Source organism: Qipengyuania aurantiaca (assembly GCF_019711375.1).
Taxonomy (GTDB): Bacteria; Pseudomonadota; Alphaproteobacteria; order Sphingomonadales; family Sphingomonadaceae; genus Qipengyuania; species Qipengyuania aurantiaca.
In genome coordinates, this window is the sequence record NZ_CP081295.1 from 1687614 (window position 1) to 1743015 (window position 55402).

The 55402-nt window shown below is 64.2% G+C and carries 54 protein-coding genes and 4 tRNA genes (2 of these 58 only partly in view); 32 read left to right on the plus strand and 26 right to left on the minus strand.

Annotation, left to right across the window (positions count from 1 at the left end):
- The 4 genes in view from K3148_RS08175 to K3148_RS08190 are tightly spaced (at most 49 nt apart) and all read left to right on the plus strand, a layout consistent with a single transcriptional unit that may run on beyond the window.
- Positions 1-211: the final stretch of a regulatory protein RecX gene (locus K3148_RS08175; RefSeq protein ID WP_345719524.1), read on the plus strand. 302 nt of this gene lie to the left of the window's left edge; the window shows 211 of its 513 coding nt (coding positions 303-513); its start codon lies beyond the left edge, outside the window; the stop codon is at positions 209-211.
- Positions 187-681 (plus strand): DUF192 domain-containing protein, encoded by a 495-nt coding sequence (locus K3148_RS08180; protein WP_221424349.1) that lies wholly within the window; start codon positions 187-189, stop codon positions 679-681. Before K3148_RS08175 ends, K3148_RS08180 begins: the two co-directional genes overlap by 25 nt.
- Positions 682-730: 49 nt before the next feature.
- The gene (locus K3148_RS08185) at positions 731-1129 is read left to right on the plus strand and encodes an NADH:ubiquinone oxidoreductase subunit NDUFA12 (RefSeq protein WP_221424350.1); all 399 of its coding nucleotides are present in this window, start codon (positions 731-733) and stop codon (positions 1127-1129) included.
- A 2-nt stretch (positions 1130-1131) separates the two neighbouring features.
- Positions 1132-1617: a DUF2155 domain-containing protein gene (locus K3148_RS08190; protein WP_221424351.1), complete on the plus strand. Its 486-nt coding sequence runs from the start codon at positions 1132-1134 to the stop codon at positions 1615-1617.
- Here K3148_RS08190 and aat read toward each other — a convergent pair.
- Positions 1566-2249: a leucyl/phenylalanyl-tRNA--protein transferase gene (gene aat, locus K3148_RS08195; RefSeq protein ID WP_221424352.1), complete on the minus strand. Its 684-nt coding sequence runs from the start codon at positions 2247-2249 to the stop codon at positions 1566-1568. The two genes, K3148_RS08190 and aat, sit on opposite strands and share 52 nt — an antisense overlap.
- An 88-nt stretch (positions 2250-2337) precedes the next feature.
- Between aat and K3148_RS08200 the strand changes: the two genes are divergently transcribed.
- Positions 2338-2413 (plus strand) — tRNA-Trp (locus tag K3148_RS08200).
- 51 nt (positions 2414-2464) lie between these two features.
- Entirely contained in the window at positions 2465-3349 is an 885-nt protein-coding gene (locus K3148_RS08205; RefSeq protein WP_221424353.1) for an LOG family protein, read from the plus strand.
- A gap of 21 nt (positions 3350-3370) precedes the next feature.
- Here K3148_RS08205 and thiD read toward each other — a convergent pair whose 3' ends face one another.
- The 3 genes from thiD to glmM are packed head-to-tail and all read right to left on the minus strand — an operon-like array spanning position 3371 to position 5744.
- Positions 3371-4186 carry a bifunctional hydroxymethylpyrimidine kinase/phosphomethylpyrimidine kinase gene (gene thiD, locus K3148_RS08210; protein ID WP_221424354.1) on the minus strand — a complete coding sequence of 272 codons (816 nt, stop codon included), beginning with the start codon at positions 4184-4186 and terminating at the stop codon, positions 3371-3373.
- Positions 4183-4407: a DUF1272 domain-containing protein gene (locus K3148_RS08215; protein ID WP_221424355.1), complete on the minus strand. Its 225-nt coding sequence runs from the start codon at positions 4405-4407 to the stop codon at positions 4183-4185. Before K3148_RS08215 ends, thiD begins: the two co-directional genes overlap by 4 nt.
- Entirely contained in the window at positions 4407-5744 is a 1338-nt protein-coding gene (gene glmM / locus K3148_RS08220; RefSeq protein ID WP_221424356.1) for a phosphoglucosamine mutase, read from the minus strand. Before glmM ends, K3148_RS08215 begins: the two co-directional genes overlap by 1 nt.
- 192 nt (positions 5745-5936) lie before the next feature.
- Here glmM and K3148_RS08225 point away from each other — a divergent pair, with 192 nt between their 5' ends.
- Positions 5937-6548, plus strand: coding sequence for a superoxide dismutase (locus tag K3148_RS08225; protein ID WP_221424357.1), 612 nt, complete (start codon positions 5937-5939; stop codon positions 6546-6548).
- A gap of 68 nt (positions 6549-6616) precedes the next feature.
- Here K3148_RS08225 and K3148_RS08230 read toward each other — a convergent pair whose 3' ends face one another.
- From K3148_RS08230 to K3148_RS08240, 3 genes are read right to left on the minus strand one after another with little or no spacing between them, the layout of a single operon-like run.
- Positions 6617-7810: an AI-2E family transporter gene (locus K3148_RS08230; RefSeq protein ID WP_221424358.1), complete on the minus strand. Its 1194-nt coding sequence runs from the start codon at positions 7808-7810 to the stop codon at positions 6617-6619.
- Between the two features lie 54 nt (positions 7811-7864).
- The gene (locus tag K3148_RS08235) at positions 7865-8473 is read right to left on the minus strand and encodes a sigma-70 family RNA polymerase sigma factor (protein WP_221424359.1); all 609 of its coding nucleotides are present in this window, start codon (positions 8471-8473) and stop codon (positions 7865-7867) included.
- Positions 8473-8655, minus strand: a complete 183-nt coding sequence (locus K3148_RS08240; RefSeq protein WP_221424360.1) for a NepR family anti-sigma factor — start codon at positions 8653-8655, stop codon at positions 8473-8475. The genes K3148_RS08235 and K3148_RS08240 overlap by 1 nt, the downstream gene beginning before the upstream one ends.
- Before the next feature lie 235 nt (positions 8656-8890).
- Here K3148_RS08240 and K3148_RS08245 point away from each other — a divergent pair, with 235 nt between their 5' ends.
- Positions 8891-10552, plus strand: a complete 1662-nt coding sequence (locus K3148_RS08245) for a CHASE domain-containing protein (RefSeq protein WP_221424361.1) — start codon at positions 8891-8893, stop codon at positions 10550-10552.
- A 229-nt stretch (positions 10553-10781) separates the two neighbouring features.
- On the opposite strand, the gene K3148_RS08250 is transcribed toward K3148_RS08245, so the two are convergent.
- Entirely contained in the window at positions 10782-11573 is a 792-nt protein-coding gene (locus tag K3148_RS08250; RefSeq protein ID WP_221424362.1) for a response regulator, read from the minus strand.
- Between the two features lie 154 nt (positions 11574-11727).
- Here K3148_RS08250 and K3148_RS08255 point away from each other — a divergent pair, with 154 nt between their 5' ends.
- The gene (locus K3148_RS08255; RefSeq protein WP_221424363.1) at positions 11728-12474 is read left to right on the plus strand and encodes a Crp/Fnr family transcriptional regulator; all 747 of its coding nucleotides are present in this window, start codon (positions 11728-11730) and stop codon (positions 12472-12474) included.
- 282 nt (positions 12475-12756) lie between these two features.
- Here K3148_RS08255 and K3148_RS08260 read toward each other — a convergent pair whose 3' ends face one another.
- Together K3148_RS08260 and K3148_RS08265 are read right to left on the minus strand one after the other, a co-directional pair.
- On the minus strand, positions 12757-13158 hold the full coding sequence (locus K3148_RS08260) for a response regulator (RefSeq protein WP_221424364.1): 402 nt from the start codon (positions 13156-13158) through the stop codon (positions 12757-12759).
- A gap of 169 nt (positions 13159-13327) precedes the next feature.
- Positions 13328-14491, minus strand: a complete 1164-nt coding sequence (locus tag K3148_RS08265) for an N-acetyltransferase (protein ID WP_221424365.1) — start codon at positions 14489-14491, stop codon at positions 13328-13330.
- Positions 14492-14634: 143 nt separating this feature from the next.
- Here K3148_RS08265 and K3148_RS08270 point away from each other — a divergent pair, with 143 nt between their 5' ends.
- Complete coding sequence (locus K3148_RS08270; protein ID WP_221424366.1) at positions 14635-15723, plus strand: fatty acid desaturase family protein; 1089 nt, start codon at positions 14635-14637, stop codon at positions 15721-15723.
- Positions 15724-15808: 85 nt separating this feature from the next.
- Here K3148_RS08270 and K3148_RS08275 read toward each other — a convergent pair whose 3' ends face one another.
- The 8 genes from K3148_RS08275 to K3148_RS08310 all read right to left on the minus strand — a co-directional run bounded on the left by K3148_RS08275 (position 15809) and on the right by K3148_RS08310 (position 22907).
- Positions 15809-16054 carry a hypothetical protein gene (locus K3148_RS08275; RefSeq protein WP_221424367.1) on the minus strand — a complete coding sequence of 82 codons (246 nt, stop codon included), beginning with the start codon at positions 16052-16054 and terminating at the stop codon, positions 15809-15811.
- A 67-nt stretch (positions 16055-16121) separates the two neighbouring features.
- Positions 16122-16640, minus strand: a complete 519-nt coding sequence (locus tag K3148_RS08280; protein ID WP_221424368.1) for a GNAT family N-acetyltransferase — start codon at positions 16638-16640, stop codon at positions 16122-16124.
- Positions 16637-17734 (minus strand): LPS export ABC transporter permease LptG, encoded by a 1098-nt coding sequence (gene lptG, locus K3148_RS08285; protein WP_221424369.1) that lies wholly within the window; start codon positions 17732-17734, stop codon positions 16637-16639. Before lptG ends, K3148_RS08280 begins: the two co-directional genes overlap by 4 nt.
- Positions 17734-18963, minus strand: a complete 1230-nt coding sequence (locus K3148_RS08290; RefSeq protein WP_221424370.1) for an LptF/LptG family permease — start codon at positions 18961-18963, stop codon at positions 17734-17736. Before K3148_RS08290 ends, lptG begins: the two co-directional genes overlap by 1 nt.
- A 65-nt stretch (positions 18964-19028) precedes the next feature.
- Entirely contained in the window at positions 19029-19502 is a 474-nt protein-coding gene (locus tag K3148_RS08295) for a DUF427 domain-containing protein (protein ID WP_221424371.1), read from the minus strand.
- A 37-nt stretch (positions 19503-19539) separates the two neighbouring features.
- Entirely contained in the window at positions 19540-19905 is a 366-nt protein-coding gene (gene clpS, locus K3148_RS08300; RefSeq protein ID WP_221424372.1) for an ATP-dependent Clp protease adapter ClpS, read from the minus strand.
- A gap of 194 nt (positions 19906-20099) precedes the next feature.
- A complete protein-coding gene (locus K3148_RS08305) occupies positions 20100-20903 on the minus strand; it encodes a phasin family protein (protein ID WP_221424373.1) in 804 nt (267 codons plus the stop codon).
- A gap of 123 nt (positions 20904-21026) precedes the next feature.
- A complete protein-coding gene (locus K3148_RS08310; protein ID WP_221424374.1) occupies positions 21027-22907 on the minus strand; it encodes a PHA/PHB synthase family protein in 1881 nt (626 codons plus the stop codon).
- 132 nt (positions 22908-23039) lie between these two features.
- Here K3148_RS08310 and K3148_RS08315 point away from each other — a divergent pair, with 132 nt between their 5' ends.
- From K3148_RS08315 to K3148_RS08335, 5 genes are all read left to right on the plus strand, one after another.
- Positions 23040-24224 (plus strand): LL-diaminopimelate aminotransferase, encoded by a 1185-nt coding sequence (locus K3148_RS08315; protein ID WP_221424375.1) that lies wholly within the window; start codon positions 23040-23042, stop codon positions 24222-24224.
- 98 nt (positions 24225-24322) lie between these two features.
- Positions 24323-25069 carry a winged helix-turn-helix transcriptional regulator gene (locus tag K3148_RS08320; RefSeq protein ID WP_221424376.1) on the plus strand — a complete coding sequence of 249 codons (747 nt, stop codon included), beginning with the start codon at positions 24323-24325 and terminating at the stop codon, positions 25067-25069.
- On the plus strand, positions 25041-25841 hold the full coding sequence (locus tag K3148_RS08325) for a crotonase/enoyl-CoA hydratase family protein (RefSeq protein WP_221424377.1): 801 nt from the start codon (positions 25041-25043) through the stop codon (positions 25839-25841). Before K3148_RS08320 ends, K3148_RS08325 begins: the two co-directional genes overlap by 29 nt.
- A 64-nt stretch (positions 25842-25905) precedes the next feature.
- Positions 25906-26487, plus strand: coding sequence for a tetratricopeptide repeat protein (locus K3148_RS08330; RefSeq protein WP_221424378.1), 582 nt, complete (start codon positions 25906-25908; stop codon positions 26485-26487).
- 133 nt (positions 26488-26620) lie between these two features.
- Positions 26621-27217 carry a hypothetical protein gene (locus K3148_RS08335; RefSeq protein WP_221424379.1) on the plus strand — a complete coding sequence of 199 codons (597 nt, stop codon included), beginning with the start codon at positions 26621-26623 and terminating at the stop codon, positions 27215-27217.
- A 124-nt stretch (positions 27218-27341) separates the two neighbouring features.
- Here K3148_RS08335 and K3148_RS08340 read toward each other — a convergent pair whose 3' ends face one another.
- The gene (locus tag K3148_RS08340; RefSeq protein ID WP_221424380.1) at positions 27342-28121 is read right to left on the minus strand and encodes an acyl-CoA thioesterase; all 780 of its coding nucleotides are present in this window, start codon (positions 28119-28121) and stop codon (positions 27342-27344) included.
- Positions 28122-28234: 113 nt separating this feature from the next.
- Here K3148_RS08340 and K3148_RS08345 point away from each other — a divergent pair.
- The 12 genes from K3148_RS08345 (at position 28235) to K3148_RS08400 (ending at position 46354) form a co-directional block, all read left to right on the plus strand.
- Positions 28235-28308 (plus strand) — tRNA-Cys (locus K3148_RS08345).
- 26 nt (positions 28309-28334) lie between these two features.
- Positions 28335-28410: transfer RNA gene (locus K3148_RS08350), tRNA-Thr, on the plus strand.
- A 586-nt stretch (positions 28411-28996) separates the two neighbouring features.
- Entirely contained in the window at positions 28997-31807 is a 2811-nt protein-coding gene (locus tag K3148_RS08355) for a TonB-dependent receptor plug domain-containing protein (protein WP_221424381.1), read from the plus strand.
- A gap of 81 nt (positions 31808-31888) precedes the next feature.
- Positions 31889-33361, plus strand: a complete 1473-nt coding sequence (gene yfcC, locus K3148_RS08360) for a putative basic amino acid antiporter YfcC (protein ID WP_221424382.1) — start codon at positions 31889-31891, stop codon at positions 33359-33361.
- The gene (locus tag K3148_RS08365; RefSeq protein ID WP_221424383.1) at positions 33361-34596 is read left to right on the plus strand and encodes a cyanophycinase; all 1236 of its coding nucleotides are present in this window, start codon (positions 33361-33363) and stop codon (positions 34594-34596) included. The genes yfcC and K3148_RS08365 overlap by 1 nt, the downstream gene beginning before the upstream one ends.
- Complete coding sequence (locus K3148_RS08370) at positions 34596-35480, plus strand: isoaspartyl peptidase/L-asparaginase family protein (RefSeq protein ID WP_221424384.1); 885 nt, start codon at positions 34596-34598, stop codon at positions 35478-35480. The genes K3148_RS08365 and K3148_RS08370 overlap by 1 nt, the downstream gene beginning before the upstream one ends.
- Positions 35481-36053: 573 nt before the next feature.
- On the plus strand, positions 36054-37289 hold the full coding sequence (locus tag K3148_RS08375; protein ID WP_221424385.1) for an MFS transporter: 1236 nt from the start codon (positions 36054-36056) through the stop codon (positions 37287-37289).
- 128 nt (positions 37290-37417) lie between these two features.
- Positions 37418-38851, plus strand: a complete 1434-nt coding sequence (locus K3148_RS08380; RefSeq protein ID WP_221424386.1) for a TolC family protein — start codon at positions 37418-37420, stop codon at positions 38849-38851.
- 5 nt (positions 38852-38856) lie between these two features.
- The gene (locus K3148_RS08385; protein ID WP_221426663.1) at positions 38857-40578 is read left to right on the plus strand and encodes a type I secretion system permease/ATPase; all 1722 of its coding nucleotides are present in this window, start codon (positions 38857-38859) and stop codon (positions 40576-40578) included.
- Positions 40575-41930 carry an HlyD family type I secretion periplasmic adaptor subunit gene (locus K3148_RS08390; protein ID WP_221424387.1) on the plus strand — a complete coding sequence of 452 codons (1356 nt, stop codon included), beginning with the start codon at positions 40575-40577 and terminating at the stop codon, positions 41928-41930. The genes K3148_RS08385 and K3148_RS08390 overlap by 4 nt, the downstream gene beginning before the upstream one ends.
- A 116-nt stretch (positions 41931-42046) precedes the next feature.
- A complete protein-coding gene (locus tag K3148_RS08395) occupies positions 42047-44233 on the plus strand; it encodes a M10 family metallopeptidase C-terminal domain-containing protein (protein WP_221424388.1) in 2187 nt (728 codons plus the stop codon).
- A 102-nt stretch (positions 44234-44335) separates the two neighbouring features.
- Positions 44336-46354, plus strand: coding sequence for a TonB-dependent receptor plug domain-containing protein (locus K3148_RS08400; protein ID WP_221424389.1), 2019 nt, complete (start codon positions 44336-44338; stop codon positions 46352-46354).
- 102 nt (positions 46355-46456) lie between these two features.
- On the opposite strand, the gene K3148_RS08405 is transcribed toward K3148_RS08400, so the two are convergent.
- Positions 46457-46548, minus strand: a tRNA-Ser gene (locus K3148_RS08405).
- 229 nt (positions 46549-46777) lie between these two features.
- On the opposite strand from K3148_RS08405, the gene K3148_RS08410 reads away from it, so the two are divergent.
- The 3 genes from K3148_RS08410 to K3148_RS08420 all read left to right on the plus strand — a co-directional run bounded on the left by K3148_RS08410 (position 46778) and on the right by K3148_RS08420 (position 49402).
- On the plus strand, positions 46778-47578 hold the full coding sequence (locus K3148_RS08410; RefSeq protein ID WP_247711523.1) for a DUF1134 domain-containing protein: 801 nt from the start codon (positions 46778-46780) through the stop codon (positions 47576-47578).
- A gap of 87 nt (positions 47579-47665) precedes the next feature.
- Entirely contained in the window at positions 47666-48847 is a 1182-nt protein-coding gene (locus K3148_RS08415; protein WP_221424391.1) for an amino acid aminotransferase, read from the plus strand.
- Positions 48848-48853: 6 nt separating this feature from the next.
- Positions 48854-49402 carry a GNAT family N-acetyltransferase gene (locus K3148_RS08420; protein WP_221424392.1) on the plus strand — a complete coding sequence of 183 codons (549 nt, stop codon included), beginning with the start codon at positions 48854-48856 and terminating at the stop codon, positions 49400-49402.
- Positions 49403-49995: 593 nt separating this feature from the next.
- Here the strand turns inward: K3148_RS08420 and K3148_RS08425 are convergent.
- The 6 genes from K3148_RS08425 to K3148_RS08450 all read right to left on the minus strand — a co-directional run bounded on the left by K3148_RS08425 (position 49996) and on the right by K3148_RS08450 (position 54113).
- Positions 49996-50613 (minus strand): riboflavin synthase, encoded by a 618-nt coding sequence (locus K3148_RS08425; protein ID WP_221424393.1) that lies wholly within the window; start codon positions 50611-50613, stop codon positions 49996-49998.
- 265 nt (positions 50614-50878) lie between these two features.
- A complete protein-coding gene (gene ribD / locus K3148_RS08430; protein ID WP_221424394.1) occupies positions 50879-51862 on the minus strand; it encodes a bifunctional diaminohydroxyphosphoribosylaminopyrimidine deaminase/5-amino-6-(5-phosphoribosylamino)uracil reductase RibD in 984 nt (327 codons plus the stop codon).
- Positions 51843-52313, minus strand: a complete 471-nt coding sequence (locus K3148_RS08435) for a hypothetical protein (protein WP_221424395.1) — start codon at positions 52311-52313, stop codon at positions 51843-51845. The genes ribD and K3148_RS08435 overlap by 20 nt, the downstream gene beginning before the upstream one ends.
- A gap of 32 nt (positions 52314-52345) precedes the next feature.
- Positions 52346-53068: a M48 family metallopeptidase gene (locus tag K3148_RS08440; protein ID WP_221424396.1), complete on the minus strand. Its 723-nt coding sequence runs from the start codon at positions 53066-53068 to the stop codon at positions 52346-52348.
- A complete protein-coding gene (locus K3148_RS08445; protein WP_221424397.1) occupies positions 53065-53535 on the minus strand; it encodes a YcgN family cysteine cluster protein in 471 nt (156 codons plus the stop codon). The genes K3148_RS08440 and K3148_RS08445 overlap by 4 nt, the downstream gene beginning before the upstream one ends.
- Entirely contained in the window at positions 53523-54113 is a 591-nt protein-coding gene (locus K3148_RS08450; protein ID WP_345719525.1) for an SCO family protein, read from the minus strand. Before K3148_RS08450 ends, K3148_RS08445 begins: the two co-directional genes overlap by 13 nt.
- A gap of 82 nt (positions 54114-54195) precedes the next feature.
- Here K3148_RS08450 and K3148_RS08455 point away from each other — a divergent pair, with 82 nt between their 5' ends.
- Both K3148_RS08455 and K3148_RS08460 read left to right on the plus strand, forming a co-directional pair.
- The gene (locus K3148_RS08455) at positions 54196-54810 is read left to right on the plus strand and encodes an ankyrin repeat domain-containing protein (protein WP_247711524.1); all 615 of its coding nucleotides are present in this window, start codon (positions 54196-54198) and stop codon (positions 54808-54810) included.
- On the plus strand, positions 54810-55402 hold the 5' portion of the coding sequence (locus tag K3148_RS08460) for a COQ9 family protein (protein ID WP_221424399.1). 79 nt of this gene lie beyond the right edge of the window; the window shows 593 of its 672 coding nt (coding positions 1-593); its start codon is at positions 54810-54812; its stop codon lies off the right edge, out of view. Before K3148_RS08455 ends, K3148_RS08460 begins: the two co-directional genes overlap by 1 nt.

A 55402-nucleotide genomic window follows, 5' to 3' on the forward strand; every position in this document is an offset into this window, starting at 1 on the left:
CGAGGCGTTGCTCGCCTATGTGCGGCGGCGAAAATTCGGCCCCTTCGCCGCGCCTGTTCGCGATAAAGGTCCCGAAGCGGCACACAAGGCGCGCGAAAAGCAGCTTGCCGCGATCCTGCGCGCAGGCCATTCGTTCGAGCACGCCCGACGCGCGGTCGAGGCGCCAACGATTGCGGAGCTTGAGGAATGGGTCGAGGAAGCGCGGGACTGATCGCAGCTGGTGCATTGGCGGCCCTTGCGGCCTGTTCGGGACAACCAGCAGCCGAAGCGCCCGAGCAAGCTGAGAGCGCCCCGACCCATCACCGCGAATCGGGCCTCGCCCTCGTGCCGGTCACGGTTTCCACGGGCGAGACCTCGCATGCGTTCACCGCCGAACTGGCGGACACTTCGGAACTGCAGGCCAAGGGGCTTATGTTCCGCACCAGCCTTGGCCCCGACGAAGCCATGCTCTTTCCAAACGAAAAGCCGACCGCGCGCAGTTTCTGGATGAAGAACACGCCGATCCCGCTCGACATCATCTTTGTCGGGCTCGACGGGCGGATCACCAATATCGCCGCCATGGCCGAACCCTATTCCGAAGAGCAGATATACTCGGTCGGCTCGGCGAGCGCGGTGCTGGAAATCGCGGGCGGCCGCGCGGCGGAACTCGGGATCGAGCCGGGCGACGAGGTCACCTGGTAGGCGCGCAAGGTATCTTGGCCTTTGCCTGCGAATCCGCTAGGCGCGCGCCATGAGTTTTCTCGGCAAGATTTTCACCTGGTGGGATGGCGCGACCATCGGCACGCTGCTCTGGTCCTCGCGTAACGGCGAGAAGGTCGGCACCGACGCGCAGGGCAACACCTATTTCCGTTCGAAGAAGCGCGGCGAAGGCCAGCGCGAACGGCGCTGGGTGATCTACGAAGGTTCCAACGACGCAAGCCGCGTGCCGAGCGAATGGCACGGCTGGCTGCACGGCGCCTTCGACGATGTGCCCGAAAGCAATCTGCCGCCCGCGCGCATCTGGGAAGCCGACTACACGCCCAACGCCACCGGCACGCAGACCGCCTACCGTCCGCAGGGCGCGCTGGAGCGGGGCGGGAAACGCGCCCGCGCCGTGGGCGATTACGAAGCCTGGTCGCCGGACGCCTGATCGTGCTGCGCCGGGTCGCGCTCCTCGCCGCGATAGCCTCGCTCGCCGCCTGTTCGCAGGACCCGCCTGCGCCCGAGCCGGTCGAGACCGAGATTCCCGAAGAGCTCGAGGGTGTCGAACTGCCCGAAATCGTCGCCGAGGACGCAGGCATCGGCACGCCGATGGAAGAGCGGGTCGCCACGATCGGCCTGCTCAACAAGCGCAACAACCTCAGCCAGGAACTGGAGCTGACACCGGGCGAACAGCGCCGCGTCGGCGATGTCATCATCCGCCTGCGCGCCTGCGAACGCACCGCGCCGTGGGAAATGGAAAAGGACGAGGGCGCTTTCGTGCAGATGCTCGTGCGCGAGCGCGGGACGCAGAGCGAATTCCGCCGCGTCTTCTCGGGCTGGCTGTTCAAGAACAAGCCCTCGATCAACGTGGTCGAGCACCCGATCTACGACGTCTGGGTCAAATCCTGCGCGATGGAATTCCCGGGCGAGGAATGAGCGTTGGCCGCGGCGATCGCTTGCGGAATGCTTCCTGATGGCAGGCCGGTGGCGGCGAACAATCTCTCCAGATAGGCGGCCTGCGGCATGGCCACCGCGCCCAGCGTGGCGAGATGGTCGGTCATGAACTGGCAGTCGAGCAGCACGTATCCCGCCCGCCGCATCGCCGCGACCAGCCAGGCGAGCGCGACCTTGCTCGCGTTGTCCGCGCGGCTGAACATGCTTTCCCCGCAGAACACCCGGTCGAACGCGACGCCATAAAGGCCGCCGACCAGTTCCTCGCCCTGCCAGACCTCGACCGAATGCGCGTGGCCTGCGCGGTGGAGCGCGATGTAGCTTGCCTCGATCTGGTGGCTGATCCAGCTTTCGGCCAGCTCCTCGCGCGGTTCGGCGCAGGCGGCGATCACGGAAGGGAAGGCCTCGTCGCAGCTCACGCGGAAGCGGTCCTGCCGGATCACTTTCTTCAGGCTTTTCGAGAGGCGGAACCCATCCAGCGGGATGATCGCCCGCTCGCGCGGTTCGACCCAGTAGACTTCGCGGTCGTTGCGATGATCGGCCATGGGGAAGACCCCGCTGCGATAGGCGCGCAGCAGCAGCTCGACAGGAATCGTATCGGGCGTGGGCGCGTGCATGGCAGGGGCCTACCACTTTGTTGCTTCTCTCGCGATACGTGTCTTGCCAAGCGCGCACGCCTATACTAGTGCGCGCGGCTCCGGCTGCAGGGGTGTAGCTCAGCTGGTAGAGCATCGGTCTCCAAAACCGAGGGCCACGGGTTCGAATCCTGTCACCCCTGCCATTTTCTCTTCATGACTTGTCGCTGACGCATGGCCGCACTATCGCTGCGCCCATGACAGAAGAAGAAAAGCAGAAGCGCGATCTGAAGGATCGCAAGTTTTACCCCGCGCAAAAAGAAGCCGAGTTCGAGAAAAAGGCCCTCAAGGTCCACACTCCGCAGACCGCGCATCCGTCCTACAAGCTGGCGTTCCAGGACAAGGACTTCCTCCTGCGCGAGGAATTGCGCCCGGTGCGTTTCCAGCTCGAGCTGCTGAAGCCCGAAATGATCCTCGATGAGGCGGGCGTGGGTTCGACCATGGTCATGTACGGCAGCGCGCGCATTCCTCCGCCGGAAGCCGCCGAAGAGGCGCTGGCCGGCGCCAAGGACCTGCCGGAGGACGAGCGCAAGGTCGTCGAAAGCTTGGTCGCGAAGAGCAAATATTACGGCGAGGCGCGCAAGCTGGCGCGGATGGTCACCGAAAAGTCGATCATAGAGGATGGCAAGCGCCAGTTCGTGGTCTGCTCGGGCGGTGGTCCCTCGATCATGGAAGCGGCCAATCGCGGGGCGAGCGATGCGGGAGGCGAAAGCATCGGCCTCAACATTATCCTGCCGCATGAGCAGGCGCCCAACCAGTATGTGACGCCCTATCTGTCGCTCAACTTCCACTACTTCGCGCTGCGCAAGATGCACTTCCTGCTGCGCGCCAAGGCGGTGGCGGTGTTCCCGGGCGGCTTCGGCACCTTCGACGAGTTCTTCGAACTGCTGACGCTGATCCAGACCGGCAAGATGAAGCCCATGCCGATCCTGCTGTTCGGCAAGGATTTCTGGACTCGCGTCGTTAATTTCGAGGCGATTGCCGAGGAGGGTACGATCTCGAAGAAGGACCTCGACCTGTTCCGTTGGTGCGAAACCGCGGACGAGGCCTGGGACCACATCAGCGCATTCTACGAGTTGTAACGTCGACCCGAGAGGCGGGCGCTAGTCGTCCGCCTCCAGCTTGCGCACGGCCTGGTGGCCAAGCGGTCCGCTGCCTTCGCCGAAACCCGGCGCCTGTTCGATGGCGGCGCGGGTAAAGGCGCGCGCGATGCGGATGGCGTGGGTCAGCGGCTGGCCGTGGGCGAGCATGGTCGCCAGCGCAGCGGAAAGCGTGCAGCCCGTCCCGTGCGTATGCCGCGTGTCGATCCGCGCGTGGCCGAAGCTGGCGAGTTTTCCGCTGGCGGAAACGACATAGTCGATCACCTGGTCGCCCGCCGCGTGGCCGCCCTTCGCCAGCACGATGGTGTCCTGCGCCTCGGCCAGTTCCAGCGCTGCCTCGAACACCTCTTCCTCGCCCACCGTCTCGCGGCCCGTCAGCGCGGCAAGTTCGGGCAGGTTGGGGGTGACCACCGTGGCGATGTCCATCAGCGCGCCGAAGCCGGCAATGGTCGCCTCGTCCGCCAGGACAGAGCCGCTGGTCGCCACCATCACCGGGTCGAAGACGATTGCGCCGGCGAAAGTGTCGAGTCGTTCGGCGAGCCGCATGGCGATTTCGGGCGAGCCGAGCATGCCGATCTTGATCGCGTCGACCCCGATGTCGGCAAGACAGCTATCGACCTGGTCCATCACGAGATCGGGGTGCATCACCTCGATCCCCTGCACCCCGCGCGTGTTCTGCGCGGTGACAGCGGTGATCGCGGTCATCGCATAGCCGCCGAGCATGGTGATCGTCTTGATGTCGGCCTGGATCCCGGCGCCGCCCGAAGAATCGGAGCCGGCGATGGACAGGATACGGGGCGGCGTGGCGCGCTCGCTCACCCCTTGAACTTCCGCGTGGTGCTGGGCGGGTATTTCTCCTGCAGGTCCTTCGCGCGGGTGGGCCGGTCCATCAGTTCGCCGCCGCAATTGGGGCACAGATCGTCCAGCGCATCGGCGCAGTCGGCGCAATAGGTGCACTCGAAGCTGCAGATGAAGGCGCCGGACGCCTCGGCGGGCAAGTCCGTGCCGCAGCGTTCGCAATCGGGACGCATTTCCAGCATCAGGCGGCCTCCCTCACGGCATCGCAGATACGGTCGACCACCGTCTCGACCTGTCGCGCGTCGTCGCCCTCGGCCATGACGCGGATGACCGGCTCGGTGCCCGAGGGACGGATGACGAGGCGGCCCTTACCTTCCAGTTCCTTCTCCGCCTCCGCGATCACGCTTTTAACGGTCTCGTTCTCCAGCGGCTTCCCGCCCGAATAGCGCACGTTCTTGAGCAATTGGGGGACGGGATCGAAGACATGGAGCAGCTCGCTCGCCGGCTTGCCGAAGCGGACCACGCTGGCCAGCACGCGCAGTGCCGCCACCGTGCCATCACCCGTCGTGCCGTAATCGCTCAGGATCATGTGCCCCGATTGTTCGCCGCCGACGTTGAATCCGCCCTGCCGCATACGTTCGAGGACATAGCGGTCGCCGACCTTGGTACGCTCGAGCGTCAGGCCCTGCCTTTCCAGATAGCGTTCCAGCCCGAGGTTGCTCATCACCGTCGCCACCACGCCGCCGCCCTTGAGGTCGCCGCGTTCGTTGAGGCGCGTGGCAATGAGGCCCATGATCTGGTCGCCATCGACCGTGTTACCCTTCTCGTCGATCACGATCAGCCGGTCGGCATCGCCATCGAGCGCGATGCCGATATGCGCGCCTTCTGCGACCACGCGTGCCTTGATTGCATCGAGGGAAGTCGAGCCGACATCGCGGTTGATGTTCGTGCCGTTGGGCTCGACGCCCATGGCGATGACTTCCGCGCCCAATTCCCAGATCGCGCTGGGCGCGACCTTGTACGCCGCGCCGTTGGCGCAATCGACTACGACCTTGAGGCCGTCGAAGCGCACGTCGCTCGCCACCGATTGCTTCACCGCGTGGATGTAGCGCCCACTGGCATCGTCGATCCGGCGCGCGCGTCCGATCCGGTCGGGGCTGACGAGGAGGGGCTGCTGCGTCATCAGCGTCTCGATGGCCATCTCCGCCTCGTCCGACAGCTTGTAGCCATCGGGGCCGAAGAGCTTGATGCCGTTATCCTCGAACGGGTTGTGGCTGGCGGAGATCATCACGCCGAGGTCGGCGCGCATCTCGCGGGTGAGGAGCGCAATGGCAGGCGTGGGCAGCGGCCCGGTCATGATCACGTCCATGCCGACGCTGGTGAAGCCGGCGACCAGCGCGCTTTCGACCATATAGCCCGACAGGCGTGTATCCTTGCCGATCACGACCCGGTGCCTGTGCCCGCCGCGCAGGAAATGCGTGCCCGCCGCCTGGCCGACTTTCATCGCGATCTCGGCGGTCATCACGCCTTCGTTGGTGCGGCCGCGAATTCCGTCGGTGCCGAAGTATGTCCGTGCCATGAAAGCCTTTCGTGGTTTTGCCTCGCGCGCCCTTCTGGCGTGAATGGCGACTTAAGAAAAGACCGCTTGCCCCCCTTTCCGTTCCGCTCGTCGCGCCCTAGTGCAACCACGCGCGGTTCCATGCGTTAGGGTCGCAAGCAGGCGATCGCCTGCGTGAGTTCACACTACCGTTTTTCAAAGGGGAAAAATTCCATGGCGTTCGAGCTGATCGACCTTCCTTACGACGACACCGCTCTCGAACCGGCGGTTTCCGCCAAGACACTGAGCTACCATCACGGCAAGCACCACAAGGCCTATATCGACAAGACCAACGCAGCGATCGAAGGCGGCGATCTGGCCGACAAGACGCTGGAAGAGGTAATCGCCTCGGCCCGTGGTAGCGACCAGGGCCTGTTCAACAACTCCGCCCAGAGCTGGAACCACGGCTTCTACTGGCATTCGCTGGCCGCAGAAGAAACCGCCGCTTCGGACGAGCTGAAAGCCATGATCGAAAGCGCTTTCGGTTCGGTTGCCGATCTCAAGACCAAGCTGAAGGAACGCGGCGCAGGCCACTTCGCCAGCGGTTGGGTCTGGCTGGCGGTCAAGGATGGCGAGCTGACCATCGAGGAAACGCACGATGGCGACACGCTGGCCGACCAGGGCGACTTCAACCCGCTGCTGGTGATCGACCTCTGGGAACACGCCTATTATCTCGACCACCAGAACGCGCGTCCGGAATATCTGGAAGCGGTCAACGGCAAGCTCAACTGGAGCTTCGCCAGCAAGAACCTCGCGCGCGGCACGACCTGGCAGTATCCCTGCTGATCGCACCGAGCAGCGAATAACGATAAGGCCCGCCGGCAATCGCCCGGCGGGCCTTTTTGTTGGAGGGGCTATTTCGGTGAGGGGTCGTCTGCGCCCAGTTCCATCAGATTGTTCGAGAAGAGCGGCTCGCCGAAGATGAAGCCGACGAGGTTGGGCCTGCCGACATGGTCGAACAGCGCGGTCAGCATGAGCAGGATCGGGACCGATAGCAGGGCCCCGAAGACGCCCCAGATCCAGGTGAAATAGGACAGGGCGATCAGGATCATCACCGGGTTCATGGTGAAGCGCGCGCCGAGGATCGACGGGGTGATCACATTGGCTTCGACGGTGTGCAGCGCCAGATAGGCGGCCGCAGGGATGAGGCCGAGCACCACCGTTTCGGTCGTGCCGATGCCGAAGAGGGCGAGCAGGCCGATCATGATGGTTGGCCCGATATAGGGCAGGAAATTGAGGATGGCGGCAAGTCCGCCCCACATGATCGGTGCGTCGATCCCCATGGCCCATGCGCCGAGTGCCACGACCACGCCGACCCCGGCGTTGATGAGGCCGACGGTGAGGATATAGGCGGCCACCCGGTCCTGCACCTCGCGCAGCACCCGCGCGGCCTTGATGCTGGTGCCGAAACTGGTCCGGCCGAACAATAGCTTCTGCCGCAGCCTGACCCGCGCTTCGATCATGAAGAAGGCCATCAGCAGCGTGAGGATGACCTCGATCACCACGGTCGGCGTAGCGATGGCGACGGTTTCGAGAAGCGTGGGCGAGGCCAGCACCACTTCGCGTCCCTCTCCGCGATCGAATAGTTCGGCCAGCTGCTCATTGATCTGGGCGACCCAGGCGAACTCGTTGCGCAGTTCGGCAAAGCGCGATCCGACCTGCTCGGCCATGCCGGGCAGCTCGTCGAACAGTGCGACGGCGGGCTGCAGGATCAGCGCGAGAGCCAACAGGAGGATCGCGAAAAACACCAGCAAGGCGAGCACCGACGCGAGCGCGTTCGGCAGGCCCCATCCGGTCAGCTTGTCGGCCAGCGGCGAGAGGATGACCGTCAGGATCACCGCGGTCACCACGGGCAGGAAAACCACCGAGCCGATCGACAGGACGAAGGGCAGGGCGAAGAACAGGCCGAGGCCGATCAGCACCACGAGGGCGGAGATCAGCCGCAGTTCCTGTTCGGCAAAGGCCATGCGCCGCCCGCTGCGCGCCGGAGCGGGCTGAGGAGGCGGCGTCAGGGCAGCGCCCGGCTCTGCGGGGTCGGTGTCGCTCATGGCCGGCCAACCTGCCGCGCCGGGATGGCGGGGGCAAGCGCGCTCATGCTGCGATCAGCTCCGCGCCGCGACGCCCTGTCCGGCGGCGACATCGTCGAGCTCCTCGAGAATCGCGCGGTGGGCGGTGTCGTCGTCGATCGAACGCTTGGGGATCGATCCGTCGGCCAGCATGGTGTTGAGCGCGCTGCGGGCGCGGCCCACGCGGCTCTTGATTGTGCCGACCGCGCAGCCGCAGATGTTGGCCGCTTCCTCGTAGGAGAAACCGCCCGCGCCCACGAGCAACAAGGCCTCGCGCCGCTCGGGCGGCAGCGTCAGCAGCGCGCGGTGCATGTCGGAGAGGTGGATCGGCTCTTCCTGGCCCGCCGGGGCGGTCAGGACGCGTTCGGCCACGGTCTCGTCATACTCGCCGCGGAAGCGGTTGCGCCGCATGTCGGTGAGATAGGCGTTGCGCAGGATCACGAAGGTCCAGGCGCGCATGCTGGTGCCGGGCTGGAAGCGTTCCTGCGCAGCCCACGCCTTGAGCAGGGTCTCCTGCACGAGGTCGTCGGCCATGTCGGCACGGCCGCACAGACCGCGGGCAAAGGCTCGCAGGTGCGGGACCACTTCGGTCAGTTCGCGCTTGAAATCGGCCTTTTCGGAGGCCGTCCGTTTTTCCGCCCCCATCAGTCCTTGCTATCCAGTTGTGCCAGCAGGTCCTTGAAGCTGTCGGGAAGATCTTCTTCTACGACGGAATCGTAAAGCTGACGCAAGCCGTTCGCCCAGTCGGGGCGCTGGCCTGCTTCACCTTTCGCTTCCTTGCCCCGGCCCGTCTCGGCCCTGCCTTCGGAAGGTTTTTCAGAAGTCATTGTATGAAGAATGTGCCCTTGCCTTCATGACCACCCTCGCGCGTCAAGCGCTTGCGCGGTCCATAATTCGATCCCTTGGTTCCGCTCCTAACGCAGAAACCGGGGATCGGTTCCAGTATGCCCGTGCATTTTTCCAAAGAAGCCCCTTAGGGCGGAACTTTACCGGCAGCGGCGGATAGTATCGCCAACCGGGGCAAGAACAACGCGAGGAATACCGCTGGTACAGGACGATCTCATGCGCAGGGGAAGTCGGCGCCGATGGCTTGTCGACTATCCGCGTGCGGTCCCTCTGGCGATCTTCCTCCTCGTGGCGGCGGTGACGATTGTCAGCGTCTTTTCGATCGAGCGCGGGGAACGTGTTCGCCAGAGCGCGGAGCTGAACCGGCAGGCCCAGTCGATGGCCTCTGCAATCGAGCGGCGCGCCTATTCGAATTCTTCCTTCCTGCGCGCCGGTGCGGCGCTGTTCGGGGCGCAAGACCAGATCACCGCCGAGCTGTTCCGCGAATTCGTGGCCGAATTGCGGCTCGATTCCGACTATCGCGGGGCCGAGGGGATCGGTTGGGCCCCCGCGCTGACCGCTGGCGACCTCGAAGATTTCGAAGTCCAGCTCAATTCACGCCGTGTCGGCCTCAGTCGTGTCACCCCCTCGCTGGAGGAAGTGCCGCGCCAGCAACTTGTCCCGATCCTCTATCTCCAGCCCGACACGCTGCGGAACCGGCGCGCGCTGGGTTTTGACATGTATTCCGAAGCGGTCCGCCGCGAAGCGATGGACCAGGCGACCCGCACGGTGCGGCCGACCGCGAGCGGCCGCGTCACCCTGGTGCAGGAAGGCGGAAACGAGGCAAGCGGCTTCCTTATTTATATGCCGGTGTTCGACGGGACGGGACCGACCCGTTCGCTCAAGGGCTTCATTTACAGCCCGTTCAACGCCGACCAGTTCCTCGCCTCAGCCTCGGAGCTCGTTACCGGAGCAGAGGCCAATGTCCGCTTTTACGACATCCAGGGGGGCGAACGCATCCTCATGGCGGCAAGCTCCTCATGGGCCGATGAAGGGGAGGTGGTCGAGCGCGAGGTCGACCTCGCAAACCGCTCCATGATGCTGGTCGTCCAATCGACGCGCGAGGCGACGCTTTCGCCGCTCTCCATGATCACCTTGCTGTTCGGTCTCGCGGTGGCGAGCCTGTTGCTTGTGGTCGCCCGGCTGCTGACCCAGCAGGCGCAAGAGGACAGCCGTTCGCTCGAATGGTTCGCGCAGCAGAACTCGATCCGCAATTCGCTGACCCGCGAACTCAACCACCGGGTCAAGAACACGCTCGCCAATGTCCTCTCGATCGTTTCGATGACGCGGCGGCGGGCGGATTCGCTCGACGAGTTTGCCGAAGGGATCGACAACCGCATCCGCGCGCTCTCGGCGACGCATGATCTGCTCACCCAGTCGGAATGGGGGACCACCCCCATCGCTTCGGTTATCGAGGTGGAGCTGGCCCCCTATACCGGCGACCAGGATCACGATGTCGTTGCCGAAGGTCCGGCGGTCGAGCTCGCGCCAAACGATGCGCTGTCGCTCGGCCTCGCGATCCACGAGCTCTCCACCAACGCGGCCAAATACGGCGCCTTGTCGGTGCCGGGCGGACGGATTTCGATCCATTGGGAACTGGTGAAGGAAAATCTTGCGCGCATCGACTGGGTCGAAAGCGGCGGGCCGCGCGTCGGTTTGCCGAGCAAGCGCGGCTTCGGCACCGACCTGATCGAAAAGATCGTCGCGCACGAGTTGCGCCACCCGGTGGAGCTCGAATTCCATCCTGACGGCGTACGGTGCAACCTCCTCGTGCCGGTCCGCGAACCGGGCGAATTCGAATTGCGCAGCAAGCAGAAGGCCGCACACCGGGGTCATTGAGCCCGGGTGTCCGAGCGTGGGTCCGAGGGCGCCTGCGCTGCGCGAAATGCCTTTCCGCTTGGGCCAGCCATGGGTCGATCAGGTTCCGCTCGTGCAACGCGTTCTAACGGTGCGCGAGCGCCCACCCATCCTCATGACCCCGCGCCCCCATCTGCTCTTATGCACAAAAGAAGAGGCCGCCCGGATCGCTCCGGACGGCCCCGTCCCCTTTTGAACATTTAGCTTGGGGTCAGCCGAGCGGGCGGCTCGATCCGAAGAACAGCGCCTGGCTGATGGCCGCGCGCACCGTCTGTTCCTGGAACGGCTTGGTCACGAGGTAGGTCGGCTCGGGACGGTCGCCGGTCAGCAGGCGTTCGGGATAGGCGGTGATGAAGATCACCGGCACGCTGTCGATCGCAAGAATGTCGTCGACCGCGTCGAGGCCCGAGGAGCCGTCGGCCAGCTGGATATCGGCCAGTACAAGGCCCGGCGTCTTTTCCGCGACGACTTCCTGCGCCTGCGTGCGCGTGGCGGCGGTGCCGCAGACCTCGTGGCCCAGCGAGGTCACAAGGTCTTCGAGCTGCATCGAAATGAGCGGTTCGTCTTCGATGATCAGCACGCTGGTCGCGCTCTCACGATCGATTTCACCGACCGCTTCCTGCACCAGCTTCTCGATCTGGTCGGCTTCGAGATCCATGATCTCGCCTGCCTGTTCGACGCTGAAGTCTTCGAGCGTGGTCAGCAGCAGGGCCTGGCGGTTGAGCGGCGTGATCGACTTCAGGCGATCCTGGGCTGCGCCTTCATGGCCCGTCCCGCCCTCTTCGGCCGGCACGTCCATATAGGCGCTCGACCAGACCTTGTTGAAGGCACGGTACAGCGGCACGCGGCCACCCTCGAGCGAAGATTTGAGATTTTCGTCTGCCAGCGCCGCTTCGAGCGTGGCGCGAACAAAGGCATCTCCGGTAGCCTGCGAGCCGGTCAGCGCGCGGGCGTAACGGCGGAGATAAGGCAGGTTTTTAGCAATCTGGTCACCAAGCGACATATAACCCCTTCCGTGGTTTGCGCGGGGAGAACGCCCGGCCTCGGCTTCGGTTCCATTTGATCTCCTGCAAAATTGGACGATTTGACAAATCGACGATTTGCTCCGACGGATTGCGAGGACATACTATCCGAGACCGACATGGAGTGGACCGGTTTTGATCGATGTTGCTGACCCCTACGATTGCCTGAAATGCCCGCTGCTGGACTGTCCTGGCTTGAGGCCGCTCGACGAGAAGCAGCGCGCCTATATGAACGGCATCAAGCAGGGCGAACGGCGCTTCGAACGCGGCGACCCGTTGGTGCACGAGGATGAAGACGTACGCCACCTCTATAGCGTGCTCGAAGGCGTGCTGATCCGCTACCGGACTTTGGAGGACGGAAGGCGCCAGATCGTGAACTTCATGTTTCCCGGCGACCTCGTCGGCCTGCAGGGCGCGTTCGACGAACCTTCGAGCCATTCGGTGGAGGCGCTAATCCCTTCGCGCCTGTGCCATTTCAAGCGCAGCGATTTCGTGCATCTCATCAAGGACAATCCGCAGCTGGGCTATGACGTGACCTGGCTCGCCGCCAAGGAAGAGACCGCACTCGAAGGGCATATCGTTTCGCTCGGCCAGCGCAGCGCGAAGGAGCGCGTGGTGTTCCTTGCCGTGTGGCTCCTCGACCGGGCGCTGGCGACCTGCGTGGCGCATGATGGCAACGCGCTGTCCATCCCGGTTACCCAGTCGCAGATCGCCGATATGCTGGGGCTTTCGCTCGTCCACACCAACCGGACTATCCGGGCGCTCGACAAGGAAGGGCTTGTCGAATGGAATGCGCGGGAGATCCGCGTGCCCGATATGGGCAAGGCATCCGAATACGCGAATTTCGACCGCAGCCGGAAGGGCCACCGCCCCTATATCTGACCCCAATCTTACAGGCGGTTAGGCAGCGTATTCAAAGATGGCGAAAAAATTTGCTTAAGGCGGGAACCCCATTCTTGTCGGGTCATTTAGTCTATGTCACCGCCGAGACCCCCCCTCCCGTCCAAGCGGCTGGTGATACGATCCCGAAAGGCCTTCGCTCCAAGAGAGCGGAGGCCTTTTTTTCGGTTCAGGCGAGGGGTGGCGGAAGGTCGCCATTTCGGCACCAGCAAGCCTCCGCCGGGCGGACGTATGATAGTTGGCCTGAAAGGTGAAGGTTCCGGTTCAGTCGGTGCTGAGCGCGCCGCGCAGGCGCGAAATGATGCCCTGCCTTTCGGGCTGTCTCAGGAGGTCGACAAGCACCTGCGCGTCGTAAGGTTTTTCGAGCACGCAGCCCATTTCGGCGATGTCGGCCGGAATGTCGTCGGGCATACCGGTCGAAAAGATGATGCGGGGGCGGTCGGGGCCAAGCGTGCGCAACAGTTCCGCGATCGCCCAGCCGTCGTCGCGATCGGCGAGATGCACGTCGAGAATGATGACTTCGGGCGGGGTGTCGCGCAGGGCGGCCAGTGCTTCGTCGGTTGTCGGGCATATGCCGACTTCGCGTACACCCGCATCCAGCAGGGCGCTTTCGATCGCGAGGCCGATAATCGCGTCGTCTTCCACCAGCAGCACCCGGCGGGGCATTCTATCGGCGGCTTTCCTAGACTTCTTCACGCGCGTTCCATCGATCCCGATTTGCGGGACCGCAGCCTTGCGCAGGGCCCCTCGCTAAGAAAAGGCCGGGGGGCGCGCTCAAGTTCCCGCGAGTGGCAAATTCGCCCCTATTGTGGCGAGGCTGCCACGCTTCTCCGGATCAGAGCGCTTTTTCGTAAATCACATATTCGCGGTTGATGGTGCTTTCGATGGTGTCGGCGATCGCGACCATCCCCTTGTTATCGTCGAGGATCCAGCCGATTTCGCCGCGCTTGCTGCCATAATCTTCGATCGCATTGCGGCGGATGAACTCAATCATCATGAAGGCGAGCTGGCTGGCAAGGCGCGAGCTCTGGAATTCCTTGAGCACGCCCATCAGCGGGACGCGCATGCCCGCGCCCATGGGCTTGCGCAGCCAGCGCAGCAGGCGGAACCAGCCGAAGGGGAGCAGCTTGCCGTCCACCTTCTTCAGCGTTTCGTTGATGTCGGGCAGCACCATCATGAAGGCGACCGGGCGGCCGTCCAGTTCGGCGATCATGTTGAGCCGCGGCTTGATGATCGGCTTCATCTTCTTCGCGGCGTGATCGATCTCGGCTTCGGTGAAGGGGACGAAACCCCAGTTGTCCGACCAGGCATCGTTGAGGATATGGAGGACCGTGCGTATTTCCTCGTCCCAGCGCTTCATGTCGATAGGGCGGATGCGGATACGCTCGTTGCGCTCGCCCGAGGTCACGATGCGCTGGACCAGCTTGGGAAAGCCCTTCTGGATATCGAGGTCGTAGGTCAGCAGGCGCTTGGTTTCGGTCATGCCGAAGCTTTCGATCCAGCCCGCGTAATGCGCCGGGTGATGGCCCATCATGATCATGGGCGAATGGTCCTGTCCCTTCACCAGCAGGCCGGGCTCTTCCCAGATCGAGAGCGAGATCGGCCCGATCATGCGGGTCATGTCCCTTTCCGCCAGCCACTCGCGGGCGCGGGTAAGGAGGGCGTGGGCGACCTCCTCGTCCTTGGCGTCGAAATAGCCGAACATGCCCGTACCCGGCCCCATGCCCTGCTCACGCGGCAGTTCTAGCGCAAGATGGTCGATATGCGCCGCGATGCGCCCGACAGGCTTGCCGGCACGCCTCGCGATGAAAAGCTGGACGGTGGCGTGGCCGAAGAACGGGTTTTTGGCCGGATCGACCAGTTCGAGCTGTTCGGAGCGCAGCTGCGGCACGTAATGCGGCTCGCGAGCAGCGAATTGACGTCCCAGGTCGACAAAGGCGGCGCGCCCTTTCTTGCCATCGACGGGTTCGATCACGATATCGTTGTTGGACACCAGCATTCCTTCGTTCAGCCCCGGTTAGCCCTGTGTAGGCTAGCCGTTCTTTGTCAAGGATGCCGCGCGCACGCGATCACTATGATCGAAAGCGGAGACTGTCCTTTTTCGTGCCTTTGCCTTAAGGGGCGCCCCAGGAAATTACGACCATGAACGCCGAACAGACCATCGCTGTTGCAAAATCCGCGTCCGCCGCGCGCGAGCGAGGCTGGCACTCGCAGATCGCCGACGACAAGGCGATGCTGCGCGCTGCCCGCGACCTGACCAAGGATATCGCCGAGCACCGCGCGGCGATTTACTGGACCGACATGGTGCTTTCTGCGCTCGTCGGATACGGCTCGCTGGCCGGTGCCATCCTTGCCGAGAACACAGCTGTCGCCATCGCGTTTGCCGTCGTGTCGGTCCTGTCGCTCTACCGCGCGCTGCTGTTCATCCACGAGATTTCGCACTTCCGGAACGGCGCGCTGCCGGGCTTCCGCACTGCGTGGAATGCGCTGGTCGGCGTGCCCATGCTGACGCCCTCCTTCATGTACGAGCAGGTGCACACGCTGCACCACAAGCGGACGCAATACGGCACGGTGGAGGATCCGGAATACCTGCCCCTCGCGCTGATGAACGCGTGGAGCCTGCCGCTTTTCGTCATCATCGCAATCCTCGCGCCCGTCGCCCTGCTGTTCCGCTTTGCGGTATTGGTCCCGCTTGGCGCGATCATTCCGCCGATCCGCCGCCTGACGTGGCAGCGGGCGAGCGCGCTGGCGATCAATCCCGAATTCCGCCGCCGTGCGCCCGAAGGCGACCTGCGCCCGCGCGTCCTGATGCAGGAGGCCGCCGGTGCGATCTGGGCCTGGGCGCTGATCGGCAGCGTCTTTGCTTTCGGCTGGAAGCCTCTGCTGGTGGCGCTGGGCGTCGCCTCGGTCGTGGCGCTGCTCAACCAGCTGCGCACGCTGGTGGCCCATCTGTGGGAGAACGAGGGCGAGGCGATGACCGTCACGGCCCAGTTCCTCGACAGCGTGAACGTGCCGCCGCCCGGCCGCATCGCGGAAATCTGGGCGCCGGTGGGCCTGCGCTATCATGCGCTGCATCACCTGATGCCCTCGATGCCCTATCATTCGCTGCCCGAGGCGCACCGCCGCCTGGCACGAGAACTGGGCGAGGCCTCGACCTATCACGGCGCCAACCATGCCGGCATGGGCGTGCTGGTGGCGCGCATCGCGCGCAGCACCATGGGGCGCAAATAGGCGCAGGCACGAAAAAGGGCCGCTCCCCTCGGTGATTGGGAACGGCCCTTAAACACGGGGTCTGCGACCCGGTGAAAGCGTAAGCTTAGTTGGCGTCGATATCCGCCTGGACACCGTCTTCGCTGATCGTGGCGTCGACATCGGCGCCGTCGATCATGACGCTCGAACCTTCTTCGCCTTCCATGGCGGGTTCGGTCACGACGGTGGTTTCGGTTGCAGCCGGCTCTTCGACAACAACGGTGTCGGTGCCGTCATCGGCCGGGGCTTCTGCTTCGGCGCAGGCGCAAAGGGCGATGGCTGCGGCGAGGGCGGGAATTGCGAACTTCTTCATGCCAAATCTCCTTTATGGCAACATTGTGTCATCAATGCGCCGGAATTGAGGCGGTTCCCGAAATTCGTCAATCGAGGAAGCGGATCATTGCGATACGCCGGCCGCGTGGCAGGCCGTGTTGCACCTCCTGCTCTATATTGGCCCTGAGGCGGGGGTGGGCATCAAGGTCGGTGACGGTCTCAAACCCGTGGCGAGCGTAGAAAGGACCATTCCACGGCACGTCGACGAAGGTTGTGAGGGTGAGCGCCGCAAAGCCGCTGTTGCGCGCGTCGATCTCTGCAGCGCGAAGGAGCACGCCTCCGATACCTTGGCCCTGATGATCAGGGTGGACCGAGAATTCACGGATATGCAGCTCGCGGCGCAAGGGTTCGGTCGACAGGAAGCCGATGATGCGCCCGTCGGCTTCCGCCACCAGTGAATGGCCTTTGCGGATGAGCCTGCGCTGCTCGTCGGCGGAAACGGCATCCATGCCAGAAACGCACGATAGGCCCTCCATGCCATCGAAAAGCTTGCCCGCAGCCAATTCGATTGCGGGCAGCGCATCGGCATCTTGCGCCCGCGCCAGCCGGATGGAGAAATCGCTCATTCCTCGGTGCGGATGAGGACCGTCTCGCCGATCAGCGCGAAGAGGAAGAAGGGCGCCCAGGCGGCGAGCAGGGGCGGGTAGCCGCCGAAACTGCCCATGGCGAGCGCGGCGTTGTCGACCACGAAATAGGCAAAGCCCAGCGCCATGCCGATCAGCGCGCGCACGAACAGCTGGCCCGAACGGGCAAGGCCGAAAGCGGCGACCGCGCCCAGCAGCGGCATGAGGAAGGAGGAGAGCGGGCCGGACAGCTTGTGCCACCACTTGGCGCGCATTTCGCCGGTGCGCCGCCCGGCGTCCTCGAACGCCTCGATCTGCGGCCCAAGCTCCCAAAAGGGCACCGCCTCGGGGTCGATCTTGGCAAGGTCGATCTGGTCGGGCGTGAGCCCTTCGCCGACGACGAGGCTGTCACCCGTGCTGGAAGCGGCCGCGGCGACCTCGAAGCGCTCGATATTCTCCAGCCGCCAGCCGGGCCCCGCGTAAGTCGCGCGCTCGGCATCGACCTGTTCGACGATCGTGCCTTCGGGGCTGCGGCGGTACCAGGTGACGTTGCGCATGCGGATGGCGTCGCCCGAGCCGGTCAGCTGCGCGGCGGTCAGCACATTGCTTCCGTCGGCAAGATAGACATTGGCGCGAACGGAGGATTCCTCCGGGACCGGCCCCCATTCGGCCGCATCCCACGCCTTCAGGGTGGCGGTCGCGCGGGTAACGACGCGTTCGTTGAAAACGAAGGACACGCCGCCCACGACCAGCGCGGTGAGCAGCAGCGGGGCCAGCACCTGGTGCGCCGAGAGGCCGGCCGCCTTCATCGCGATGACCTCGCTGTTCTGGTTCAGCGTGACGAGCGAGATTAGCGTCGCGAGCAGCACCGAATAGGGCAGGAAGCGCTGGATCAATTGCGGCACGCGCAGGCTGGCGTATGTCAGCAGCTCGCCCTGTCCGTTGCCCTCAACCGCGAGGATCTTGCCGCTGTTCGACAGCAGGTCGAGCATCATCAGCACCAGCACCAGCATGACCAGCACCGCAAGGATGCGCACCACGAACAGCTTGGCGAGATATTTCGTCAGCGTTGCCGAAGGGAAGAAGTCGAGTTGCATCAGCTGGTCGCCTCATCGCCATCGTCGAGCACCACGCGCCGATTGCGGCGGAAGAGCTTGCCGATGCGCTTGGAGATCTTGGCGAACCAGTTCTCCAGCGCGCCGATGGCCTGTCCGCCGGGCACGAAGGCGACGCGGTAATACATCCACAAGATCAGCGCGGCGAAGAGGAAGAACGGCACCCATAGCGCCAGGATCGGATCGAACATGCCGATCGCGGCGAGGTCCTCCCCGTATTGGTTCACCTTGTGATAGGCGACGACCATGATGATCGAGAGGAACACGCCGAGCGCGCTGGTACTTCGCTTGGGCGGTATGCCCAGCGCCACCGCCAGCAGCGGCATCAGCGCCATCATCACCACCTCGACCAGCCGGAAATTGAAACTCGCCTGAGAGGCGTCGCGCTTGCTCTCGGTCTCGTTGTCGGCCCAGCCGATGCGCAGCAATTCGGGCAGGATATACTCGCGCTCATCCTCGCCGCGGGCGCGGAACTCTTCGATCGCGGGCAGGTCGATCGGCAGGTCGTGCCGCGAAAAGGTGAGCACGCGCGGCGTCTGGCTGCCGGTGTCCTGCACGATGGTGCCTTCGGTCAGGCGCAGGATGATCGTGTCGGGATCGTCGGTGGTGGCGAGGAAATTGCCTTCTTTGGCGCTGATCGACAGCACCTGCCCCTTGTCGTTGGCGACGCGCGCGAAGATGCCTTTCAGCTGCCGCCCGTCGTCCTCGCTTTCCTCTATCCGAAGCGCCATGCGGTCCGCCAGCGTGGTGAACTCGCCGACCTTGATCGAGGCGCCCAGCGCGCCCGAGCGCAGTTCGTATTCGAGCCGTTCATAGGTGAAGCGGCTGACCGGCTGGATGAAGAACACCAGCGCGACATTCAGCGCCATCAGTATGCCGGTAATTAGGAAAGGCACGCGCAGCAGGCGGCCATAGCTCATCCCCACGGCGCGGAAGACATCGAGCTCGCTCGTCGTTGCCAGCTTGCGGAAGGCAAGCAGTATGCCGAGCAGCAGGCCCAGCGGAATGGCAAGGCTCGCGTATTCCGGCAGCAGCGTTGCAAGCATCTTGAAGACCACGCCGACCGGGCCGCCTTCGACCGCGACGAAATCGAGCAGCCGCAGCATCTTGTCGAGCACCAGCAAGGACGCTGCCAGCACGAACACGCCCACCATCGGCACGATCACGAGCCGGGCGATGTAGCGGTCGATTGCGGGGAGGAAATTGAGCACTCGGGTTCCGGCTATTGGGTCACTTGGGGCACGGCCCTAGCGGCAAAATCGGCGCGCGTCATGCCCTACCAGAACCGGCTGCCGGGAATGCCCTTGAAGGGGCCGGCCTCGCGGCTGGTAATCCACCCACCGTAGAAGCCGCCCGGCTGGGGCGTGACCTGTTCGCCGTCGACCAGGCATTCGTCGAATGGCTCGGGATAGAAGGCGAGAAAATCGGCGATGGGCGCAAAAGCGGCGGTGGGGTCGGCATAGCTCCACGCCGCCGCTTCGATCCGCTCGTCACCGATGACCACATCCCAATAGCGCGCCTGGCCCTTCCATTCGCACAGCGAACGCTGCGGATTAGGCTGGAGATGAGCGGACGCAATGTCCTGTGGAGGCAGGTAATAGGTCGGCGGGTGGCTGGTTTCGAGCGTGCGCCAGGCTCCGCGCGTATCGGCCAGCGTCACGCCGCGATGGCGGATGACGATGTGCCGGTCGGTAGGTTCGGCGATGGCGGGGCGGGGGTAGTCCCAGACGCTTTCCTGTCCTTCGCCCACCGGATCGGGCTCGGGATGGCCGAAGAAGGCTATCGCCTTACGCCTTTTCCAGCGTGCACTGGAGCGGGTGCTGGTTCTGGCGCGCGAAGTCCATCACCTGGTTCACCTTGGTTTCGGCGACTTCGTAGGGGAAGATTCCGCAGACGCCGACGCCCTTCTGGTGGACGTGCAGCATGACGCGGGTCGCCTCTTCCATGTCCATGCGGAAGAAGCGCTTCAGCACGATCACCACGAATTCCATCGGGGTGTAATCATCGTTCAGCAGGAGCACCTTGTACTGGCTGGGCTTCTTGGGCTTGGCGCGGGTCTTGGTGGCGATGGCGACCTGGCCGTCGCCTTCGCGCGTATCGTCATCGCCGTCTTCGGCGGCGCGGATCGTGTGGAGGCGGAAGGGATGGGTCATGTCAGCGCGCCAATATCGTAAGGCTTTGCGGAATCGCAAGTGGCTAAACCATGTTCGCCGTTACGAGTATCCGCTGCACAAGCAAACGGGCCGGACGACACATGGTGCCATCCGACCCGCCGTTTCCAACTACCGGGCAAGGGAGAGAGGAGAGAGATGCCCGGCGGGTTGAAGCTGGTAAATGCTATTCGCGCTTAGGCGGCCTTGCGGACCTTCTCGGCAGCGAGGCTCATGCGGCTGGACAGCGGAGCGAAGGCTTCGTTGGCGAGCTTGAGCATGGCTTCGGTGTTCTTCGAGGTGGTCGAGACCATGGCGTCGAAGTTGCGGCGTGCGATTTCGCCCTGGAGCTGGAACAGCTCGGTCGGCGACTTCACGGCAGCGAACTTCTTGACGTCGCCCTGGACGGTTTCGGCAGCCGACTTGGCTTCTTCGACATAGGTGCGGCCCATGTCCTGCATGCCGCCGGCAAGGATCTTGCCGCTTTCGACGAGAGCTTCGAAGTTACCCTTCTGGAATTCGACGACGCCCTGGGTCATTTCGGCACCCTTGTCGTAAGCAGCCTTGGCGCGGGTCTGCGCTTCGGCAGCCATTTCCTTCGCCTTGGCGGTGTAGTCGGTGGTCTTAGCGTTCTTGGCAGTGGCCATGATGGTGTCCTTCAATTTGGTAATCGGGGTAGCGGAGGTCGTGGTAGCCGGCTTCTTCGCAGGAGCTGCCTTCTTGGCGGCAACCTTCTTCGGAGCGGCCTTCTTCGCCACGGTCTTCTTGGGAGCTGCCTTCTTGGCGGCCGGCTTCTTCTTCGCCGGGACCTTCTTGGCGGGCGCCTTTTTCGCGGGAGCTGCAACGGCCTTGGCGACCTTGTCGGTCTTCACCGGCGCCGGGCTGTCCGCTTCGACTGCCTTGGCGACAGCCGCGGTGTTCACCTCGGCGGTCTTCTTTTCGGCAGCCGCGGCATAAGCCTTCTCGGCAGCAGCATCGATTTTGGTCTGGCTCTCGGCCATGGGAATAACCTCGCTTTATGTTGCACTGCACAAAATAGGCATTGCAGCTGCGAAGTCAAGGGGTTTTTGTGCAGTGCACAATGAGGTGCGGCAAGCCGTGTTATCAGCGCGTTATAGCGCCGATCAGCGCGTGGCGACGTAGCGTCCCGGCGCGTCCTCGATCACTACATCGCCCTTTCCGCCCGGCTTGCGCTTGCCCGTCGCGGCAACGGTTTCGCCGTCCTGGGTGCGCAGCCAGTCGATCCAGTCGGGCCACCAGCTGCCGGGGTGCTCCTGGGCGCCCTCGCGGAATTCGGCGAGGTTGCGGGGCTCGCCGTCGTTGGTCCAGTACTGGTACTTGCCCGAGGACGGCGGGTTGACCACCCCGGCGATGTGGCCCGATCCCGCCAGCACGAACTTGATCGGGCCGGTAAAATGTTCCTTCAGGCGCCAGACGCTTTCGGCCGGGGCGATATGGTCTTCCTTGCCCGCCTGCACATAGGTCGGCGTCTTGACCGTGCCGAGGTCGATCGGTGTGTTGTCGACGCTCAGCGCGTCGGCCTCCACCAGCCGGTTGTCGCGATAGAGGTCGCGCAAATATTGCTGGTGCCATTTGGCGGGCAGGTTGGTGACGTCGCCGTTCCAGTGCAGCAGGTCGAAGGCCGGATAGTCCTCGCCCAGCAGGTAATTGTTGACGACGTAGTTCCAGATCAGGTCGGTGCCGCGCAGCAGGTTGAAGGTCGCCGCCATGTAGCGACCGTCGAGATAGCCGTCGGGCGAAAGCGCCTTGATCGTGCCGAGCTGGCTGTCGTCGATGAAATTGAGCAATTCGCCCGCCTTCTCGAAATCGACCTGCGCGGTGAAGAAGGTGGCCGATTTGACCTTGTCCTCTTCGCCCCGGCGATGGAGCAGGGCGAGGGTGGCGGCGAGCGTCGTACCCGCGACGCAATAGCCGATCGCGTGGACGCTCGGCACATCGAGGCGGGCGCGGATATGGTCGATCGCGTCGATCTGCGCGCGGACGTAATCGTCCCAGATCACGTCCTTCATGCTGGCATCGGCCGACTTCCAGCTGACCATGAAGACGGTGACGCCCTGCTCGACCGCCCATTTCACGAAGCTCTTCTTCTCGTTGAGGTCGAGGATGTAGAAACGGTTGATCCACGGCGGGAAGATCACCAGCGGGGTCGCCATGACCTTCTCGGTGGTCGGCGTGTACTGGATCAGCTGGTAGAGCGGCGTCTCGTGAACGACCTTGCCCGGCGTGGTGGCGATGTTCTCGCCCAGCGTGAAGGCGCTCGCATCCGTGTGGCTGAGCTGCCCGCGCCGCATGTCGGCGAGCAAATGCTCCATTCCCTTGACCAGGTTCTGCCCCTTGGTCTCGAGCGTGCGCTCCATCACCACGGGGTTGAGGAGCGGGAAATTGGCCGGGCTCGCCGCTTCGGTGATCGCCTTTGTGGTGAATTTGAGCTGTTCGCGCTGCTGCGGGTTCAGCCCTTCCATGCTGTCGGCCATCTGCTCGACCCGCTCGGCAAGGAAGAGATAGGTCTGGTGGATCAGCGCGAAGGCAGGGTGCGCGCGCCATTTCTCGTCGGCGAAGCGGCGGTCCTTGCGCGGCAGTTCGACCTCGCCGTCCATGCCATCGGCGGCCTTGGGGCCGAGACCGTACTGGCCGAGCACCGTGTTCCACAGCTCCATGCCCTCGTCCCACAGCGCCTTTTGCTGTTCGGCCTGTGCGATCGGCATCTGCCTGTACCAGTCGGTGGCGAGTGCCATCCAGCGCGCCGGATCGAAATAGGGGACCAGAGCCTGCGGATTGCTCATCTGCTCGGCTTGGTACTGCGCCCAGAGCGCCTGCAATTTCGCGCCCGTTTCGGCCCAGGCCTGCGCGTCCTCCGGCTTCATCGGCGCCTCGCCCATCATCATCTGCGGATCCATCCCGCCGGTCATCGGCGCGAACATGGCGCGCATCAGCTTGGCCGGATGTTCGTAGAGATTGGTGAAGGGATCGGGCGTTTCGGTCATCTATGTCTCCGGCCGTGAAAGCGGCTCTTCTCGGGTCTCTAAGATAATTCGCGTCGCCAATATAGCGAGCGCTTTGCGCTTGGGGCGCGAATAGGTAATCAGTGTGACGAAACAACGCACACAAGAGGCGAAATGTCCGACGAATTCTACCGCATCAAACGTATGCCTCCCTATGTGATCGCGGAGGTCAACGCGATGCGGCACGCGGCCCGGCAGGCGGGGCGCGACATCATCGACCTCGGCATGGGCAACCCGGACCAGCCGCCGCCGCAGCACGTGATCGACAAGCTTTGCGAGGTCGCGCAGAAGCCCACCGCGCATGGCTATTCGCAGTCGAAGGGAATCCCCGGCCTGCGCCGCGCCCAGGCAAATTACTACGATCGGCGCTTCGGGGTGGAACTCGATCCCGAGCGCGAGGTGGTGGTGACGATGGGCTCAAAGGAGGGCCTCTCCTCCATGGCCACCGCCATCAGCGCGCCGGGCGATGTGATCCTCGCGCCGAGCCCGGCCTATCCGATCCACACCTATGGCTTCATGATCGCCGGCGCCACGATCCGCAGCGTGCCGACCACGCCGGACGAGAATTACTGGCGCGCGCTCGACAACGCGATGGCCTACACCGTGCCGCGCCCGACGGTGCTCGTGGTCAACTACCCAAGCAATCCGACGGCCGAGACGGTCGATCTCGATTTCTACGAGCGGCTGGTTGCCTGGGCGAAGCGCAACGAGGTCTGGGTCCTGTCCGACCTTGCCTATTCCGAGCTTTATTACGACGGCAAGCCGACGCGTTCGATCCTCGAGGTTCCGGGGGCAAAGGACATTGCGGTGGAGTTTACCTCCATGTCCAAGACCTTCTCGATGGCCGGTTGGCGCATAGGTTTCTGCGTCGGCAACCAGAAGCTGATCGCCGCGCTGACGCGGGTGAAAAGCTACCTCGACTACGGCGCCTTCACGCCGGTCCAGGCCGCCGCCTGCGCCGCGCTCAACGGGCCGCAGGAAGTGGTCGAGCAGAACCGCGCCCGCTACCAGCACCGCCGCGACGTGATGGTCGAAAGCTTTACCCGCGCCGGCTGGGCCATCCCGAACCCGCCCGCCAGCATGTTCACCTGGGCCAAGCTGCCGCCGGGCTTCGAGCACATGGGCAGTCTCGAATTTTCCAAGCGCCTGTTGCAGGAGGCCGAGGTAGCGGTCGCCGCCGGTGTCGGCTTCGGCGAGGAGGGCGAGGGCTATGTCCGCATCGCCATGGTCGAGAACGAACAGCGCATCCGGCAGGCGGCGCGCAACATCAGGAAATTCCTCTCCGATCACGAACGGTAAACGCTCCGGTAAACCACCTATAGGTAGTTCCTCGTATGCCCCTTCCTGCCGCGGTGTGCTTTTGAAGTAAGCAGGCGGGAGGGCTATGGAGTGGCCCAGTGGAACTTGCTGAATATACGTGGTTGTCGGTCGCACCGGCGCCTCCGGGGCGATGGGATTTGCGGATGCTGGGCTGGGGGCTGCGCAGCGACTTTCGTGCGGCCTCTCTGCGCCGCGGCGTTCCGGTTCTGCTCGACTGGCGGATCGGCTTTCGGTGTTCGGACTGGCGAGAGGTGCCAAACAAGCAGAGCGCCATCTGCGTGGGCGTCGACGAGCCGGAGGTTCGCGCGCAGCTGATTGGCGAAGGCTTCGGCGACGCGCTGCCGATGGAGGTCGCGCTGGTCGAACTCGCCGCGCGGCTGCTCAAGCTGGACGGGCTGGAACGCCAGATCCCGCGCCAGCAGCGCATCGGCCCCGTCCTGCTCGACCTGTTCCACCGCGATGCGAAGGTCTCGGGCACGTGGATCGGCCTCCACCCGCGCGAGTTCGGCCTTTTGTGGCGGCTCGCCGAAACGCCGCATCGCCCGGTCGGCAAGAAGGAACTGCTGCGCGATGTCTGGCGGCTAAAGCACGAGCCGGAGACCAACTCGCTCGAGGTGCATGTCTCGCGCCTGCGCGCCAAGCTGTCCGTCAGCGGCGTGGGCTGGGTGGTGCAGACGCATGAGAGCGGCGGCTACCAAATCGGCAAGCGTCCTTCGGTCGAATATCTTCGGGTGGACAGGGTGCAGCCGATCGCGCAGGACTGTGGCCCCGAACAGCCGAGAATGGTCCAGTCCCATGCCAGCAGAAAATCGCGTTACGATTGACCTTGCCGACAACGGCGTCGCGCAGGTCCGCTTCAACCGCCCCGACAAGATGAACGCGCTCGACCCGGCGCAGTTCGAAGCGATCATCGAGGCGGGGGAGAAATTGCGCGACATGAAAGGGCTGCGCGCCGTCGTGCTGGCGGGCGAGGGGCGTGCCTTTTGCGCCGGGCTCGACGTGTCCAGCTTCACCGCCGCGCCCGACGGGGAGCGCAAGCCGCTGACCGAGCGTACGCACGGCAATTCCAACACCTTCCAGGAAGTGGCGATGACCTGGCGCAAGTGCCCGGTCCCCGTCATCGCGGCGGTCCACGGCGTGTGCTTCGGCGGCGGCCTGCAGATCGCCAGCGGCGCGGACATCCGCGTGGTCCATCCCGCCACCCGCATGGCGATCATGGAAATGAAATGGGGTCTCGTGCCCGACATGGGCGGCTATCACCTCTGGCGCGGGAACGTGCGCGACGATGTCTTGCGCGAACTGGTCTACACCAACCGCGAGTTTACCGGCGAAGAGGCGCTGGGATACGGCCTCGCCACCTTCGTGTCCGAGGATCCGCTAGGCAAGGCAAACGACATCGCCGAGGAAATCGCCAACCGCAACCCCGAAGCCATCCGCGGCGCCAAGCGCCTGTCCGAAGCGATGCTGGAGCAATCGGGCGACGATGTCCTGATGGCCGAAAGCGTCGAACAAGCCGCCGTGATGAGGCGGCCGAACCAGGTCGAGGCGGTGATGGCCGGAATGCAGAAACGCGCGCCGAAGTTTACGGATGTGTGAAGGGGAAGACTGTCCGCTACCGATGTGATTGCGGTCATTCCAGTTTGCCAATAGCATTTGCCTAATGACTACAACTGACACCCGCACAGAGAGCCTAATCAAGGATGACGCTTGGGCTGCGATGCAGCGCTATGACTACGAAACGGCATTCAGAGATTTTAGTGCGCTGTTGCCCAGCAACGAACCGGACGTTCTCAACGCTCTCGGCTGGATGTGCGAAATGGGTGAAGGTCATAGCAAGGACTTAGAGCAGGCGGCTGTCTATTACCGGCAATCGGCGCAGACAGGCTCTCAGTATGGCCTCCTCGGTTTGGGCGATGTTTTGAGCGATCTCGGAAGAGAGAGTGAAGCAAGAAGCGTTTACGAAGAAGGCGCTGCTCAAGGCTATACTCCCGCGATGTGCCGATATGGCCGTATTCTTGTCGGGGATGACCGGTCGCCCAGCGAGAGACAGCAAGGCGTGGTTCTACTCCAAGAGGCTGCTGCCGAGGGGAATATACTCGCGCGCAGAACGCTGCTCGGGCTGGAGATGAAGAAATCAACGTCGATCGTTGGAAAGGCGTGGGTTGGCTTTCAAATACTTCGCCTAGTGATTTCCGGAGTTCCTAAATTCGCCCGAGACCCCTTAGCGCCAGAAGTGATGTAGATTTGGTCAAGGCCAACGGCTGTGTCCGCTTTCCACCCCAAATCCTCCAGAACTGACCACCCGTCGCCCCACGTCTCCGACCGGCCCCACCGGCCTCTTTCCTACACCGTCAATTTTTGCCTTAACCTCGCGGATGACCAGACATCCGGACCCCCATTCGCAAGATTTAGTCGAGGGCGAGGCCACCGCGCCTGCTCCGACCGCTCTTCCTGCACAGGCCGAACCCTCGCGCCACGATGGCTGGACGAAGGCGCGGCAGGCGGCTTTCCTGCGCGAACTGGCGGCGACGCATAATGTCGCGGGCGCCGCACGGGCGGTGGGCATGAGCCGCCAGTCCGCTTACAAGCTGCGCGCCCGGTTGCGCGGGACGCCGTTCGACAAGGGCTGGGAAGCCGCCTTCCTGTCGCGCTTCGACGTGCTGGCCGAGGCTGCGCTCGACCGGGCCCTCAACGGCGTGGAAGTCCCGCATTATTACAAGGGCGAACTGGTCGGCACCTCGCGTCGCTATGACGAGCGGCTGACGCTGGCCCTGCTCGCGACGCGGGGCGCCTTCGTGCGGCCGCCACAGGGGGAATACGATCCCTCCCGCGCTTTCGAGGCGGATGAGCTGGCAGCGCTGGCCGACCGGGTCGAGCAAGGTCCCGAACACTGGCTGGGAGAATGCGACAGCGAGCTCGACGCCCGCTATGGCGATGTCTGCGACATGGGGGATACGGAGGAGGGTGGCTAGCCTTGGCGAATGGCGCGTCGCGCGAGGGCAGGGCCGCTGTCACCTGCCTTCAAACAAGCGCATTTCTTATAGCAATTCAGTGCTTTAGAAGAAGGGCGATCCGGTTGACGCCCTGTCGCCTTCGTCACCCGAAGATCGCCACGCATTGCATCCCGTCGAGCACCTGCTGCCCGTCCGCGTTCCACAGGCGCAGCCGCTCGCTCGAATAGCCGCCGGCTGCGTGCTGGCTCGCGTTTTCCGACAGCCACCAGCCGTCGCGCGTGGAGGGGGCGGTATCGAGGAGATTGAAGGACCAGTTGATCGAGCTGATCGGCCCCTGCCGCTGCATCGCGCGCATGGCACCCGGCGGCAGCACGTCGCCCAGCAGGATGAGTTCGCTTACGGGATCGAGGCCCTCGCGGTCCGTAAGGCGCGCCCAGCGGCGCACGACCGGCTCTCCCGGGCCGCTGATGTCCTGCGCCTTCTTCAGCTCGAAATTGTTTTGAATGAAGGCGGGGCCCTTGCCGGTCATGGTCACCGGCGCATCCTCGGGCGAGCCGGGCCAGTCGGCGATTTTTCCGGCGGGATGCTGCGCGTTGGCTTCGCGCTGGGTGCCGAACAGCCAGAAGGCGGTCAGCGTGCATTTCCCCTCGCACCAGATCTCGCTGCGCACCTGCGCCACATTGCGCCCCTGCCGCACGATCTCGCGCTTGAGCTCGACCTCGGGCCCGGTCGGCGCGACGAAGGCAACCTGCCCTGCGCGCAAGGGAGGCAGGTCGGGAAAGGCGCGCACGGCGGCCGTGTAGGCGATGAGCGCCGAAGCCCCGCCATAAAGCGTGCGGCCCTGCATCCAGTGCTCGAGATTGTCGAAGCGGGTATTCCCGCCCTCGGGCGTGATCGGATCGGTAAGGCTGGCAATGCTCATCCCCCCTCATCGCGCGGCTTTTTCGCTTCGTCCAGACTGACGTTACGTAAGGCGATTGCAATGCGCCTGCAGAATCGCTAGTGGGCCGCTTCCCGTGTCGAGAGGCCGGGCGAGGCCCGATGGCGGAGTGGTTACGCAGAGGACTGCAAATCCTTGCACGCCGGTTCGATTCCGGCTCGGGCCTCCACTTCTCTTGGTTCGAAAAGAGAATGTGCCGCTTTAGCTCAGTTGGTAGAGCACATCATTCGTAATGATGGGGTCACGTGTTCGAGTCACGTAAGCGGCACCACTTTTCAGGAATGGCGGAAAACCGTCGATTTTTGCGCACCCCCATAGGCGACTGCTGAGAACCTTTGGGCTGAGTAGGCGGACAAATGGCCGCTTTCGCCCTCACATCGGTCATTCGGCGGTGGTCGGTGCAGCCCCTAAAGCGGACATAAGTCACTCGATTAGATGCCCCAAACCCTTCTTGCGAGCGCTTCTTGGTCAAATCGTCCACATCCAAGCTAAGTATTCTAACCGGCGCTTTTCACGTCTTCGACCTTCACGCGCAATCGCCTGAAAGCTTACGACTGACTGAGCGTCGTAAAGTTGCGACTGCATAACGCAAGAGATCGCTATCTTGCGCGACTGCTCGTTTGATGGCACGATATATAAATGCGCAGACATTTCTTCTGCCCTGCAACCGGCCTCGTTGCCGTACGCCGATCGGTCGAGTTTCATCTCACCGATTGGTTCAACGAGTAATCTCGATCCGCGCGGGATAGGCGCGGATTTCGGGCACGCTTTCTTCGTGCCCCAAGACATTCCGGGCCCGTCCCTGACCATTCGCACGCGACCATCGGGTCGCCCATGAAGGTTCGAGGGATCATAGCATGTCAAATCAATCGAAAATCCGTCGCGGCGCCTCCGGGACCGCTGCCCTCCTGCTTGCAGGAATTTCCACCCCTGTCCTGGCGCAAACCGCTGCCAGCACGGAAGACACCGCGTCGCCCGACGAAGATGTCATCGTCGTCACCGGGAGCCGTATCGAAGGGCTGCCATCGGACGGCCCGGTCCAGACGATTTCCGTCGACCGCGAGGATATCGTGGAATCGGGCGCCGGGACCATCATCGAGGTCCTCCAGGACCTCCCGGTTGCTTCGGGCGGCGGAGCGACATTCTCCACCGCCACGGCCGGTCCACTGTCATCCGACACTCCGGTCGGCGCATCAGCGGTTTCGCTGCGCGGACTTGGCGCCTCGTCCACGCTGACCCTTATCAATGGCCGCCGCGCCCAGATCAGCGCTTTTGCGCGAGGCCAGGAAAGCTTCATCGACGCTAGCTCGATACCGCTTGCCGCAGTCGAGCGGGTCGAAGTGCTGCCGTCGGGTGCATCGGCGATCTACGGCGCAGATGCTGTCGCCGGCGTGGTCAACTACGTCCTGCGAAACGACTTCGAGGGGATCGAGCTCAGCGCGAGCTACGGTAATTCCACGGCTGGCACCGACGAGGGCCGCTACAACCTCACGGCAGTGGCCGGTGCACGCATTGGCGACCGCAATTCGGTCATGCTGGTGGTCGACTATTTCAAGCGCAATCCCTTCTTCCTGCGTGACCGGGAAATCAGCCGGGAGAGCTTCCGGCCCAGCCAGCAGGGCTTCTACCCCAGCTTCAACGATCTGTTCTTCCAGTTCTTCGACCAGACCGAAGAGCCCGCGGACGGTGGCTGCGCCGCCGACGATTTCGGCTTCGGCAATTTCGGCGAGTTCTGCGAGGTCAACACCAATGCTTTCGTGTCCGTGCAGGATCGGCTGGAAACGATTGGCGGGTTGTTCACCCACCAATTCAAGATTTCCGACAGCCTGACCTGGTATAACGACGTGCTCTACAGCCGCGTGGAATCGCGCGGTGTCAGTTCACCGGCCAATTTCTCAAGGGCGCCGATCGATCCGGAAAATCCGTTCTGGCCGGCCGCGCTGCAGGCAGACATCGTCGAGGAAGGCGGCGTGGGCGATTTCAGCGACTACTTCGGATTCCCGATCTTCGCCTGGGGCAAGATCCCCGAGCCGCGCGCCGTTGAGGTCGAATCCGACAGCTACCGCATCACCTCGGGTCTCCGCGGTGATCTGGCTGGCGACTGGCGGTTCGACGCGGCATTCCTGTTCGGAGGCAACGACCGCGTCCAGCGCGGCGTTTCGGGATTGGTGATCGCTCAGAACTTCTACGACCTCAACCTGGGCAATATCTGTACCGACGGATCGCGGGTCGAGCGCTGGGATGTTGATCTTGCCCGGCCGACTGCCGATTTCATCGGCGACACCTGCGAAGACGACGGACGGACCACGCTCTGGTACAATCCGTTCGGCGGGCAGACCGCGCAGGAAGACGGCGTTGCCGAACTGCTCGGCACCGAGGCGGAACGCAGCGGCAAATCGCGCCTCTACGCCTTCGATGCCAGCGTCAACGGTACGCTGCTCGAGATGCCGGCAGGGCCTCTCAAGGCAGCATTTGGCGGGGAGTTCCGGCGTGAAACGCTGCGCGACACCCCTTCCGGAGTGGCCGTGGCCACGATCGACAATCCTGAGCCGATCCTGGGATTTTCATCTACGAGCGCCGAGGCTGACCGGAACAGCTGGTCGCTCTTCGGCGAGCTTTATGTGCCGCTGGCGCAAGGCCTCGACCTTCAGCTGGCCGGACGTTTCGACGATTTCGAAGGCTTTGGAAGCGATTTCAATCCCAAGATCGCCGCGCGGTGGGAGCCGGTCGACTGGCTCGCCCTGCGCGCCAATTACTCGACCTCGTTCCGCGCACCCTCGCTTGCCCAGAGCGGCGCGGGTGTCCTGCTGAGCTCGTATCGCGTAGACTGCGAGGCGACGCCCGGAGCCTGCGACGGCGATCCGACCGGCGATGGCGAGGCGCTGTTGTCGGAGGATGTCGGCAATCCGGCCCTGGGCGCCGAGAACGCTCGCAGTTTCGGTGGCGGGGTCATGATCACGCCCAGCCCCGATATCGAGCTGCAGGTCGACTACTGGAACATTCGCCACGAAGATCTGGTCGGGATTGATGAGGACGACTTCATCCGCCGCGCGCTGGCAGGCGAATTCGCGGTCGTGGGCGATGGCGAACTGCTAACCGGCACGCCGGGTCTCGAAGTCACCAATGGCTTTGTCACCGACGCGCATTTCCAGATCACCAATCTGGGATTCCAGAAAACGGACGGGATCGACTTCGCCTATACGCACCGCCTCGGCGGTGGTGATGCAGGCGATTTCACCTTCCGGCTGGATGCGACGCGCATCCTCAATTTCGAACGCAAGGCCTCCGAAGCCAGTCCGGTCGAGCAGCTCGCAGGCGACTATGTCTATCCCGACTTCATCGCGAGCGGGAAGCTCCGCTGGCGCAAGGATGCCTGGAGGGCTTCTCTGTCCGGCCATTACAAGACCGGATACCGTGACGACCCCTCGGACCGCACCCTCGAAGCGCTGGGACTGCCGCTCGACCGGGAGTACGAGGTCGACGATTATCTCACCTTCGATCTCAGCGTGAGCTACGATTTTGCGGAGGACAGCTTTATCCAGCTGGCGGTGCGAAACATCCTCGATGAGGACCCGCCGCGCGTGCTGGGATCGTCGTCGAATGTCGATCTCTTCAACCACGACCTGATCGGCCGCTACGCTACGCTCCGCGTGACGAAGCGCTTCTAAGGCGGCAAGGTCGAATCCGCTAGGCTCCGGGGCCCGCCCTATCATGGTGGGCTCCGGAGAAGCGGACGACGGGAGAAGACGATGTCTGATAGGAAAGCCGAAGACGCGGGCGGCGGCGCCCAGCCGACGCCGCGCGTCTGGCGGATGCCGGATACACTGCTCATCATGTTCACGCTGGCATTGTTGGCATGGGCGGCGACATTCGTCTTCGTTCCCGGACAATTCGAGGTGGCGGGCGATCCGAAGCGCATCGTGCCGGGGAGTTATCAGGCCGCATCGGCGACCATGCCCGCGCCCATAATCGGCAATGAGGAGCGCGCGGGTTTCCTCGACTTCTTTTATGCCGGGCTGGTCACGGGCGATCGCTATTCGCCCACCGTGGGCCTGATGGCCTTCATTATTGTGATCGGAGGCGTGTTCGGCATGATCATGCGGACCGGCGCGATCGATGCAGCGGTGCAGGCTTCGCTGCCCGGCGGCAAGGCGCAAAACGAAACCCTGCTGATGATGCTGTTTTTCGCATTTTCTCTCGGGGGCGCGATCTTCGGCCTGTCGGAGGAAGCCATCGCGCTGACGCTCATCCTCGCGCCGTCGCTGAGCCGCGCAGGCTATGATGCCATTACCGCGCTGCTGGTATGCCTTTGCGCGAGCCAGATCGGTTTCGCGACGAGCTGGATGAACCCGTTCAGCGTGGTGATCGCGCAGAGCATCTCAGGTTTGCCGCCCATGTCTGGGATGGGGCCGCGACTGGCTATCTGGGCAGGCTTCACCCTGCTCGGCGCGCTCTTTACCTGGCGCTATGCCCGCAGCGTCCGCCTCGGGCTGCGCCCGGCTGTCGGGACGCTCGGCGGATCCATCGATGCCCATGCCGGGCAAACCTTGCGCTTCCCTCATCTCCTTGTCCTCGCCACGCTCCTGCTCGGCGTGGCCTGGGTGGCTTGGGGTGTCACCACGCGCGGCTACTACCTTCCCGAGATCGCCGCACAATTCTTCGCAGTGGGCATCGCTACCGCCATCATCGCCCGCTTCGGCAAGCTCGAAGGCGGAGCGACCGGCGAGATGATGGAGGCGTTTCGCGACGGTGCGGCGCAGCTCCTGCCAGCTGCGCTCATTGTCGGTGCCGCGAAAGGCATCATGCTACTTCTGGGAGGGGATTCTCCGACCGGCGCGTCCCTGCTGAATGCGCTTCTGAACGGGCTCGCCGGGCTGACCGCCGCAGTGCCCGACTGGATGACGGCATGGACGATGTATCTCGCGCAGAGCGTCTTCAATTTCGCCGTTTCCTCGGGCTCGGGGCAGGCGAGCATTACCATGCCGATCATGGCGCCGCTCGCCGACCTTTCGGGCGTCACCCGCCAGACGGCCGTTCTGGCATTCCAGCTGGGCGACGGTTTCACCAACCTCGTCGTGCCGACTTCCGCCACGCTGATCGGCTGCCTTGCGGCGGCGCGCGTCTCCTACGGCGATTGGCTCGCGTTTTTCTGGAAACCGATGCTGGCGCTTTTCATACTCGGCAGCGCGGTCATGCTGCTCGCCCACGGCGGAGGCTTCTGATGTTCCTGCGATTGTTAGCGGCCTGCTTCACCCTTGTGGTTGCCGCATGTGCCACGCCGACCTTGCAGGCACAGCCGGGCACGCTGGTCATCGTGGGCGGCGGCCTCGAACCCGACAACGAAGAGGTCTTCAAAGCCTTTCTCGATGTCCGCCCCGCGGATGCCCGAGCCATAGCGATCGTACCGGCCGCATCGGGCGCCCCGAGCCAGGCCGCCAACGATTTTCGTAAGGCACTTATCAACTTCGGCGCCGATCCCGAGAATATCCGGATCGTCGAACTGGCCATGCTCGACGATCCGCAGACCGCCGAAATCGACGAGGCCGAATGGACGGGAGGCGCCAAGGATGCCGCGGAAATCGCGAAGATCGCGGAGGCGGGCGCAATCTGGTTCACCGGCGGAGACCAGTCGCGCCTGACGCAGCTGCTGATCGAAGACGATGGCCGCGAAACGCCTATGCTTGCCGCTATCCGCGAGCGGCTTAACATTGGGGCGGTAGTGGGCGGAACGTCGGCCGGGGCGGCAATCATGAGCGATCCGATGATTACGCAGGGCGATACGCTGGCGGCGCTTCTGCCCGATGCGCCCGGCGAGGCGGTGCGCTTCGACCGTGGGCTGGGTTTCCTTAACAATCTCCTGGTCGACCAGCATTTCGGCGAGCGGGCGAGGCTTGGAAGGCTGGCCGCGCTGCTCACCCACGAGCGCCAGCCGCACCGGATCGGGATCGGCATCGACGAGAATACCGCCATCAAGGTGACTGCAGGGGACACGGAGGCGCTCGTGCTCGGAACAGGCTATGTAACCCTGCTCGATGCGCGCGGCGCCGCGCGGGGAAGCGGCACGCGCTTCGCGGTTCGGGGTATGTCGCTGAGCCTTGCCTCGAGCGGCGACCGGATATCGCTGGCGGATGGCAGGATCGAACCCGCTCCCTTCAAGAAAGCAACTATCGGCAACGAATATTTCGGCCGGGCAACCGTTTCGGGAGGCGGCATGGCGCTTGGCGCGACGTCGCTGGCCGAGGTGGCAGGCGAGGCGCTGCTCGACAATTCGGCCGCCCGTAAGGTCGAGCGCCAGAGTTTCAGCGGCGCCCACGGAGTGACCTACCGCTTCATCCAGACCGATGCCTCGCAGGGCTGGTGGGGGCGTCCTCCCGAAGGCCGCGCAGCCTATGCCCTGTCCGCCGTCCGCTTCGATATCGAACCGCTCGACATAATCATGAAGAAAGCAGAAAACTGATGTCGCACAACTATGTCATAGTCCTGCACGGCGGGGCGGGAGTGAACCCGGATCGGGAGTACGCTCAGGTCGAGGCGCATCTTGCCGGCCTAGTAGACCGCTGCGACGATATGCTGGCCGGGGGGGCAAGCGCGCTCGATATGGTCGAATTCGCCGTCTCCCAGATGGAGAGCAGCGGACTTTATGTCGCGGGCCGCGGGTCGGCACCAAACGACCAAGGCGTCGTCGAATGCGATGCCGCGATCATGGACGGGGCGCGGATGAAGGCCGGGGGCGTCTGTGCGGCAGCCGATATCGCGGAGCCGATCCGGGCCGCGCGCGCCGTACTCGATCATACGCCCTATATTCTTCTGGCCGGGGACGGCGCGAAGGCCTTTGCCCGTGAGCACAATCTCGAAATGGTCGCCGATCCGGCCACCCATTTCGTACTGCCGGTCGGCATCGAAGCCGAGGAAATGCTCCAGCTCGACGAGGGCCTGGCGCATGGCACGGTCGGCGCGGTCGCCCTCGACATGCATGGCGGACTGGCTGCGGCGACGTCGACCGGCGGGCTCTTGGGCAAGCGCGCAGGGCGTGTCGGCGATACCCCGATAACGGGGATCGGCAACTGGGCCGATAGCGAAGTGGCAGTCAGCTGCACCGGGATCGGCGAAGCCTTCATCTATGCCGGAGGTGCCCGCGACCTGGCGGCACGAATGGCCTATGGCGGCGAGAGCCTCGAGCAGGCGGGCGATGCGCTCCTGGCAGCCGTGGCGCGCAACCGCGGAGACGGCGGGCTAATCGCCGTCGACCGCATGGGCAATGTCACCATGCCGTTCAATTCCGCGGGGATGAAGAGAGCTGTCTCTGGGTCGCGGATCGATCGGAGAGTGTCGATACTGTAGGTGGTTACAATCGAAGGCGGCGCGCCGAGTTCTGCTTTTCGCGTGCCGTCAATCGCCAGCGGACATTCTGCTTACCGCCCCAAAGCTGCCGCCAACTGCGTAGGCTAGGCAAAAATGCCAGCGTCGATCGCAGCAACGTATTTTGCGACTTCGGAAGCTTGACACCGTACGATTAGCTGTTTTGCCGTCTTTCCACGGAATCCTGAGAGAGCCCGTGTTTCATACCATTGGAGTGCTAGGTTTCTTGAACCGAACCGCGGTTCGACCAAATCCAGAATGTCTTTTTCTGTCATCATTCTCCCCTTTGCACATCTGATACGCGCCCTTCCTATCGGCGCAAAGTTACTCTTGGGCGGCCGGGTTTGTTTGACCAATTTGGGGCTGGACTGAGCGGGATACCCGCGGATGTTACGGGCGTTCGAGAAAAATTTCCCAATGATTTGAGTGCCCATTTTTGTCGTCTATGGGGCACCACTTTCCTGCTCGCAGTATTTCGATCCGTCGACCGCGCTCGCGCTGGTAAAGCTCATGCTTTGCTTGAAGAGGGCAGCCTTGGGGAATACGGGCGGCTCGATGCTGAATTCGGTTTATCCCGTTCGCGCCCTGCTGCTGGCGATCTTCCTGCTGATGGCGGGCAGCGGCTTTCTGTCGACGCTGCTGGCGGTCCGGCTGGAAGTCGCAGGGGCTTCGGCGGGCGTTATCGGCCTCGTCGCCACCGCCTATTTCGGCGGGCTGATGCTCGGTTCGATGCGGGTCGAGCGCGTGATTGCGCGCATCGGCCATATCCGCGCCTTTGCCGCTTTCGTGACGGTCTATTCGGCGAGCAGCCTGACCTATGCGATCCTCGACAATCCGGGCGTGTGGACCATGCTGCGCTTCATCGACGGCTTTGCGATGGCCGGCGTATTCGTCTGCCTCGAAAGCTGGCTCAACCAGCAGGCCAGCCCGCAGAACCGCAGCGGCGTGCTCGCCTTCTACATGATCGCGCTCTACAGCGGGCAGGCGGCCGGGCAGTTCCTCCTCAACCTCGGCGACAGCGCGCCCGACCTGCCGTTCATGGTTTCGGCAATTCTGCTCTCCATCGCCTTGCTGCCGGTGCTCCTCACCCGGATGGAGCAGCCGCGTATCGATGCCGTGGCGCCGTTCTCACTCAAGCGTCTCTATAAGGTTTCGCCGCTGGGCATCATCGGCACGCTGATTACCGGCGCGATGCTGGGGGCGTTTTACGCGTTGGGCGCGGTCTACATCCAGCGCATCGGGATGGGATTGTCCGAGGTGGCGTTGTTCACCTCCTGCGTCATTGCGGGCGGTGTGGCGCTCCAATACCCGCTCGGCATTCTCTCGGACCGGTTCGACCGGAGGCTCGTGGTCATTGCGTGCTTCCTTGCCGCCGCACTCATCTGCCTGCCGATTGCGCTGGCCGACCTCGGCGCAACGTGGACCATCGGCCTCGGCAGCCTGTTCGGCGGGTTTGCCTTTGCGCTCTATCCCCTGTGCGTGGCCCATTCGAACGACCACTTGTCCGAAGAGGAGCGCATCGGCGCGAGCAGCGGACTGGTGCTGACCTATTCGGCCGGAGCTGTCGCCGGGCCGCTGATCGGTTCGGCGGGCATGGGCGCCTTCGGACCGGCGGGCCTCTTCGCTGTCATAGGTGGGCTAGCGCTCATCGGCGGGCTCTTCGGGATCGGCCGGACCTTCGCGCGCGCCGCCGTACCGGCCGACGACCAGCAGGCCTTCCAGAGCCTGCCCCGCACGACCCCCATGGCCGCCGTCCTCGAAGCCGAGACACCGATCCAGGACGACCACTAACCATAAAACCGCTGCGTCTCTCTTCTATTACACAGGCCCGAATTCTGCGCGTCTTGCTGGTTTTGTTAACGCCTTGTGGTAAAGGGGCTGGTAACGACCTCGGGGAACACGGGGATTATTGGACGGACATGCGGTATATTGCCATCTGCTGCGCGCTTGCGCTTGCGACATCGATTCCGGTCGATGGCGAAGCTCTGCGCGCGCAAGATCCCGCGATCCAGGCCGGCGACGAGCCTAGCCTCCCCGAACCGCAATCGCGCCCGCTCGCCATCGACTTTACGAACGACCCCGTCCTGGGCCTCGGCGAGGCGAAGGCCGATCCCGAAACCTTCCGGACGATCGTCGTGTCCGCGCTGGAACAAAGCCCGACCGAGCGCGAAGGCGAGGCGCGCGAAATCGCCGCCCGCGCCCGCATCGGCGAAGCCCGGAGCGGCTATTTACCCACGATCGACGTCGGCGTGTCGGCCTTCAAGACGATCGAGCGCAACTTCTCGAACGATCCCTTCAACCTGATCGAACGCTCGCGTCCGCGCGAAAGGATCGACTTCACCTTCTCGGTCGCGCAGCCGCTGATCGACTTCGGCCGGACCGACGGGCAGGTTCGCTCCGCCGCGGCCATGCTGCGCGCAGCCGGCTACGAGCGGCAGGCCCGCGCAGGCGAGGTTGCCGGAGACATTGTCGTCACTTGGACGCAGGTTTTCGGGTACCAGGCGCTGGTCCGGCTGATCGAAGGCTTTGTCGCCGCTCAGGACGGGCTGGAAGCGTCTGTCGAAACGCGGATTGAACGCGGCGTTTCGGCAGAGGGTGATCGCGCCCGCGTTGCCAGCCTGCGCTCGCAGGGGCTTGTGCAGCTGGCCCAGGCCCGGCGCCAGCTTGCCAGCGCGGAAGCCCGGTTCGAACAGTTAAGTGGCTTTACCCCGCCCGACCGGCTGCTGCGTCCGCCGGTCCTGTCGGAACTGCGCTACACGCGCGAATACGCGGTCTTCGCGGCGGAAAATTCGCCTGCGGTCCTGAGCGCCGAGGCAGTCGCCGATGCGCGCGGCCAGGAAGCACGTGTGGCCGAAGCCGGCAAATATCCCGAGCTGAGCGCCCGCGTGGACAATGGGCGCTACGGAATTTTCGCGGCCGACACGAACGATTACGACACGCGGGCGACCCTCAATCTCAACTGGCGGATTTTGGGCGGCGGCGTCTGGTCGCGCGCGCGCGCTGCCGATGCCGAAGCGCTGGCAGCCGACGCTGTCGCCGACCGCATCCGCGAAGAGGCGCGCCGGGACGCCGCGATCGCGTGGTCCGACGTGCGGGCGATCGAGGAACAGGTCGCCGCGCTCGAAGCGGCCTACAAGGCGGCGCGTCAATCGCGCGACATCGTCGTCACCCGCTTCGGCGCGCTGCGCGGTACCGTCTTCGATGTCGCCGATGCTCAGAACGCCTATCTCAACGCAGCGAGCGCCTATATCCGCGCGCTGACCGAACTGGACCAGGCACGCTACGTGCTGCTCTTGCGCACCGGGCGTCTGCTCGACGTGCTCGAAATCGAGGAAGAAGAGGTGCCGCTGTGAGCGATATGTCGCTCGTCCAAATCCCGCAGAAACGGATCGCCGACTGGCTCGCCGATCCGATCAAGCGCAACTGGCGGACCTATTCCAAGGTCGCCGTGGCCGCGGTGCTGATCAACCTGTTCGGCCTCGCCAGTGCGCTCTTCACCATGACGGTGTACGACCGCGTCGTGCCCAACGCGGCTTATGGCTCGTTGCTGGCGCTTTCGATCGGCCTCGGCATCATCCTGCTGTTCGACTTCGTCCTCAAGCTGCTGCGCGCCTATTTCGTCGACTTCGCCGGTGCCAAGATCGACGAGGAAATCGGCGAGGACGTGTTTGCGCGCCTCACCGCCATGCGGCTGGAACTGCGACAGGGGTCGACCGGCGCGCTGACCGGCATGATGCGCGAGCTGGAAACCATTCGCGACTTCTTCGCCTCGGCGACACTGGTGGCGGTGGTGGACGTGCCCTTCATCCTCATCACGCTGGCCGTGGTGGCCATGATCGGCGGCTGGGTGGTCGCCGTTCCGGCTGCCATGGTGCCGCTGGTAATCCTCGTCGGCCTCGCCGCGCAGCCTGCGCTGCAACGCATTGCGGCGACGACCATGGGCCAGGGCCTCGCCAAGCAATCGGTGCTGATCGAGACCGTCGGTAGCATCGAGCATGTGAAGGTCGCCGGCGCCGACCGCATGCTCAAGCGTCGCTGGAAAGAGGCAGTTCGCGAGCACGCGCACAGCAATCTGCGCCAGCGCCTGATCTCCTCGGTCGGGACGACCTTCGCCACCAGTGCGGGTATGATAAGCTATGCCGGCGTGGTCATCGTTGGCGTGTTCCTCGTGGCCGACAACGAATTGACACTCGGCGGCCTCATCGCGTGTTCGATCCTCGCGGGTCGCGCCATCGCGCCGCTGGCGCAGATTTCGCAGCTGGTCGGCCGCATCACCGCTACGCGCACAGCCTACCGTCATGTCCGCCAGCTGATGGATCAGCCGGTTGAAGGGCCGGAAAGCGAGCCGCTCGAAATGGGCGCGACCGCTGGCGCCATCGAACTTCGCGGCGTGACCTTCGCCTATCCGGGTGGTTCGGCTCCGGCACTCGACAATGTGAACATGAAGATCGAGCCCGGCCAGAAGGTCGCGCTGCTCGGCCGTGTGGGTTCGGGCAAGTCGACCATCGCGCGTATGATGCTCGGCCTTTACCCGCCGCAGGAAGGCATGGTGCTGGTGGATGGCGTCGACCTTGCCCAGTTCGACCCCTATTCGATGCGCGCCCAGATCGGTTCGGTGCTGCAGGAGCCGGCGCTGTTTTCCGGCTCGATCCGCGAGAACATCGTTCTTGAACGACCCTATATCGACGATGAGGAAATGCTGCGCGCCAGCCGTGTTTCGGGGACCGACCTCTTCGTTTCGCGGATTTCCAACGGCTATGATCTTAAGCTGGTCGACCGCGGTGAAGGGCTTTCGGGAGGGCAGCGCCAGTCGATCGCCATCGCCCGCGCGCTGGCGGGCAAGCCGCGCATCGTGGTGATGGACGAACCGTCGAGCGCGATGGACGCGCAGACCGAGGCCGATCTCATCAACCGTCTCAAGGACGAGCTGAAGGACCGTACGTTGGTCGTGGTGACGCATCGCCAGCCGCTGCTGCAGCTGGTCGACCGCATCATCATCATGGACCGCGGGAAGGTGGTCGCAGACGGGCCGCGTGACGCCGTGCTCAAGAAGCTCGCCGAGGGGAACAAGCAGCCATGAACTCGCTTGCCGAACACCAGGGCGACCAGCCGATCGTGATCGAGGAAGAGCCGCACGAGCGCCACCTCGAGGATTTCGTCGACGATATCGAGCCGGGCAAGGCTTCGAAATTCCTCTTCTGGGGCATCGTCGCCTTCTTCGTGCTCATCATCGGCTGGGCCGCATGGGCCGAGATCGACCGCACAGTGCGCGGCATGGGCCGGGTGATTGCGGCCAGCGAATTGCAGGTCGTCTCCAGCCTCGAAGGGGGCGTTCTTGAGGAAATCCTCGTGCGTCCGGGCGATGAGGTCACGGCGGGCCAGCCCTTGCTGCGCCTCGACCCGACGGAAACCGGCGCGAGCCTCGGCAGCACCGAGGCGACCGCGCAGGCGCTCGACATGAAGGTCGCGCGCCTCACCGCGGAAGTGACGGGACGTTCGCCGCGTTATCCCGCTCCGGCCGATGAAGAAGCCGCGCGCCAGCTCGAAATCGAAAAAGCGCTCTACGCCTCGCGTCAGGCGAACCTGCGCAGCGCCCTATCGGCAGGGCAGGCGCAGTTGCAGCGCTCGCGCCAAAGCGTCGCCGAGGCCGAGGCTGCCATTGCGACACGCCAAAGCCAGCTCACGCGCGCGGAAACCGAGCTTTCGGCGGTTCGCCCGCTGGTCGAGGACGGCATCGAACCGCGTCTAACGCTCACCCGCGCTGAAGCGGAAGCCTCGGGGGCGCGCAGCGATCTTGCCGGCGCGCGCGCTACGCTCGGCCGGGCGCAGGCGCAGGTCGCCGAAGCCGGCGCCAATCTCTCGCGTATCCGGCAGGACTGGCGCGAACAGGCGGCGAGCGAACTGGCAGCAGCGCAAGCGGAATACGAAGCCCGCGCGAGCACGCTGCCCGCCCTGCAAGAGCGGTTCCAGCGCACCACCTTGCGCGCTCCCGTGGGCGGCAAGGTCAGCCGTGTGCTCGTCACGACCCGCGGCAGCGCGGTCAATCCGGGCGAGCCGCTGGTCGAACTGGTCGCGCAGGAAGACAGTCTTCTTGTCGAGGCGCGCGTGTCTCCGCAGGATATCGGCAATGTGCGGATCGGGCAGAAGGCCAAGGTCGGCATTACCGCCTACGACCAGACGGTCTATGGCGCGCTGGAAGGCGAGGTATCGACCATATCGCCGGACTCGATCCAGGACCCGCAATCGGGCGAGATCTACTACCTCGTGCGCGTCACTACGCAGCAGAGCGCGATCCAAGGCCCCAACGGGCAGGAGCTCGCGATCGGCCCCGGCATGATCGCCGATGTCAGCCTGCTCGGCGACAAGCGCACCGTCCTGCAATACATCCTGACCCCGATCACGCGCCTGAGCGAGACGGCGTTCAGGGAGTAAGCCGAGCCGGGCCGCAGAAGTTAATCTCAACGCAAGGCCTGCGCTGTATAGAAACCCGAGGTGGATGCGCCGGAGGGGCTGCATCACCCTCGATAACAATTTGAGTAGGGGTCTGCATGATTGTGGTTGAAGAGGGGTGCGGCTGCTGCACCTGCCGTTCGGACAGCAACGATCTGGTCGCCAAGCACCTGAACCTCGCATCGTTCAGCGAAGCGGCGGTTTTTGCGGCCTCGGTGACGGTGAATGCGGCTGAGGGTGACATTCCGGGTGATGTCACGACGACGGCTACCATCGCGATCGGCGAGAGCGTGACCGGCGAGCTCGAAGTGCTCGGCGATACCGACTGGTTCCGCATTGACCTGGTCGAAGGCCAGACCGTTTCGATCTCACTTTCGGGCAGCGGCGTCAGCCCAGTTTCCGACACGTATTTGCGCATCTTCGGTTCGGGCGGCGGTCTACTTGCAACCAATGACGACGGCGGCGACGGCCTCAATTCGCTGCTGCGGTTCACCGCGAACACGACCGGGACCTATTTCATCGAAGCCGATTCGTGGAATGGCCAGAGCACAGGCGAATACACGCTCACCGTGACCGAAGCGGCGCCCCTCGAAATCTACTCGCTCGACGAGATCGCCGCACAGCTGACCAGCGGCTACTGGGGCGGCGACGAGCGCGCCTATTCCGCGCCAACGATTTTCTACGAGTTCGTTGGCCTCAGCGCGGGCGAGGAAGCGCTTGCCCTGGCTGCCATGCAATACTGGTCCAGCGTTGCCGACATCAAATTCTCGCCGACCTATGACGGCGCCTTTCCAGCCACGCTGACGTTCCAGAACATGGAATCGGGCGCGTGGTCGGAATCTTCGGTTCAATATTGGGACGGCACGATCACCACTTCGATCGTGAACGTCAGCGCCAACTGGTTCGCCCAGAACGGCTCGACGCTGAACAGCTACAGCTACCAGACCTATCTGCACGAGCTCGGCCATGCGCTTGGTCTGGGACATGCCGGCAATTACAACGGCGACGCCAGCTTCGCAACCGACGCGCTCTATCTGAACGACAGCTGGGCGACGACGGTCATGAGCTATTTCGACCAGCGCGATAACAGCTATTTCTCGCAGCAGGGCTTCACCCTCGCCTATATCGGAACGCCGATGCTGGCCGATATCGTGGCGATCCAGAACCTTTATGGGGTGCGCGAAACCCGTACGGGCGATAACACCTACGGGTTCAACGGCGTGGGCATACAGGACGTGTTCGACGCAAACCTCTATCCCAACATCGCATACACGATCTGGGATAGCGGTGGCCACGACACGCTGGATTACAGCGGCTTTACAGCGGACCAGTGGATCGATTTGCGTGCCGAATATTATTCCAACATTGGCGGCAATACGGGCAATGTCGCGATCGCTCGAGGCGTTGTGATCGAGGACGCGAAGGGCGGGCCGGGTGCAGACACCCTCGTTGGAAACGATGTGTCCAATGCTTTATGGGGTCTTGATGGCAACGACAACATAGATGGCGGCGGAGCTTGGGATCTCCTGTGGGGGGGCGAGGGCGACGATTACCTTGTCGGCAACTTTGGAAATGACACCATCCGGGGTGGCATAGGAAACGATACTTTGAGAGGTGGCGCTAGCTGGGACAACCTTTTTGGCGGTCCCGGTAATGATACATTGCATGGCGGTAATGGTCGCGACAAACTTTACGGCGATTCTGGGGACGATACACTCCAAGGCGGCTCAGGCGCCGATTTACTTCGAGGGGCTGGCGGAGCTGATACGCTTTCCGGGGGCGATGGTGACGATTTAATCAAAGGGGAATGGGCGAACGATACTTTACTTGGCGGCAATGGTGATGATGTTATGTTCGGCGGCGACGGCAGCGACCGTCTTGAAGGGGGTAGCGGAAATGATATCCTAACGGGAGGAGCAGGGAACGACGTTTTCGTCTTTGCGGCCTACGGAAGCGGGAATGCCGATATCATCGACGACTTCCAGAGGGGCGATAAGATCGGCCTTGATCGCAATCAATCTTTCGGGGCGATTGATACGCTCGGCGCGCTTGATCGGTCGACTCTCGTTTACGGAACCGAAGCGAAAGATGCTGATGATCGCATTATTTACCAGTGGTCGACCGGAAAGCTGTTCTACGATCCCGATGGTGTCGGCGGCGTTGATGCCGTTCTTTTCGCTCAGCTTGAGCCTCGAACAGACATTAGCCCCCAGTCTTTCCTAGCTTTCGGCGAAGCTGCGCCGCCAACCGATGCGCTGAACGCGGCGGATCCGATTTTTGCCTGATTCTCGCGCGCCCATTGATGGGCGCGCTGCGTTTAGACCTAGGCAGTGCTACCTTCGAAAGGAATGCATGCGATCCACTTTCTTACTCGCCCTATGCTTCGAATGCCGATTGCATTTGCTGTGGCTAGCCTGCCGATAGGCGCCGCAATCGCGCAAGATAGTGACAATCCTCCGTCTAGGGAGATGTCGACCGAACCTGCGATCATCGTTACCGGCTCCGCTCTTGAGAATACACTCTCGAAGCCTGTTTATGCGATGCGATCGCTCGATCAGGCCGCCTTAACGAAAACGCCTTCGGGCAGAATAGAAGATGCGCTCGCATCGGTTGCCGGCTTCCAGCAATTCCGCCGGTCGGACAGCCGGTCCTCCAATCCCAGCGCGCAGGGAGCCACGCTGCGCGCACTCGGCGGAAACGCCACCAGCCGGGCGCTCGTTTTGCTCGACGGCGTACCGATGGCCGACCCCTTTTTCGGCTATATACCTTTTTCCGCGATAGCTCCCGAACGGTTGTCGAGCGCGCAGGTCACGCGCGGAGGCGGGGCCGGTCCTTTCGGCGCCGGAGCCCTGGCCGGCACGATAGAGCTGTCGAGCGCGTCAGCCGACGAGCTTGGTCCTTTCGGCGCGCAGGTCTACGCCAACGATCGCGGTGGTACCGAGAGCGGAGCGCACTTGGCGGGCAATCTTGGCGCCGGTTTCGCTATCCTTTCGGGACGCTGGGATCGTGGGCCCGGCTTTTATACGACACCCGTGGCAGACCGCGTAGACGCAAGCGCCCGCGCCGCTTACGACAGCTGGTCTTTGCAGGCTCGCGGTGTCGCCCCACTGGCCCCAAATATCGAGTTGCAGGCCCGGGGACTGATCTACGACGATCGCCGGACCTTGCGATTTGACGGGGCGGACAGTTCGAGCACCGGCCAGGACGCCAGCCTGCGGCTTATCGCGCGTGGGGATTGGCAGGTCGATGCGCTGGCCTATGTGCAGGCGCGCAACTTTACCAATGTGGTCGTCAGTTCGACCCGCTTCGTGCCGGTCCTCGACCAGCGCAGCACGCCTTCGACCGGACTGGGCGGCAAGATCGAAATCCGACCACCCTTGGGCGAACGCCACATCCTGCGTGCGGGCGCGGACTTCCGCCGTAGCGAGGGCGATTTGTCCGAGGTGGCGCTGAGCGCCTTTACCGGGGCTGTGCGCGAGCGTCGCAGCGCCGGCGGCACGAACACCGACCTCGGTCTTTTCGTGGAGCAGGATTTCCTCGCCGGGCCGCTGACGCTCACCGCCGGCGCGCGCTTGGATCGCTTTACTATTCGGGACGGTTATTACGAAGCGCGCGATCCCGATGGCGGCCTTGTCGAGCGTAACCGTTTCGAGGACCGCAGCGGCTGGGAAAGCAGTTTCCGCGGCGGCGCGGCTTATGATGTCGGCGGCGGTCTTTCGTTGCGAGCCGCGGCCTACATGGGGCTACGCCTGCCAACGCTCAACGAACTCTACCGCCCCTTTGTCGTCTTCCCGGTGACGACGCAGGCCAACGCCGCCTTGCGCAACGAACAGCTTGAAGGCTTTGAAGCGGGCGTGGATTTCGCTCCTCGCGAAGGCGTGGAATTATCCGTCACGGGCTTCGACAACCGCGTGAGGGACGCCATCGCGAACGTGACGCTCGATCCCGTTACCCGGCAGCGGCAGAATATCGAAGCGATCCACGCTCGCGGAATCGAGGCTGCCACGCGCCTCGAGTCCGGAGGATGGCGGTTCGACGGATCGCTGTCCTATACCGATGCCGAGGCGCGCGAAGACGGCGCGGCTTTCGACGGGAACCGTCCCGCCCAGACCCCGGCATGGGCGGGTTCGGCCAGCCTGCGATACGCTTTTTCCGAAGGTGCGCTGGCCGGAGTGACGCTGCGCCATGTCGGGAGGCAGTTCGAAGACGACTTGCAAAGCGATATCCTGCCCGCCTTCACCACGCTCGGTGCCTATGCCGAGGTGCCGCTCACCCGGCGGCTGTCGCTCGTCCTGCGCGGCGAAAACCTGACCGATGAGACGATCGTCACACGTAACCAGGCAGGTTCGATCGACCTTGGCGTGCCGCGCACGGTCTGGTTCGGCGTGAAGGTCAGTGGGCGCTAGGTGCGCTTCCCTCATCAATCACCCGCACCACTTCCGCCGCAAGCTCGGCTGCAGCCCGAGCGAATACCGCGCCCGTTCCTCGTGATTTGATTCAAGGGAAAATGGCGGAGACGGAGGGATTCGAACCCTCGATACCCGTTACCAGGTATGGCTCCTTAGCAGGGAGCTGGTTTCAGCCACTCACCCACGTCTCCGCATCGCTGGCCATCGGCTGCGAGGGGCGCGCTATAGCCAGCACTTGGGCACCCTTCAAGGAAGAAATCGGGCGCTTTCCAATTCAGTCCACCGAGCGCCCCTGAGACTCGTTTCGGCGCGTTTCGGATTCGGTTCATCGCCCTTTCATTGCGCGGGTGCTCGAATGGGATTCTGTTTGCGGTGCAGCGCCCTGCGCGCCTGCCCCCGACGCCGGACAAAGGGATCGAAATGAACACCGTCACCAAACTCGCAAGCACCCTGATGGCTGCCTTCTCGCTGGCCGCGACCCCGCTCGTCGCGCAGGTCCAAAGCGTCGACCCCGACGCGGCCTGGGACGCGCCGATCGATGGCGATCTGGAACAGCCGGGCGGCAGCGAGCTTCCCCCGGTGGACGAGAGCGCCGCACCGGCCGCCGAAAGCGAGCCGGGTTACGGCTGGGAGGCCGAGGCGCAGGCTGAAACGCAACCGCAGTGGAACGAGACCGAAGCCGAGGCGGACGTCGCGACTGGCGAGACGGCGGAAGTCGCCGCCGCCGATGCCTCTTCCACCACCTATCGCGAGGACGATCTCATCGGTGCGGCCGAAGGCGTGTTCGGCAAGGGCGCGGAAGGCGTCGCCAAGATGATCCGCAAGCTCCTCAAGGACCAGGGCGAGCCAAACGGCTATATCGTGGGCCGCGAGGCAGGCGGGGCTTTCATCGTCGGCGCGCGCTACGGTTCGGGCACGCTGTTCCACAAGATAGAGGGCGAAATGCCCGTCTACTGGACCGGCCCCTCGGTTGGCTTCGACGCGGGCGCGAATGCGGGCAGCACCTTCGTCCTCGTCTACAACCTTTACGACACCGAGGAGCTCTACGAACGCTTCCCCGCCGCCGAAGGCACGGCGTATGCGGTGGGCGGCCTTAACGCGAGCTATGTGCGCAAGGGCGATGTCGTGCTGATCCCGATCCGCGTCGGCGCGGGCCTGCGCCTCGGCGTCAACGCGGGCTACATGAAGTTCTCCAAGAAGCAGAAGTGGCTGCCGTTCTAGTCCGGCATACGAAAACAAGCGCCATTTGAGGGGCCGCAACCGCGATTGAGGTTGCGGCCTTTCGCATATCTGCGCAAAGAGCGAGCCATGCTCGACACACTCTCCGCACAAGCGCCCGACGCCCTTCTCGCCCTGATCAAGATGCACGCGGCCGACAGCCGCGACGACAAGATCGACCTCGGTGTCGGCGTCTATCGCACCAATGAGGGCGCGACCCCGGTCTTCCGCGCGATCAAGCAGGCGGAGCGCAAGCTGCTCGACGTGCAGGATAGCAAGAGCTACCTCGGCCCCGAAGGCGACGGCGGCTTCGTGAAGGCGCTGATGCCCTATATCTTCGGCGAAGGCTCGCCGCTCGCGTCGCGGATCGAAGGCATGCAGACCCCGGGCGGTACGGGCGCGGTCCGCCTTGCCGTCGCGCTGGCCGTGAAGGCCGGTGTGAAGCGCATCTTCCTCGGCGTGCCTAGCTGGCCCAACCACGCCCAGATCCTCGAGGATGTCGGGGTGGAGGTCGTCACGTTCAACCACGCGAGCGAGGATGGCACGGCCGATCTCGCCGCCGTGCTCGGCGCCATCCGCGATGCCAAGGGCGACGGGGCAGTGCTGCTGCACGGCTGCTGCCACAACCCGACCGGCATCGACTACACGGACACGCAATGGGCCGCGATTGCCGATGCGTTCGCCGAAACCGGCCTGCTGCCGATCCTCGACATCGCCTACCAGGGCCTGGGGCAGGGCATGGAAGAAGACGTCGCCGGCGTGCGCGCCGTGCTCGCCAAGGTGCCCGAGGCGCTGATCGCCTATAGCTGCGACAAGAACTTCGGCCTCTATCGCGACCGTGTGGGCGCCTTCTACATGATGGCGCGCGAGGAGGGGCAGCTTGCCGCCATCGCCTCCAACGCCAACGCGCTGGCCCGCGCCAACTGGTCCATGCCGCCCGATCACGGCGGCGCGGCGGTGCGCCTGCTGCTGGAAGACGAGGGCATGACCTCGACCTGGCTCGAAGAACTGGACGAGATGCGCACCCGCATGCGCCGCGTCCGCGATCGTCTGGGTGCGGCCGACAACGAGGTACCGGGCCTTGGCCTTGCCGCGCTTGCGGAACAGAACGGCCTCTTCGCCATGCTGCCGCTCACCAAGGACCAGATCGCGTCCCTGCGCGAGGACCACGCGATCTACATGGCCGGTTCGGGCCGCATCAACGTGGCGGGCTTGCACGCGGGCAATATCGACAAGTTCATCGCCGCCTTGGGTGATGTGACCAAGGGCTGACCGGGTATGACGCTCGACGGGCAACCCGTGCTGGAGACCGAGCGGCTGCACCTGCGCCCGCTTACCGGGGAGGACCGCGAGGCGCTTTACGCCATCGCGTCCGACCCTGCCGTGTGGGAACAGCACCCCATTCACGACCGCTGGCGGCGCGAGGTCTTCGACGCCTTCTTCGACGAAAGCCTCGGCTCGGGCGGAGGGCTGACCGTGGTGCGCAAGAGCGACTCTGCAATCGTCGGCCACTCGCGCTACGGCGAGGTCGAGCTGGACGAGGAAGGCGACGTGATCGAGATCGGCTGGACCTTCCTTGCGCCCATGTGCTGGGGCAAGGGCCTCAACCACGAGATGAAGAGCGCCATGCTCGGCCATGCCTTCGCGGCGGCCGACGTGGTCGAGTTCCGCGTCGGCGACACCAACTACCGCTCGCGCAACGCGCTGGAAGCCATCGGCGCGGTGCGCACCGAACGCTACGAACTGGAGCGCTACCAGGGCAAGCGCGTGGTGCATCTGGTGTACGCCATCACCCGCGAGGCGTTCGAGAACGGCCCGCTTGCGTGATGTAGGACCGAAGTAGGACTGCCGCAGGGCAGCGCTACAGGATGGAGCGGGTGGAGCACGGTCTTGGGGAAGAAAATCCCCCGAGGTAAAGCCGACCCGCGGGCGCGCAAACTCAGGTCGTGAACGGTCCCGGTTCATCCGTAAGGATGTGGCAAAACATCGCAGGGTAGGAAACGTCAGCTATTGGGTGGAAAGCGGAATCTGCAAAGGATTATGGCTGCTGACCGACAGTCAATCGAATTGCTCCCACTCTTCGTCCTCAAGCCTTTGGGCTTCAGCATTGGAACGCCTCAGGGCGATGCCACACAAATGCCATGCCGAGTAGATTAAGCCTGTCATCATTATCGAGCCAAGCACGAACAACAACGGAATGCCTATCGGCGATCCAGGTTCGACCACGAATATCGGAAGGATGCAGAGCATCCACCAAAAGCCCACCCGGCGGATCGCTCCGTACCCATGCCTAGTGTATGCATCTTCTAGGTATGATCGGTATTTCCTCAACAATCCCATACATCGCTTCTTACAATCATTGCGTCAGGGTAATTTCTGCAGAAGAACCGCAACGTCCGCAATCCGGTCGTTAGTCGCCACTACCCCGCCAAGCTCTGCATCCGCTTCAGATACCGCGCCAGCACGTCGATCTCGAGATTGACGCTGTCGCCTTCCGCCAGATCGCCCAGCGTCGTCACTTCGGCGGTGTGGGGAATGATGTTGAGCGCGAAGTCGCAGGTGCCGTCGGTGCGGTCGCGCACGTTGTTTACGGTCAGCGAGACGCCGTCGACGGTAATCGAGCCTTTTTCCGCCACGAAGGGGGCGAAGGCGCGGCTGATGCGGATGGCGAAGTGCCAGGAGCCGCCCTCTTCGCGTTTGGAGACGACCTCGCCCACCGTGTCGACATGGCCGGTGACGAGGTGGCCGCCCAGCTCGTCGCCGAGGCGCAGGGCAGGTTCGAGGTTCAGCTTGCGGCCCTGCTCCCACATGCCCGGCACGGTGCGGCTGACGGTCTCGCCCGAAACATCGAAGCCGATGCGCGCGTCGCCCTTCGTGCCGCCCAGCGTCACCACGGTCAGGCACACGCCCGAGCAGGCGATCGAGGCGCCGATGTCGATGGCGTCGGGATCGAACGGACAGGCGACCACCACGCGCGTATCGCCGCGTTGCTCGACGCTTTCGATGGTGCCGATGGCGGTGACGATGCCGGTGAACATCAGGCCGTGAACCCATGGGCCGCGCTATCGAGGCAGCGCAATGGCGAACATATCGGGCCGGAAGGCGCGCCGGTAAGGCTCATTGCCATTCCAAGCGTCTTGCGGTTCGAGATGGAAGCCATTTCGCTGTCCCTACGGGATTTGGCCAAAATAGCCCATCCCGGCGTCCAAAAATCTTGAAATATTGACATATTCCTGCGCTTTTTCTCCTTGGGCTGAGCTATTTTGACTCAAACCTCGATGGCGCGGCCCATGGGTTCACGGCCTACGCCTCCTGTCTGGTGCGGCGATAGGCGGTGTAGGTGTCGCTGCCAAGCTGCCGGGTCTCGGCCAGTACCCAGCGGCCATGCGCCTCGGCAAGGCTGCCGAGCCCGATATCGCCAAGCGCCGGCGCGCCGTTGCCGATCAGGATGGGCGCGCGGTAGATTTCAAGCCGGTCGACGAGATCGGCTTCCAGAAAGCTCGCAGCCGCGCCCGCGCCGCCTTCGACATAGAGGTATTGCACGCCCTCGAGCTGCGCGATCTGGGTGGGATCGTTGATGACTTTCACCCCGTCGGGCGGGACGCCGCGGGAGAGGAGGACGCGCGCCGGGCTGCGCTCCTCCAGCCCCACAAGCCGCACATCGAGGCCCGGCTTGTCCTGCCGCCAGGTGCCGCCGCCCACGAGGATCGCGTCGCTCATCGCGCGGCGCGAATGGACATGGGCGCGCGCTTCCTCGCCGGTGATCCACTGGCTCGACCCGTCGGCCATGGCGATGCAGCCGTCGAGCGAAAGGGCGAGCTTCAGCGTGACATGGGGCCGCCCGAGATGCGCGCGGATGAGATAGCCCGCAAGGCTCGCTTCGACGGCGGGCGTAGTGGCTTGCGAGACTTCGATCCCGGCGCGGCGCAGCCGTTCGAGTCCCTCGCCCGAAGTGCGCGGATCGGGATCGAGCGCGCCGACCACCACGCGCGCAACCCCCGCCTCGACCAGCAGGTCGCTGCAGGCCGGACCGCGTGTCGAGCGATGGGCGCATGGTTCGAGGGTTACGTATGCGGTGGCTCGGCGCGCCGCGTTGCCCGCCTGTTCGAGTGCGACCGCCTCGGCATGGGGCCGCCCGCCTTCTTGCGTCCAACCGCGCGCGATCACTTGGCCTTCTTTCACGAGGACACAGCCTACCGCCGGATTGGGCCGGGCAAGCGGCCGCCCGCGCGAGGCAAGCCGCGCGGCCGCGTCCAGCCAGCGCGTGTCACTCGCCGTCGGGATCAATCTGCTCGCCCGAATTGCCGTCGCGACCCCCGAAAAGGCCTTCGAGCCGCTCGCGCTCGGCCTGTTCTTCGGCAGCGCGTTCGGCCTCGGCTTCGGCCTCCATCGCGTCGACATCGACGCCGGTGGCCGCGCCGATCGCCTTGTAGATATCGCGGCGGCGCTGCTCGATCCGTTCGCGCTCGGCTTGCCGCTCTTCCTTGAGGGCCTGGTTCTCGAGATTGGACTGACGAATTTCCTCGTCGGTCCGGCCTTCGGCGAAGGTGGTGATATAGGTCACCTGCGGCACTTCGGGCGGGTAGTAATATTCTTCCTTGGTCAGCCAGAAGAACAGCGTGCCCGTCATAAGGAAGGACGCTGCCAGGATCGGCCAGCGGTGGGGCGTTGGCTTCTTCCACTCGTTCCAGAAATCGGCAATGCCGCCGGCGGCGTTGAACCTCGATCGAATGCGCATGACGGTTACTTAATACGCCGCGGCGATGAACGCTAGCCGAAGCTGGCGTAGAGCGAGCGCCCGTGCTGCGAGAGCCAGCGGTTTGCCGCTTCGATATCGTCCTCGTAGATCGAGCCGAGCAGGGCATGGAAGGCGGGCGAATGGTCGAAATGGACCAAGTGCGCGACTTCGTGCGCGACGACAGAGCGGCGGATTGTGTCGGGGGCCTGCACGAGCCGCCAGTTCAACCGCAGCACACCCTCGCTCGAACAACTCCCCCAGCGGCGCTTGGCGCGGGTCAGGCGGACGGGAGCCACGGGCAGGGAGGCACGCGCGCAATAAAACCCGGCATCCTCCTCGAACAGGACAAGCGCTTGCGCCTCCAGCCAGCGCGACAGTCGCGTGCCGAGCGTGTCCTCGGGTCCGCCGATGCGCAGCTCGGTTTCGGACAGAGCGGGTTTGCGCGGCGCCTCCGCGCTCCAGTCCACCGACAAGCGGCGTCCGCGATAGTCGAGCGCGCGTTCGGCGGCCGGATCGCGCGGCTGCGGAACCTTTGCTACCTGCTGCGCTAGCCATTCGGCGCGGGCATGGGCGAAGGCGATGGCCTCCTTCGAGGCGCACCAGCGCGGCAGGGTAATCCGCACCGCGCTGCCGTCAGGCGCGAGCCGCAGGGTCAGGCGCTTGGCGGTCGGGTGGCGGCGCAGTTCGATCGGCAGGAGGCGGCCGGCGATCTCGATCTCGGGTTCGAGATGCGCGTCGCGAAGCCATTCGATCATGCCGCGTCTTCCTCCCGCTCCTCTTCGCCGTCAGCCCACTCGACGATATGGTGTTCGAGCGGACCGGCCTCGTCCTCGCTGATCACGCGGCCTGCCACCGATACTCCGGCTGCGATCACCGCCTCGCGATCGCCCGTCAGCAGGTAATGCCAGCGGGGCAGGGGCCGGTCGTCGGCGCGGCGGCGATAGGCGCAGGTGTCAGGCAGCCACGGCACACGGTCGACCAACTTGAGGGTCAGGCGCAGGCAATCGGGGACGAAGGCCTTGCGGTTCGCATAGTCCTTGCAGCGCGCGGTCTGGCAATCGAGCAGCGTGCAGGCGACATTGGTCTCTTCGATCTCGCCCGTGTCTTCATATTCGACCTTGTGCAGGCAGCAGCGTCCGCAGCCATCGCACAGCGCTTCCCATTCCTGCCGGTTGAGATCGGCCAGCGGCCTCTCCCAGAAGCGATCCCTCAGCGCACCCATTTCGCCAGTTCCGCGGCCACCGCTTCGGGCCCTTCATCGGTCGGCAGGGTCGCTAGCGGCTCGCCCTCGGGTCCGAAGAGATAGGTGATGTTGGAATGCTCCATGAGATAGCCGCCACCGGGCGAATCCTCGCCCCGGCCATAGAAGACGGCAAAGGCGGCGGCGGCAGCGTCGAGCTGTTCCTTGGTCCCGGTCATCCCGATGAGGCGCGGGTGGAAGGCGTCGGTGAATTCGGTCAGCACTTCGGGCGTATCGCGCTCGGGATCGACGCTGACGAACAGCGGCTGGATCCTGGCGCCCGCTTCCGGGTTCTCCTCTTCGAACCGCTTGAGACCCGCCATTGCGCGCTGGTTGTCGGTCGGGCAGACATCGGGGCAATAGGCGTAGCCGAAGTAGATCGTGCGATATCGCCCGTCGTAATCGGACCAGCTGACCTCTTCACCGTCCTCGCCCACAAGCGTGAAATCCCCGCCGAGCGCCGCGCCTTCGAGCGGCGGCCCTTCCGCAGGCGGCGGCGTTTCGCTGGAACAGGCGGCCAGAAAGAGGAAGGCGGGGAGGCTTGCGGACTTGAAGGACATGACAGCACGGTTCATGGTCTGCTAACGGCGCGCATTCAAGGGTGCGCCCCTCAGGAAATTGCGAATAATCGAGCGGAGTAGAGTGTCAGTGCGCAGCGGATTCAAACAGGGTGTCGTCGTTGCAGGAACGGTGTTGGCCATGCTGGCGAGCCCGCTCGCCGCGCAGTTCCAGACCGATGGCTACAAGTTCATCAAGGCGGTGCGCGACCGGGACGGTACGGTGGCCACCCAGATGCTCGATGAGCCGGGCAACACCATCGTCAACGCGCGCGAGATCGGCACCGGCGAAACCGCGCTGCACGCCGTGGTCCAGCGGCGCGACCTGACCTGGGTGAAGTTCCTGCTGCAACGCGGCGCCAATCCCAACATCGCCGACAAGAACGGCGTGTATCCGATCCAGATCGCCGCGCAGCTCGGCTTCATCGAAGGCGTCGAGCGACTGATCAAGGGCGGGGCGAATGTCGACGTGTCCGATGCAACGGGCGAGACCCCGCTGATCAGCGCCGTCCACCGCCGCGACCTCAAAATGATCGAAATGCTGGTCGAGCAGGGCGCCAGCCCCGACCGGGCCGACAATTCGGGCCGCTCGGCACGTGACTACGCCACGCTGATGGGCGCGCGCTCGGGCACGCTCGACGCGATCGAGAAGGGCGAAACCTCGGACGAGGGCGAAGCCGAAACCTACGGCCCGAGCTGATGGACGATACCGCTCCCGACATCGCCGACCTGACGCTCGACGAACTGCGCCTCGCGCTCGCCCCGGCCATTGCCGATGCCGCCGTGTTCGACGGCTGGAGCGACGAGGCGCTCACCATGGCGGCCGAGCAGATGGGCGCCGATCTCGACGTGGCGCGGCTCGCCTTCAAGGGCGGCGCGATCGACATGGTCTTCGCCTGGATCGAAGCGGTCGATATGGCCATGGCCGCCGCCTTCCCGGAAGAGGTCATGGCGGCGATGAAGATCCGCGAGCGTATCCGCGCGCTGGTCCAGTTCCGCCTCGACGCGGTGGCGGGGCAGGAAGAGGCGCTGCGCCGCGCGCTGGCCATCATGGCCATGCCGCAAAACGTCGTGCGCTCGACCAAGCGCGGCTGGCAGACCGCCGACGTCATGTGGCGGCTCGCGGGCGATACGGCGACCGACTACAACCACTATACAAAGCGCGCGATCCTCGCCTCGATCTACGGCGCGACGCTGGCGGTGTTCGCCGACGATACGAGCGAGGACAAGGCCGAGACCCGCGCCTTCCTCGACCGCCGGATCGAAGGCGTGATGCAGTTCGAGAAGGTCAA

What these genes read in the sequence shown, in the direction of transcription:
- K3148_RS08180 (WP_221424349.1), top strand. Translation starts at nt 187, where the DNA reads ATGGGTCGAGGAAGCGCGGGACTGATCGCAGCTGGTGCATTGGCGGCC.
- K3148_RS08185 (WP_221424350.1), top strand. Translation starts at nt 731, where the DNA reads ATGAGTTTTCTCGGCAAGATTTTCACCTGGTGGGATGGCGCGACCATC.
- aat (WP_221424352.1), bottom strand. Translation starts at nt 2,249, where the DNA reads ATGCACGCGCCCACGCCCGATACGATTCCTGTCGAGCTGCTGCTGCGC.
- K3148_RS08205 (WP_221424353.1), top strand. Translation starts at nt 2,465, where the DNA reads ATGACAGAAGAAGAAAAGCAGAAGCGCGATCTGAAGGATCGCAAGTTT.
- K3148_RS08215 (WP_221424355.1), bottom strand. Translation starts at nt 4,407, where the DNA reads ATGCTGGAAATGCGTCCCGATTGCGAACGCTGCGGCACGGACTTGCCC.
- glmM (WP_221424356.1), bottom strand. Translation starts at nt 5,744, where the DNA reads ATGGCACGGACATACTTCGGCACCGACGGAATTCGCGGCCGCACCAAC.
- K3148_RS08225 (WP_221424357.1), top strand. Translation starts at nt 5,937, where the DNA reads ATGGCGTTCGAGCTGATCGACCTTCCTTACGACGACACCGCTCTCGAA.
- K3148_RS08230 (WP_221424358.1), bottom strand. Translation starts at nt 7,810, where the DNA reads ATGAGCGACACCGACCCCGCAGAGCCGGGCGCTGCCCTGACGCCGCCT.
- K3148_RS08235 (WP_221424359.1), bottom strand. Translation starts at nt 8,473, where the DNA reads ATGGGGGCGGAAAAACGGACGGCCTCCGAAAAGGCCGATTTCAAGCGC.
- K3148_RS08240 (WP_221424360.1), bottom strand. Translation starts at nt 8,655, where the DNA reads ATGACTTCTGAAAAACCTTCCGAAGGCAGGGCCGAGACGGGCCGGGGC.
- K3148_RS08245 (WP_221424361.1), top strand. Translation starts at nt 8,891, where the DNA reads ATGCGCAGGGGAAGTCGGCGCCGATGGCTTGTCGACTATCCGCGTGCG.
- K3148_RS08250 (WP_221424362.1), bottom strand. Translation starts at nt 11,573, where the DNA reads ATGTCGCTTGGTGACCAGATTGCTAAAAACCTGCCTTATCTCCGCCGT.
- K3148_RS08260 (WP_221424364.1), bottom strand. Translation starts at nt 13,158, where the DNA reads ATGCCCCGCCGGGTGCTGCTGGTGGAAGACGACGCGATTATCGGCCTC.
- K3148_RS08265 (WP_221424365.1), bottom strand. Translation starts at nt 14,491, where the DNA reads ATGCTGGTGTCCAACAACGATATCGTGATCGAACCCGTCGATGGCAAG.
- K3148_RS08270 (WP_221424366.1), top strand. Translation starts at nt 14,635, where the DNA reads ATGAACGCCGAACAGACCATCGCTGTTGCAAAATCCGCGTCCGCCGCG.
- K3148_RS08275 (WP_221424367.1), bottom strand. Translation starts at nt 16,054, where the DNA reads ATGAAGAAGTTCGCAATTCCCGCCCTCGCCGCAGCCATCGCCCTTTGC.
- K3148_RS08280 (WP_221424368.1), bottom strand. Translation starts at nt 16,640, where the DNA reads ATGAGCGATTTCTCCATCCGGCTGGCGCGGGCGCAAGATGCCGATGCG.
- lptG (WP_221424369.1), bottom strand. Translation starts at nt 17,734, where the DNA reads ATGCAACTCGACTTCTTCCCTTCGGCAACGCTGACGAAATATCTCGCC.
- clpS (WP_221424372.1), bottom strand. Translation starts at nt 19,905, where the DNA reads ATGACCCATCCCTTCCGCCTCCACACGATCCGCGCCGCCGAAGACGGC.
- K3148_RS08305 (WP_221424373.1), bottom strand. Translation starts at nt 20,903, where the DNA reads ATGGCCGAGAGCCAGACCAAAATCGATGCTGCTGCCGAGAAGGCTTAT.
- K3148_RS08310 (WP_221424374.1), bottom strand. Translation starts at nt 22,907, where the DNA reads ATGACCGAAACGCCCGATCCCTTCACCAATCTCTACGAACATCCGGCC.
- K3148_RS08315 (WP_221424375.1), top strand. Translation starts at nt 23,040, where the DNA reads ATGTCCGACGAATTCTACCGCATCAAACGTATGCCTCCCTATGTGATC.
- K3148_RS08325 (WP_221424377.1), top strand. Translation starts at nt 25,041, where the DNA reads ATGCCAGCAGAAAATCGCGTTACGATTGACCTTGCCGACAACGGCGTC.
- K3148_RS08330 (WP_221424378.1), top strand. Translation starts at nt 25,906, where the DNA reads ATGACTACAACTGACACCCGCACAGAGAGCCTAATCAAGGATGACGCT.
- K3148_RS08335 (WP_221424379.1), top strand. Translation starts at nt 26,621, where the DNA reads ATGACCAGACATCCGGACCCCCATTCGCAAGATTTAGTCGAGGGCGAG.
- K3148_RS08340 (WP_221424380.1), bottom strand. Translation starts at nt 28,121, where the DNA reads ATGAGCATTGCCAGCCTTACCGATCCGATCACGCCCGAGGGCGGGAAT.
- K3148_RS08355 (WP_221424381.1), top strand. Translation starts at nt 28,997, where the DNA reads ATGTCAAATCAATCGAAAATCCGTCGCGGCGCCTCCGGGACCGCTGCC.
- yfcC (WP_221424382.1), top strand. Translation starts at nt 31,889, where the DNA reads ATGTCTGATAGGAAAGCCGAAGACGCGGGCGGCGGCGCCCAGCCGACG.
- K3148_RS08365 (WP_221424383.1), top strand. Translation starts at nt 33,361, where the DNA reads ATGTTCCTGCGATTGTTAGCGGCCTGCTTCACCCTTGTGGTTGCCGCA.
- K3148_RS08370 (WP_221424384.1), top strand. Translation starts at nt 34,596, where the DNA reads ATGTCGCACAACTATGTCATAGTCCTGCACGGCGGGGCGGGAGTGAAC.
- K3148_RS08375 (WP_221424385.1), top strand. Translation starts at nt 36,054, where the DNA reads ATGCTGAATTCGGTTTATCCCGTTCGCGCCCTGCTGCTGGCGATCTTC.
- K3148_RS08380 (WP_221424386.1), top strand. Translation starts at nt 37,418, where the DNA reads ATGCGGTATATTGCCATCTGCTGCGCGCTTGCGCTTGCGACATCGATT.
- K3148_RS08385 (WP_221426663.1), top strand. Translation starts at nt 38,857, where the DNA reads ATGTCGCTCGTCCAAATCCCGCAGAAACGGATCGCCGACTGGCTCGCC.
- K3148_RS08390 (WP_221424387.1), top strand. Translation starts at nt 40,575, where the DNA reads ATGAACTCGCTTGCCGAACACCAGGGCGACCAGCCGATCGTGATCGAG.
- K3148_RS08395 (WP_221424388.1), top strand. Translation starts at nt 42,047, where the DNA reads ATGATTGTGGTTGAAGAGGGGTGCGGCTGCTGCACCTGCCGTTCGGAC.
- K3148_RS08400 (WP_221424389.1), top strand. Translation starts at nt 44,336, where the DNA reads ATGCCGATTGCATTTGCTGTGGCTAGCCTGCCGATAGGCGCCGCAATC.
- K3148_RS08410 (WP_247711523.1), top strand. Translation starts at nt 46,778, where the DNA reads ATGAACACCGTCACCAAACTCGCAAGCACCCTGATGGCTGCCTTCTCG.
- K3148_RS08415 (WP_221424391.1), top strand. Translation starts at nt 47,666, where the DNA reads ATGCTCGACACACTCTCCGCACAAGCGCCCGACGCCCTTCTCGCCCTG.
- K3148_RS08420 (WP_221424392.1), top strand. Translation starts at nt 48,854, where the DNA reads ATGACGCTCGACGGGCAACCCGTGCTGGAGACCGAGCGGCTGCACCTG.
- K3148_RS08425 (WP_221424393.1), bottom strand. Translation starts at nt 50,613, where the DNA reads ATGTTCACCGGCATCGTCACCGCCATCGGCACCATCGAAAGCGTCGAG.
- K3148_RS08435 (WP_221424395.1), bottom strand. Translation starts at nt 52,313, where the DNA reads ATGCGCATTCGATCGAGGTTCAACGCCGCCGGCGGCATTGCCGATTTC.
- K3148_RS08440 (WP_221424396.1), bottom strand. Translation starts at nt 53,068, where the DNA reads ATGATCGAATGGCTTCGCGACGCGCATCTCGAACCCGAGATCGAGATC.
- K3148_RS08445 (WP_221424397.1), bottom strand. Translation starts at nt 53,535, where the DNA reads ATGGGTGCGCTGAGGGATCGCTTCTGGGAGAGGCCGCTGGCCGATCTC.
- K3148_RS08450 (WP_345719525.1), bottom strand. Translation starts at nt 54,113, where the DNA reads ATGTCCTTCAAGTCCGCAAGCCTCCCCGCCTTCCTCTTTCTGGCCGCC.